The sequence below is a fragment of the Bosea sp. (in: a-proteobacteria) genome (genome assembly GCA_023910605.1).
Lineage (GTDB): Bacteria > Pseudomonadota > Alphaproteobacteria > Rhizobiales > Beijerinckiaceae > Allobosea.
In genome coordinates this window covers 565,981-621,219 of sequence record JAAVVV010000001.1, presented here as the reverse complement: position 1 = coordinate 621,219, position 55,239 = coordinate 565,981, and the positions used below count along the sequence as shown (strand labels likewise).

At 67.1% G+C, this 55,239-nt stretch carries 58 protein-coding genes (2 of these 58 cut by a window edge); 28 read left to right on the top strand and 30 right to left on the bottom strand.

Annotated features, from left to right (window positions below):
• Together HEQ16_03135 and HEQ16_03130 are read left to right on the top strand one after the other, a co-directional pair.
• On the top strand, nt 1–157 hold the end of the coding sequence (locus HEQ16_03135) for an IS5 family transposase (GenBank protein MCO4053051.1). 668 nt of this gene lie to the left of the window's left edge; 157 of the gene's 825 nt are visible here — the last part of the coding sequence; its start codon lies beyond the left edge, outside the window; its stop codon occupies nt 155–157.
• Nucleotides 158–357: 200 nt separating this feature from the next.
• Complete coding sequence (locus tag HEQ16_03130; protein MCO4053050.1) at nt 358–1,086, top strand: hypothetical protein; 729 nt, start codon at nt 358–360, stop codon at nt 1,084–1,086.
• Nucleotides 1,087–1,141: 55 nt separating this feature from the next.
• On the opposite strand, the gene HEQ16_03125 is transcribed toward HEQ16_03130, so the two are convergent.
• On the bottom strand, nt 1,142–1,609 hold the full coding sequence (locus HEQ16_03125; protein MCO4053049.1) for a hypothetical protein: 468 nt from the start codon (nt 1,607–1,609) through the stop codon (nt 1,142–1,144).
• Between the two features lie 72 nt (nt 1,610–1,681).
• Nucleotides 1,682–2,617, bottom strand: coding sequence for a LysR family transcriptional regulator (locus HEQ16_03120; GenBank protein MCO4053048.1), 936 nt, complete (start codon nt 2,615–2,617; stop codon nt 1,682–1,684).
• Nucleotides 2,618–2,710: 93 nt separating this feature from the next.
• Here HEQ16_03120 and HEQ16_03115 point away from each other — a divergent pair, with 93 nt between their 5' ends.
• Complete coding sequence (locus tag HEQ16_03115; GenBank protein MCO4053047.1) at nt 2,711–3,859, top strand: DSD1 family PLP-dependent enzyme; 1,149 nt, start codon at nt 2,711–2,713, stop codon at nt 3,857–3,859.
• The gene (locus tag HEQ16_03110) at nt 3,853–4,257 is read left to right on the top strand and encodes a RidA family protein (GenBank protein MCO4053046.1); all 405 of its coding nucleotides are present in this window, start codon (nt 3,853–3,855) and stop codon (nt 4,255–4,257) included. The genes HEQ16_03115 and HEQ16_03110 overlap by 7 nt, the downstream gene beginning before the upstream one ends.
• A gap of 243 nt (nt 4,258–4,500) precedes the next feature.
• Here the strand turns inward: HEQ16_03110 and gshB are convergent, their stop codons facing one another.
• The 3 genes from gshB to rsmI all read right to left on the bottom strand — a co-directional run bounded on the left by gshB (nt 4,501) and on the right by rsmI (nt 6,815).
• Nucleotides 4,501–5,445, bottom strand: a complete 945-nt coding sequence (gene gshB / locus HEQ16_03105; GenBank protein MCO4053045.1) for a glutathione synthase — start codon at nt 5,443–5,445, stop codon at nt 4,501–4,503.
• An 80-nt stretch (nt 5,446–5,525) separates the two neighbouring features.
• Nucleotides 5,526–5,906 (bottom strand): hypothetical protein, encoded by a 381-nt coding sequence (locus HEQ16_03100; protein ID MCO4053044.1) that lies wholly within the window; start codon nt 5,904–5,906, stop codon nt 5,526–5,528.
• 6 nt (nt 5,907–5,912) lie between these two features.
• Nucleotides 5,913–6,815 carry a 16S rRNA (cytidine(1402)-2'-O)-methyltransferase gene (rsmI, locus tag HEQ16_03095; GenBank protein MCO4053043.1) on the bottom strand — a complete coding sequence of 301 codons (903 nt, stop codon included), beginning with the start codon at nt 6,813–6,815 and terminating at the stop codon, nt 5,913–5,915.
• Between the two features lie 195 nt (nt 6,816–7,010).
• Between rsmI and HEQ16_03090 the strand changes: the two genes are divergently transcribed.
• Complete coding sequence (locus HEQ16_03090) at nt 7,011–8,225, top strand: penicillin-binding protein activator (GenBank protein MCO4053042.1); 1,215 nt, start codon at nt 7,011–7,013, stop codon at nt 8,223–8,225.
• Between the two features lie 48 nt (nt 8,226–8,273).
• Here HEQ16_03090 and HEQ16_03085 read toward each other — a convergent pair whose 3' ends face one another.
• The 4 genes from HEQ16_03085 to HEQ16_03070 form a co-directional block, all read right to left on the bottom strand.
• A complete protein-coding gene (locus tag HEQ16_03085; protein MCO4053041.1) occupies nt 8,274–9,485 on the bottom strand; it encodes a coproporphyrinogen III oxidase in 1,212 nt (403 codons plus the stop codon).
• A 114-nt stretch (nt 9,486–9,599) separates the two neighbouring features.
• A complete protein-coding gene (locus HEQ16_03080; GenBank protein ID MCO4053040.1) occupies nt 9,600–10,214 on the bottom strand; it encodes a pilus assembly protein in 615 nt (204 codons plus the stop codon).
• Nucleotides 10,215–10,233: 19 nt separating this feature from the next.
• Nucleotides 10,234–10,791 carry a pilus assembly protein gene (locus HEQ16_03075; protein MCO4053039.1) on the bottom strand — a complete coding sequence of 186 codons (558 nt, stop codon included), beginning with the start codon at nt 10,789–10,791 and terminating at the stop codon, nt 10,234–10,236.
• 145 nt (nt 10,792–10,936) lie between these two features.
• The gene (locus tag HEQ16_03070) at nt 10,937–11,491 is read right to left on the bottom strand and encodes a pilus assembly protein (protein ID MCO4053038.1); all 555 of its coding nucleotides are present in this window, start codon (nt 11,489–11,491) and stop codon (nt 10,937–10,939) included.
• Nucleotides 11,492–12,014: 523 nt separating this feature from the next.
• Between HEQ16_03070 and HEQ16_03065 the strand changes: the two genes are divergently transcribed.
• The 11 genes from HEQ16_03065 to HEQ16_03015 all read left to right on the top strand — a co-directional run bounded on the left by HEQ16_03065 (nt 12,015) and on the right by HEQ16_03015 (nt 21,944).
• Complete coding sequence (locus HEQ16_03065) at nt 12,015–12,182, top strand: Flp family type IVb pilin (protein MCO4053037.1); 168 nt, start codon at nt 12,015–12,017, stop codon at nt 12,180–12,182.
• Nucleotides 12,183–12,281: 99 nt separating this feature from the next.
• Nucleotides 12,282–12,449 carry a Flp family type IVb pilin gene (locus HEQ16_03060; protein ID MCO4053036.1) on the top strand — a complete coding sequence of 56 codons (168 nt, stop codon included), beginning with the start codon at nt 12,282–12,284 and terminating at the stop codon, nt 12,447–12,449.
• A 217-nt stretch (nt 12,450–12,666) separates the two neighbouring features.
• Nucleotides 12,667–13,173 carry a peptidase gene (locus HEQ16_03055; GenBank protein MCO4053035.1) on the top strand — a complete coding sequence of 169 codons (507 nt, stop codon included), beginning with the start codon at nt 12,667–12,669 and terminating at the stop codon, nt 13,171–13,173.
• A 120-nt stretch (nt 13,174–13,293) separates the two neighbouring features.
• Entirely contained in the window at nt 13,294–14,076 is a 783-nt protein-coding gene (gene cpaB, locus HEQ16_03050) for a Flp pilus assembly protein CpaB (GenBank protein MCO4053034.1), read from the top strand.
• A 41-nt stretch (nt 14,077–14,117) separates the two neighbouring features.
• Nucleotides 14,118–15,578 (top strand): type II and III secretion system protein family protein, encoded by a 1,461-nt coding sequence (locus HEQ16_03045; protein ID MCO4053033.1) that lies wholly within the window; start codon nt 14,118–14,120, stop codon nt 15,576–15,578.
• A gap of 16 nt (nt 15,579–15,594) precedes the next feature.
• Nucleotides 15,595–16,323: a CpaD family pilus assembly lipoprotein gene (gene cpaD / locus HEQ16_03040; GenBank protein MCO4053032.1), complete on the top strand. Its 729-nt coding sequence runs from the start codon at nt 15,595–15,597 to the stop codon at nt 16,321–16,323.
• An 8-nt stretch (nt 16,324–16,331) separates the two neighbouring features.
• Complete coding sequence (locus HEQ16_03035; protein MCO4053031.1) at nt 16,332–17,582, top strand: AAA family ATPase; 1,251 nt, start codon at nt 16,332–16,334, stop codon at nt 17,580–17,582.
• Between the two features lie 26 nt (nt 17,583–17,608).
• Nucleotides 17,609–19,063 carry a CpaF family protein gene (locus HEQ16_03030; protein ID MCO4053030.1) on the top strand — a complete coding sequence of 485 codons (1,455 nt, stop codon included), beginning with the start codon at nt 17,609–17,611 and terminating at the stop codon, nt 19,061–19,063.
• 109 nt (nt 19,064–19,172) lie between these two features.
• Entirely contained in the window at nt 19,173–20,150 is a 978-nt protein-coding gene (locus HEQ16_03025) for a type II secretion system F family protein (GenBank protein MCO4053029.1), read from the top strand.
• 12 nt (nt 20,151–20,162) lie between these two features.
• Nucleotides 20,163–21,131, top strand: coding sequence for a type II secretion system F family protein (locus tag HEQ16_03020; GenBank protein ID MCO4053028.1), 969 nt, complete (start codon nt 20,163–20,165; stop codon nt 21,129–21,131).
• Between the two features lie 72 nt (nt 21,132–21,203).
• A complete protein-coding gene (locus HEQ16_03015; protein MCO4053027.1) occupies nt 21,204–21,944 on the top strand; it encodes a M48 family metallopeptidase in 741 nt (246 codons plus the stop codon).
• A 17-nt stretch (nt 21,945–21,961) separates the two neighbouring features.
• Here HEQ16_03015 and HEQ16_03010 read toward each other — a convergent pair whose 3' ends face one another.
• The 3 genes from HEQ16_03010 to HEQ16_03000 form a co-directional block, all read right to left on the bottom strand.
• Nucleotides 21,962–22,843, bottom strand: a complete 882-nt coding sequence (locus HEQ16_03010) for a C40 family peptidase (protein MCO4053026.1) — start codon at nt 22,841–22,843, stop codon at nt 21,962–21,964.
• Nucleotides 22,840–23,190 (bottom strand): MarR family transcriptional regulator, encoded by a 351-nt coding sequence (locus tag HEQ16_03005; protein MCO4053025.1) that lies wholly within the window; start codon nt 23,188–23,190, stop codon nt 22,840–22,842. Before HEQ16_03005 ends, HEQ16_03010 begins: the two co-directional genes overlap by 4 nt.
• An 80-nt stretch (nt 23,191–23,270) precedes the next feature.
• Entirely contained in the window at nt 23,271–24,695 is a 1,425-nt protein-coding gene (locus tag HEQ16_03000; GenBank protein MCO4053024.1) for a leucyl aminopeptidase family protein, read from the bottom strand.
• A 109-nt stretch (nt 24,696–24,804) separates the two neighbouring features.
• On the opposite strand from HEQ16_03000, the gene HEQ16_02995 reads away from it, so the two are divergent.
• Nucleotides 24,805–25,635: a hypothetical protein gene (locus tag HEQ16_02995; protein ID MCO4053023.1), complete on the top strand. Its 831-nt coding sequence runs from the start codon at nt 24,805–24,807 to the stop codon at nt 25,633–25,635.
• 50 nt (nt 25,636–25,685) lie between these two features.
• On the opposite strand, the gene HEQ16_02990 is transcribed toward HEQ16_02995, so the two are convergent.
• Nucleotides 25,686–26,993, bottom strand: a complete 1,308-nt coding sequence (locus tag HEQ16_02990; GenBank protein ID MCO4053022.1) for a polyhydroxyalkanoate depolymerase — start codon at nt 26,991–26,993, stop codon at nt 25,686–25,688.
• Nucleotides 26,994–27,290: 297 nt separating this feature from the next.
• Here HEQ16_02990 and HEQ16_02985 point away from each other — a divergent pair, with 297 nt between their 5' ends.
• Nucleotides 27,291–28,682: an ActS/PrrB/RegB family redox-sensitive histidine kinase gene (locus HEQ16_02985; GenBank protein MCO4053021.1), complete on the top strand. Its 1,392-nt coding sequence runs from the start codon at nt 27,291–27,293 to the stop codon at nt 28,680–28,682.
• Between the two features lie 93 nt (nt 28,683–28,775).
• Nucleotides 28,776–29,315 carry an ActR/PrrA/RegA family redox response regulator transcription factor gene (locus HEQ16_02980; protein MCO4053020.1) on the top strand — a complete coding sequence of 180 codons (540 nt, stop codon included), beginning with the start codon at nt 28,776–28,778 and terminating at the stop codon, nt 29,313–29,315.
• 7 nt (nt 29,316–29,322) lie between these two features.
• On the opposite strand, the gene mmcB is transcribed toward HEQ16_02980, so the two are convergent.
• The 10 genes from mmcB to HEQ16_02930 form a co-directional block, all read right to left on the bottom strand.
• Nucleotides 29,323–29,790, bottom strand: a complete 468-nt coding sequence (mmcB, locus tag HEQ16_02975) for a DNA repair putative endonuclease MmcB (GenBank protein MCO4053019.1) — start codon at nt 29,788–29,790, stop codon at nt 29,323–29,325.
• Nucleotides 29,787–31,406 (bottom strand): choline dehydrogenase, encoded by a 1,620-nt coding sequence (locus HEQ16_02970; protein MCO4053018.1) that lies wholly within the window; start codon nt 31,404–31,406, stop codon nt 29,787–29,789. Before HEQ16_02970 ends, mmcB begins: the two co-directional genes overlap by 4 nt.
• Nucleotides 31,407–31,511: 105 nt before the next feature.
• Nucleotides 31,512–32,096, bottom strand: coding sequence for a hypothetical protein (locus HEQ16_02965; GenBank protein MCO4053017.1), 585 nt, complete (start codon nt 32,094–32,096; stop codon nt 31,512–31,514).
• Between the two features lie 184 nt (nt 32,097–32,280).
• Complete coding sequence (locus HEQ16_02960; protein MCO4053016.1) at nt 32,281–33,243, bottom strand: ornithine cyclodeaminase family protein; 963 nt, start codon at nt 33,241–33,243, stop codon at nt 32,281–32,283.
• Entirely contained in the window at nt 33,240–33,575 is a 336-nt protein-coding gene (locus HEQ16_02955; GenBank protein MCO4053015.1) for a LapA family protein, read from the bottom strand. Before HEQ16_02955 ends, HEQ16_02960 begins: the two co-directional genes overlap by 4 nt.
• Nucleotides 33,576–33,613: 38 nt before the next feature.
• Nucleotides 33,614–33,898, bottom strand: coding sequence for an integration host factor subunit beta (gene ihfB, locus HEQ16_02950; protein ID MCO4053014.1), 285 nt, complete (start codon nt 33,896–33,898; stop codon nt 33,614–33,616).
• 27 nt (nt 33,899–33,925) lie between these two features.
• Entirely contained in the window at nt 33,926–34,897 is a 972-nt protein-coding gene (gene sppA, locus HEQ16_02945) for a signal peptide peptidase SppA (GenBank protein ID MCO4053013.1), read from the bottom strand.
• A gap of 158 nt (nt 34,898–35,055) precedes the next feature.
• On the bottom strand, nt 35,056–36,756 hold the full coding sequence (gene rpsA / locus HEQ16_02940; GenBank protein ID MCO4053012.1) for a 30S ribosomal protein S1: 1,701 nt from the start codon (nt 36,754–36,756) through the stop codon (nt 35,056–35,058).
• Between the two features lie 367 nt (nt 36,757–37,123).
• Complete coding sequence (locus tag HEQ16_02935) at nt 37,124–37,279, bottom strand: hypothetical protein (protein MCO4053011.1); 156 nt, start codon at nt 37,277–37,279, stop codon at nt 37,124–37,126.
• Nucleotides 37,280–37,435: 156 nt separating this feature from the next.
• The gene (locus HEQ16_02930) at nt 37,436–38,767 is read right to left on the bottom strand and encodes a TAXI family TRAP transporter solute-binding subunit (protein ID MCO4053010.1); all 1,332 of its coding nucleotides are present in this window, start codon (nt 38,765–38,767) and stop codon (nt 37,436–37,438) included.
• A 100-nt stretch (nt 38,768–38,867) separates the two neighbouring features.
• On the opposite strand from HEQ16_02930, the gene HEQ16_02925 reads away from it, so the two are divergent.
• The 8 genes from HEQ16_02925 (at nt 38,868) to HEQ16_02890 (ending at nt 46,220) form a co-directional block, all read left to right on the top strand.
• Entirely contained in the window at nt 38,868–39,542 is a 675-nt protein-coding gene (locus HEQ16_02925) for a phosphoribosylanthranilate isomerase (protein MCO4053009.1), read from the top strand.
• A gap of 10 nt (nt 39,543–39,552) precedes the next feature.
• Nucleotides 39,553–40,791 carry a tryptophan synthase subunit beta gene (trpB, locus tag HEQ16_02920; protein ID MCO4053008.1) on the top strand — a complete coding sequence of 413 codons (1,239 nt, stop codon included), beginning with the start codon at nt 39,553–39,555 and terminating at the stop codon, nt 40,789–40,791.
• Nucleotides 40,792–40,814: 23 nt separating this feature from the next.
• Nucleotides 40,815–41,648, top strand: a complete 834-nt coding sequence (locus tag HEQ16_02915) for a tryptophan synthase subunit alpha (GenBank protein MCO4053007.1) — start codon at nt 40,815–40,817, stop codon at nt 41,646–41,648.
• Nucleotides 41,649–41,719: 71 nt separating this feature from the next.
• Complete coding sequence (locus HEQ16_02910; GenBank protein ID MCO4053006.1) at nt 41,720–42,586, top strand: acetyl-CoA carboxylase carboxyltransferase subunit beta; 867 nt, start codon at nt 41,720–41,722, stop codon at nt 42,584–42,586.
• An 18-nt stretch (nt 42,587–42,604) separates the two neighbouring features.
• The gene (locus tag HEQ16_02905; GenBank protein ID MCO4053005.1) at nt 42,605–43,927 is read left to right on the top strand and encodes a bifunctional folylpolyglutamate synthase/dihydrofolate synthase; all 1,323 of its coding nucleotides are present in this window, start codon (nt 42,605–42,607) and stop codon (nt 43,925–43,927) included.
• A gap of 179 nt (nt 43,928–44,106) precedes the next feature.
• The gene (locus HEQ16_02900; protein MCO4053004.1) at nt 44,107–44,715 is read left to right on the top strand and encodes a L,D-transpeptidase; all 609 of its coding nucleotides are present in this window, start codon (nt 44,107–44,109) and stop codon (nt 44,713–44,715) included.
• 100 nt (nt 44,716–44,815) lie between these two features.
• Complete coding sequence (locus HEQ16_02895) at nt 44,816–45,043, top strand: sulfurtransferase TusA family protein (protein MCO4053003.1); 228 nt, start codon at nt 44,816–44,818, stop codon at nt 45,041–45,043.
• A gap of 58 nt (nt 45,044–45,101) precedes the next feature.
• A complete protein-coding gene (locus tag HEQ16_02890) occupies nt 45,102–46,220 on the top strand; it encodes an Mrp/NBP35 family ATP-binding protein (GenBank protein ID MCO4053002.1) in 1,119 nt (372 codons plus the stop codon).
• Between the two features lie 329 nt (nt 46,221–46,549).
• Here the strand turns inward: HEQ16_02890 and mobA are convergent, their stop codons facing one another.
• Nucleotides 46,550–47,176 carry a molybdenum cofactor guanylyltransferase MobA gene (gene mobA / locus HEQ16_02885; protein ID MCO4053001.1) on the bottom strand — a complete coding sequence of 209 codons (627 nt, stop codon included), beginning with the start codon at nt 47,174–47,176 and terminating at the stop codon, nt 46,550–46,552.
• Nucleotides 47,169–48,074, bottom strand: a complete 906-nt coding sequence (fdhD, locus tag HEQ16_02880; protein ID MCO4053000.1) for a formate dehydrogenase accessory sulfurtransferase FdhD — start codon at nt 48,072–48,074, stop codon at nt 47,169–47,171. The genes mobA and fdhD overlap by 8 nt, the downstream gene beginning before the upstream one ends.
• Before the next feature lie 226 nt (nt 48,075–48,300).
• Between fdhD and HEQ16_02875 the strand changes: the two genes are divergently transcribed.
• Entirely contained in the window at nt 48,301–49,560 is a 1,260-nt protein-coding gene (locus HEQ16_02875; GenBank protein ID MCO4052999.1) for a peptide ABC transporter permease, read from the top strand.
• Between the two features lie 21 nt (nt 49,561–49,581).
• Here the strand turns inward: HEQ16_02875 and HEQ16_02870 are convergent, their stop codons facing one another.
• The 5 genes from HEQ16_02870 to HEQ16_02850 form a co-directional block, all read right to left on the bottom strand.
• Nucleotides 49,582–50,589 carry an ATP-binding cassette domain-containing protein gene (locus HEQ16_02870; protein ID MCO4052998.1) on the bottom strand — a complete coding sequence of 336 codons (1,008 nt, stop codon included), beginning with the start codon at nt 50,587–50,589 and terminating at the stop codon, nt 49,582–49,584.
• Nucleotides 50,586–51,572, bottom strand: a complete 987-nt coding sequence (locus HEQ16_02865) for an ABC transporter ATP-binding protein (protein ID MCO4052997.1) — start codon at nt 51,570–51,572, stop codon at nt 50,586–50,588. The genes HEQ16_02870 and HEQ16_02865 overlap by 4 nt, the downstream gene beginning before the upstream one ends.
• 72 nt (nt 51,573–51,644) lie before the next feature.
• On the bottom strand, nt 51,645–52,562 hold the full coding sequence (locus HEQ16_02860) for an ABC transporter permease (protein MCO4052996.1): 918 nt from the start codon (nt 52,560–52,562) through the stop codon (nt 51,645–51,647).
• Between the two features lie 97 nt (nt 52,563–52,659).
• Nucleotides 52,660–53,643 carry an ABC transporter permease gene (locus HEQ16_02855; protein ID MCO4052995.1) on the bottom strand — a complete coding sequence of 328 codons (984 nt, stop codon included), beginning with the start codon at nt 53,641–53,643 and terminating at the stop codon, nt 52,660–52,662.
• Nucleotides 53,644–53,738: 95 nt separating this feature from the next.
• A protein-coding gene (locus tag HEQ16_02850) for an ABC transporter substrate-binding protein (GenBank protein MCO4052994.1) crosses the window boundary here: on the bottom strand, nt 53,739–55,239 show its 3' portion. The gene runs 98 nt beyond the window's last position; 1,501 of the gene's 1,599 nt are visible here — the last part of the coding sequence; its start codon lies beyond the right edge, outside the window — the gene reads right to left on this strand; it ends in the stop codon at nt 53,739–53,741.

Genomic DNA, 55,239 nt, shown 5'->3' with positions numbered 1-55,239 from the left:
TGTTCTGCCCCGGCGCTGGGTCGTCGAGCGGACCTTCGGATGGATGATGCGCTGGCGCCGCCTCGTCCGCGACTATGAAAAACGCATCGACGTCTCAACCGCCATGATCCACGTCGCCATGGGCGGCCTTCTTATCCGAAGAAACGCTCATCCCTGACTTTCCAAACGGACTCTGAGATGGAGGACTAACCAGTGAGCACTGAGCAAATCACGCTCAGGTTGTCCCCACAAGGCGTTAGGTCACTTCAAATCCACAGGAAAAAGCTACCAGAGGCGCATAAGCGCAGTGCTGGCGAGCTATGTGGATGCTAAGGAAAATACACGGGCGAGCTAATGCTCGCTTTACGGCCTCAGCAAATGCCCAGTAAAACATCAAAGTCGATAAATCGCTATGTAGCCTTCAAGCTTGACGGAGGCGGCATAGACCGTATTGTTAGTATTTTTAGCCAGTACGAGCGCGGTTACAATATCAAATTTAAATTGAGCGATAAATCTGTTGTAAGTACAGATGATGTAAATGTTCTAAAAAAATTCCCAAATATCAACGAAAGACGAATACAAGAGGTTAGCTTCAAGGCAGATTTTGCTCTAAATAAACCCTCAATTGAAATCACATTTTCATACGCAGAAGGCGCAGGGGCTCGCATTAATTACGATTTATCGGGAGATGATAAAGACGTTTTACACATTTCAAGCGAATTCGAGACATTAATATCTAGTTTAAAACTTATATATTCACCTCTCGTTGTTCGAAATAATTATGCTATAGGAGCAGAGTTTGTTTTAAAGGGTTTACTGTTCACTTTAATGGTATCTCTATCTTTAATTATAATATTTTATAAAGACAATATACCGCCGAGCGCACCGATACATAAGGCGTTAAATTTGATTTGGTATATTTTTGTATCTAGCCTATTTTATATGCCTATATTACGCTTCTTATTTCCTCCTACTTGCTTTGCTATTGGCCAGGGCGTTAATAGATATGAGGCGAAAACGTTTTGGCGCATTACCGTACTTCTTGCTTTGGTAATTGGCGTAGTTGGCTCGTTAGTCGCCGTCAAACTAGAGTGGCTCGTAAAGTGAGGGATTGCTCGTGTTTGCATAATTCAAGAATTATGCAACGCGGCTATAGGGGCTTTTAGCCCGATGCGGAGCTTTCCTCGCGATCGACGATGACACCAGAGCGGCAGTCCGCCGTGATGGTGATCGGACCGCGCCTGTCGATCAAGGTCCACGCCGGATCACCTTCGGCTGTCATGAACGAAGAAACGTGCAGTCCGCCGGAGAGTGAGAGCATGAGTTCAGGTAGCCGCCCGAACGTCGCTATATTCTCGACTTGCCGGCCCAGAAGACGAGCAAAACTCGGCTCCCAAAGCTCTTCGTCGCTCCAGCTGCCGCACAGAATGGAGCGCTGCTCCTCTATCCGCCAACTCCACTGAATCATGAGTTCGATCTCGCCCTGCGGCTGGCCGGGGCCGCCGTCACGACGCGCTCGTGGGGTCAAAATGCCAAACTGGATGAAAAGGGCTGAACCGTGTCCACGCCAAACATGGGAGACGGGCATGCCGCGAGTGGCAGCGGCAAAACGGGCGATCGTATCCTTCATGCGGCAATCGTAGCCAAAGTCGAAAGGCCTGCAAACCACCCGCTGTGGCCATCTGGTTCCGGCATGAACATCTCAAGAATCATGCAACAGCTTGGAGCGCCAAGGTGCGGGGTCCAAGGTGGCCCGAAGCGCATCCAGAAAACGTCCGGTCCGTGCAGCGCGAGCCTGCCGTCGCGATCCCATAAGGGCCACGACGGGCGCCGCTGGCAGGTCGTAGCTGTTCAGGACACGGATCAAGCGGCCTTCCCTCAGATCATCGGCCACATCCCATTCCGATCGTACGATCACCCCTCGAGCGGCTAACGCCCATCCGCGCACGACCCCGCCATCGTTGCTCGACAAGTGCGGCTCGATCCGTACCCGCTCCTCGCCTCCCCCCTTACGGGACCGGAACCGCCAGAGCGCCACATCCTCATCATTCTCACGTAGGGTGATGCACGTATGCTGGCGCAGATCGCGCGGCTCTGTGGGCGCACCATGCCTGGCGAGGTAGACGGGCGAGGCGCAGGCTATTCTTTCATTCGGAGCGAGAGTGCTGACGATCAAGTGGGGGGTCGCGTCTCCGGTTTCTCCGACATGAATGGCAAGGTCCCATGTGTTGTCCGGGGCCCGCCCGATTCGATCCGACAGCAGCACGTCGATTTTGACCTTTGGATGTTCGGCTTGAAAAGCGGCCGCGACCGGGGCCACGTAACGGCGGCCAAATCCCAAGGGCGCGATCACCCGCAGATGCCCAACCACTTGGCCCCGCCGGTCAGCGAGGGCGTCGCCGAGCTCATTAATGGAGGCAAGCACCTCCCGCCCTCGTTCCGCCAGCAGTTCACCCTCATCCGTCAGGGTGAGTTGGCGACCCGCGCGATTCACCAGATGGACGCCGAGGCGCTCTTCCAGCCCCCGCAACCTCTGCGTTACTGCGGGTGGCGAAACACTAAGGTCCCGCGCCGCTCCCGCAAGGGATTGGGCGGCCGCTATGGCAATGAAAAAACGGAGGTCATCGGTCCCGATCATTAAGTCGGATGTTAATACGAAATACGAAGATTGTTAATAGCTACTGGCGTTAGTTCGGTGATTAGTCAGGAGGTGAGAGCCGGGAGACACATCATGCTGCAAGAGCCCAAGCCCCTTGAAACCCTCGACACACCCTCACTGATTCTCGATGAGGCGAAGTTGCAGGCTAACGTCAAGCGGATGCGAACTCACATTGAAGGCCTCGGGGCTAAGTTCCGCCCACACCTGAAGAGCGCAAAATCCCGGGAGATCGCCCGCATCGCCATGAACGGCCCCGCAGGGCCTGCCATGGTATCGACGCTCCACGAAGCTGAATATTTCGCCGAGAGCGGCGTGCGGGACCTCATCTATGGCGTTGGGATCGCGCCCGCAAAACTTCCTCGCGTTTCGGCCATCCGGGCAGGCGGCGTCGATCTTGCGATCATTCTGGACAGCATAGAACAGGCCGAGGCGGTCGCGTCGCATGTCGGGCAAACCGGGGAAGCCATTCCCGTGCTGATCGAGGTTGATGCAGATGGCCACCGCTCCGGCGTCCAACCGGACGACGCGGCGACCCTCGTGGCGATCGGCGAAAACCTGACCCGAGGCGGGGCCACCCTTCGCGGCGTATTGCTCCATGCCGGCGACAGCTACGCACTAACCAATCCGGCAGCGATTGCCCACGTAGCCGAGGCCGAGCGCGCCGCTGCGGTGACGGCTGCCGAAGTACTCCGGGCTGCCGGTCTTCCCTGCCCCATAGTCAGCGTGGGCTCTACGCCGACCGCCCGCTACACCCGCGACCTGACTGGCGTGACCGAAGTGCGGGCTGGGGTGTTTATGCTCGGCGATCTCTATCAGGCAGGCGTCAGTTCGGTTGACGTCGGGGATATCGCGGTTTCGGTCCTTGCCACCATCATCGGGCACCAGCGCGCCAAGGGCTGGATCATGACGGATGCCGGGTGGATGGCGATGTCGCATGATCGGGGGACCGCCAAACAGGCAGTGGATCAGGGCTATGGCGTCGTGTGCGACCTTTCCGGCACTCCTTATCCCGGCTTGATCGTGGCTGGCGTAAATCAGGAGCATGGCATCCTCGCAATACGGAAGGGGGAGGTCGGAAGCCTGCCATATCTGCCGATCGGAGCGCGGGTGCGCATCCTTCCCAATCACGCTTGCGCGACCAGCGCCCACTATGACCGTTACCACGTCCTGAACGCCGCCGGTCAGGTAGGGGCGGTTTGGTCGCGCACCAACGGATGGTGAGACGCGTCATGGCCACGATCGAATACGTCACAACGAACGCCGCGCCGGTCCCGGCTGGCCACTACTCGCAGGCTACCAAATGGGCAGGGCTGATCTTCGTATCGGGCCAGCTCCCTATCCGGAGCGACGGCACTCACACCGTCGATCAGCCCTTTGAGGCCCAAGCCCGGCAGGCGCTGGTCAACGTGCTCGGCCCCTTGTCGGAGGCGGGGTGCGGCCCTGAGCACGTCCTGCGGATGACGGTCTACATAGTGGGTATCGAGAACTGGCCCGCTTTCGACAGCCTTTATGCCGAAGCTCTTGGGAGCGCAAAACCTGCCCGAAGCGTCGTTCCCGTGCCCGAGCTTCACCATGGCTACCTAATCGAGATCGAAGCCATCGCCGCTCGTGGCGGGTGATTCAAAAATCATGCAACAGACCCAAACGCCTCTGCAAACACCCCTGCAAATCAGGATTTTCTGCTGCGTAAGTCTGGTGCGTGTTTCGCTGATGGAGTGCGTTTGCCATGGGCGACCACAGAGGGTGCGAAACCGACCCGTCATCTGGGCGTGAACATCTCCGCTCTCGGAGACCGGGCATTGACGTATGGGCGGCGAAAACGGGGCGCAGTTCTTCCTTCAGCCCACCTTTCAGCCCTCCCTTCACCCAATCTTCCCCTCGATCGCGTTCCACACATCCACGGCGAGGTCCGGGCCGCCCAGGCGCTTGATCGCCCTCAGCCCTGTGGGGGAGGTGACGTTGATTTCGGTGAGGTTGCCGTCGATCACGTCGATGCCGACGAAGATCAGGCCGCGGGCCTTCAGCGCCGGGCCGATGCGCTCGCAGATCTCGCGCTCGCGGGCCGAAAGGTCAGTGGGCCGGGCGGCCCCGCCACGCACCATGTTGGAGCGGATGTCGTTCTCGGCCGGCACGCGGTTGATCGCGCCAGCCGCCACGCCATCGATCAGGATGATGCGCTTGTCCCCTTCCGTGACCTTGGGCAGGAAGCGCTGCACCACCCAGGGCTCGCGGAACATCTGGGCGAAAAGATCGTAGAGCGAGCCGAAATTCGGGTCGATCGCACCCACCTTGAACACGGCCGCGCCGCCATTGCCATAAAGCGGCTTCATCACGATGTCGCCGAACTCGGCCCGGAAGGCCTCGATCTCGGCCTTGTCGCGGGTGATGAGCGTGGGCGGCATGAGATCGGGGAACTCGGTGACGAAGATCTTCTCCGGCGCGTTGCGCACATGGGCGGGATCGTTGACCACAAGCGTCTTCGGATGGATGCGTTCGAGCAGATGCGTGGTGGTGACATAGCCCATGTCGAAGGGCGGGTCCTGCCTGAGCAGCACCACATCGGCGTCGGCGCCCAGATCAAGCCGCTCCTCGGGGCCGAGCGTGACATGATCGCCCTCGACATCGCGCACCGTTGAGGGCCGGCCGACCGCCGTCACCGTGGCGCCGCGCATCGAGAGCCGGTCAGGCGTGTAGGTGAAAAGGCGGTGTCCGCGCGCCTGCGCCTCCAGCATCAGGGCGAAGGTCGAGTCGCCCGCGATGCGGATGCGCTCGATCGGGTCCATCTGCACGGCGACGGTGAGGCTCATGGGCGTGTTCCTGAAGCTAGGGAGGCAGGCGGGGCTCGGCCGCCCTTATCGGCGCGCCGGGGCCTCCAGCGCAAGCCCGGTCAAAGCAGGTCCAGCGGCGCGACGGCGGCGACGTGGCGGGGCCAGCTGCCTTTGCCGACGAACACCGCGTCGATGCGCAGCACGCAGCCGGCGGCCCAGGGATTGCGCGCGCGCCAATCGCCAATGCGGCGATGCATCAGCGCAAGCTTGGCCGGGGTGATGGCGGTCACGGCATCATCAATCTGTATCCGGGCCTTGACCTCGACGAAGGCGATGGTGCGGCCGCGCTTGACGATGAGGTCGATCTCCCCGCCCTTGCCGCCGAAGCGCCGTGCCAGCGGCCTGTAGCCCTTGAGCGCGAGCGCGCACAGCGCCATCCGCTCGGCGCTGAGGCCGCTGGCGACCGAACCTTTTGCGCGGGCGCTGCGATCGGGCGGCATGGCGGCTCAGGGCCGGCGCGTCAGCTCGAGGGCGCGGGCATAGACCTTGCGCCGCGGCTGGCCGCTGGAGGCCGTGACCTGGGCCACCGCCTCCTTGAGCGAGAGCGTGGCCAGCGCCGCCTTCAGGGCGGCGTCCACCGCGTCCTCCGCTTGCGCCGACCCAGCCGGCTCGCCCGCGCCGATCAGCAGCACGATCTCGCCGCGCGCGGTCTCGCCCGCCTCATACAAAGCCGCCAGCTCAACGAGCGTGCCGCGCCGCACCGTCTCGTGCAGTTTGGTCAACTCGCGCGCCACCGCCGCAGGGCGCGGCCCCAGCATGGCGGCGGCGTCCTGAAGGGTCTCGGCAAGGCGGCGGGGCGATTCGAACAGCACGATGGTGGCCGCGATCGCGCCAAGCTCGGTCAGCCGCGCCCGCCTTGCCGCCCCGCGCGGGGGCAGGAAGCCCTCGAAGAAGAAGCGATCCGTGGGCAGGCCCGCCACCACCAGCGCAGCCAGCACCGCCGAGGGACCGGGCGCGCCGGTGACCGGATAGCCCGCCTTCACCGCATCCTCGACGAGCCGATAGCCAGGGTCCGACACCAGCGGCGTGCCGGCGTCCGAGACCAAGGCGAGGCGGGCCCCGCTCGCCAGGCGCGCCAGCACTTTGGGGCGCATCTCCTCGGCATTGTGCTCGTGATAGGCCATCAGCGGCGCGGTGATGCCGTAATGCGCGAGCAGCACCTTGGTCACGCGCGTATCCTCCGCGAGGATCATGTCGGCGGCCGCGAGCGTGGCCAGCGCGCGCAGGGTGATGTCCCTGAGGTTGCCGATCGGCGTGGCGACGACATGCAGGCCGGGGCCAAGCGGCTCCGCCTCGGCCTTGATGCCGAAAGCGGTGAAGCTGCGCAGGGCGTGATCGTCGCGGCTCATTGGGGGCGTCTGTCCATGCGCCAGAGGTGCCATGTTCCGCCGCGCAAGGCCAGCCCGGCGGCGCGCAGCAGCGGCCATGGATCGACCCCGCCGCGCAACAATCATTAACAGGTTGTTAGGGAAGGGTTTTTGTCGAGAAGGCGCTGTCAACTGAAGCCAAAGCTTGGTATGATTCACCAAACCTTGTGCATGAGGATGCGCGTCTTGTCCGATTTCCATCCCACCCGCCGCGCCGGCCTGAAGCTTCTCGGCGTCACGGCGCTCTCCACCGGGCTCGGCGCCTGCATGGGCGGAATGCCCGGGTTCGGCACCGACGAGGCGCGCGGCCCCGGCGGGGCGCGAGGTCCCGGGCCTGCCCCGGCCCAGCCCGGCGCGGCTGGCGGCGTGCCCGTGGCGCTCATCGTGCCGCTGACGGCAGGCGGCCAGGGCGGGGTCGCAGGCAACGCGCTGCGCAAGGCCGCCGAGATGGCGCTGGCCGAATTCCAGAACCCCAACATCCGGCTCATCGTCAAGGACGACAAGGGCTCGGCCGATGATGCGCGCACCGCCGCGCAGGAGGCGCTGGCCGAAGGGGCGGAAATCATCATCGGGCCGCTCTTCGCGCCCGCGGTGCAGGCCGTGGCCTCGGTGGCGCGGCCGGCGGGGAGGCCGGTCATCGCGTTTTCGACCGACGCCTCCGTGGCGGCGCCCGGCGTCTACCTGATGTCGTTCGTCGCCGAACTCGAGGTGCAGCGCGTGATGGGCTATGCCGCGCAGCAGCGGCGACGCTCCTTTGCCGCACTGATCCCCGATACCGCCTATGGCCGGGTGGTCGAGGCCGCCTTCCAGCAGACCGCCGCCCAGCGCGGGCTCAGGGTCGTGGCCATCGAACGCTTCGCGCTCGATCAGGGCCGGATGCAGGAGGCCGTGACGCGTCTGACCCCGGCGCTGGCGCAGATTGACAGCCTGTTCTTGCCCGAAACCGCCGACACGCTGCCGGCGATCGGCGCGGCGCTTGAAGCGGCCGGGCTCAACACGCAGCGCGTGCGGCTGCTCGGCACCGGCATCTGGAACGATGCGCGTGCCTTCCGCGTGGCGCAGTTGCAGGGCGGCTGGTTCGCCGCGCCCGATGCAGGGGGCTTCAATGCCTTCGCCCAGCGCTACCTCGCCCGCTTCGGCGCCGCGCCCACGCGCATCGCCTCGCTCGCCTACACGGCCGTGACGCTGGTGGCGGCGCTGGCGCGCCAGCAGGGCGCGCAGCGCTTCTCGGAGCAGGTGCTCACCAATGCTGCGGGCTTCGAGGGTGTGGACGGGCTGTTCCGCTTCCGGCCGGACGGGATGATCGAGCGCGGCCTCGCGGTGCAGGAGGTGCGCAACGGCACCGCCGTGACGGTGAACGCGGCCCCGCGCGAGTTCGGCCGCAGCGCCTGAGCCCCCTCGCCCCTCGCCCCTCGCCCCTCGCCCCTCGCCCCTCGCCCCTCAGGCGGCGAGGTCGGCGACCACTGCGTCAAGCACGAGCGCGCCATCGGGGGTGGCGGCGATGCGGCCGCCGGGGCGCAGCGACACCAGCCCATCCTCGATCAGCGACGCGAGCCGCGCCTCGGACAAATCGCGGCGGGACAGCGCCCGGTACATCGCCGGATCGATGCCTTCGGCGAGGCGTAGCCCCATGAGCAGGAACTCGTCTCCGGCAGCCTCGGCATCCAGCGCCTCGTCCTCGACCAGGGCCGAGCCCTCGCTCAGCACACGCGCCAGCCAGTTCTCCGGGTGCTTTTCGGTGGACTGCGCGCGGCGCACGCCATCGATCACCAGACGGCCATGCGCGCCAGGGCCGATGCCCGCATATTCGCCATAGCGCCAGTAGACGAGGTTGTGGCGGCACTCGGCGCCGGGCCTTGCATGGTTCGAGATCTCGTAGGCCGGGAAGCCGCGGGCCTCGCACAGCGCCTGCGTCGCCTCGAACAGGGCGCGGGCGTGGTCCTCGTCCGGAACCGCGAGCTTGCCGGCGGCGCGCAGGGCGTGGAAGGCCGTGCCCGGCTCGATGGTGAGCTGATAGAGCGACAGGTGCTCGACGGCCCGCTCAAGGGCGCCGCCAAGCTCGGCGCGCCATTCGGCGACGCTCTGCTCGGGCGAGCGGGCATAGATCAGGTCAAAGGACATGCGCGCAAAATGCCGGGCCGCGACATCGACCGCGGCCAGAGCCTCCTCGGCGCTGTGAAGCCGGCCCAGCGCCTTGAGGTCGCGGTCGTTGAGGGCCTGCACGCCAAGCGAGACGCGGTTGACGCCAGCGGCGCGATAGCCGGCGAAGCGGCCGGCATCGACGCTGGTCGGGTTCGCCTCGAGCGTGACCTCGACATCGGAGGCGGTGGGCCAGGCTCCGGCCACGGCATCGAGCAGCGCCGCCACGGTGGCAGGCTGCATCAGCGACGGCGTGCCCCCGCCGATGAAGATGGACGAAACCGTGCGCCCGGGCGTCAGTGCGGCGCGATGGGCGATCTCGCGCCGGAAGGCGGCGACATAGGCCGCTTCATCCGGCTGGTGATGGCGGACATGGCTGTTGAAGTCGCAATAGGGGCATTTGGCGGCGCAGAAGGGCCAGTGCAGGTACACGCCGAACCCTGCCTCGGCAGTGGCGTGGGGCAAGGGGAGGCGCGGCGCGGCGGCGAGGCTGGCGGGGATTTGATCGTTCATCGACGATCCCTTGCGCGCTCCGGCGCGCGCGCGCAAGCCACATCATGGCTTCTGCGCTGCCTGGAGCTGCGCCGCCGCACTGTCATGCCTGCGGGAAAGAGGCCTGTCGCAGCCTCAGGTCGCGGCGCATACCGGCTGGCCGCTGCGCTCGACCTGTTGGGAATTGGTGGTGGTATTGCCGGCTCGCGGCCGGAAAAACATCGGCTTGGAGCTTATCTGGAAACTGGGCGTGAGGTTGCCGCCAAAGTCCAGCTTCGTCGTGGCGACGATGTAGGAATAGGTCGGCACCGCCATGTCGTTATTGGGCAGCGGCACGATCGTGCCCTTGGTGAGCCCGGCCACGGTCTTGAGCAGCGTTCCCGGCTTGCCGTCCTCACGGGCCTCGCTCCAGCAGACGCGGGCCTTGCGGTCCGTGCCCACCACAACGCTGGAAATCTCCATGCGCGGCAGCTTGCCGTTGTAGGGCGACAGCACAACGGCGCTGGCGGTGAAGATGTTGTCGATCTGGGCGGTGGTCAGCGAGTTGCTCTGCGAGGTCAGGTCAGCGAGCGTCCTGTTGAGCTGAACCACGCGCCATTTCATCGAGAGCGCGCTGCTGATATCGACGAGACCGACCAGCAGGGCGAGCATGATGGGGGCGACGAAAGCGAATTCCACTGCCGCCACGCCGCGCTCATCCTTGCGCAGGCTCGGCACGCGGCGGCGGGCAGGCAAATCGGGGGCACTCATGGGGCGCGCTCTCACATTCTCATGACGAGTAAGGTTCGGCCTTGAACGCCACCACGGCCTGGACCACGTTCTCGCCCGTGTTCAGCCGCGCGAGTTGGCCGAAAAAGCCCGGCGAAAACACCGGCATCGTGTAGGCCACGCGGACGACCGCAACTTCCTTCTCAGCCACCGGGCGCATCATGAAGGAGGCGGCGTTGATGGTGCGGGCCGAGATCATGCTGGCGGCCTGGGCGGCGGGAAAACCGGCGCCTACCGGCTGCACGTCGATGAACAGCCTGCTCTCGCAGGTCGACGACGTGGTCATGCGCGCGCAGATGGCTTTACGGAAGGCGGCGGTCTGCACGGCGACGGTGCCGGTGTAGAGACTGCGGCTCTGGCCGGTGAGGATGGTGCGGGCCGCCTGCGAGACAGACTCCTGCAGGATCTGCCGGGTCCAGAAGACCATCGCCATCTCCACGATCAGGAAGAGCATGAAGAAGAACGGCATGGCGAGCAAGCCGAACTCGACGGCCGTGGCGCCTTTGCGATCGCGGCGGAAGCGCCGCAGCATGCCCCTGGCGACCGGAACCCTGTTCACGCTGGACGTCATGCCCGAGCCCCTCCAAAACCTGGTGGAAGAACTAGCAAGCATTGTTTGCAGAAGTGTTAGTCCGTTGCGCGGCCATGCCGAACCCGGCGTCAAGATGCGATTAGGCTTAACCGCGCCGGGCGCAATGGCGGCCTCAGCGCGACGGGGCGGCCATCTTGCTGCGGTTCGTCGCCTGCCCGCCGACCTCGTCGAAGAACTTGATGGAATCGCCAAGCTGGATCGCGGGCTGGCACCTTGGGGCGCATGAATAGGATTCGCGTTCCATGCCGCGCTGGACGACCACGACGGAGTCGGACGCGGCGCTGACCGTGACGCGCGATTCAGCCAGCATCCGGCCGCCGCCATCGAGAGCGATGAAGTTGGTCACGCCAAAGCTCTTCCCGGTGACGACGAGGATGCCGTTCTTCTGAACTGCAATGTCGGCGATCATGGGATTGCCGACGATGACTGTCTGGGTCTTTTCGGGAAGGCGGATGACCTTGGCCTGGTCGACGACGACCTGCACGGCGGCGGCGGTCCCGGCGGCGGTGGTCCCGGCGGCGGCGGTCCCGGCGGCGGTGGTCTCGGTGGCGGTCGCCTGGGCGCCCGGCAACCCGAGCGCGAGCGACGCCAGCACAAGCAGCCTGACGCAGGCCAGAGCTGCGGCGCGCTTCCTGGTGTGATCCGCGTGATGATACCTGACCGGCATGGCGTCGTTGTCCCGAATGCGTTGCTGTCCGGCTGCATCTGAACCGATCATGGTGAAGAATTTGATAACGCCAGCGCCGTGAAAGCAGGCCCGGCCAGGGAAACGCCGGGGAAACGCCGGGGAATGGCGGCAACATGGTCCCGCTTGCAGCGTCGGGCAAGCCGGACGGGCGTGCAATACGGCGCCGGGCGCGATGCCAGCCATGGTTCAAGCACGGATTTTCATCAAGCTCACCTTGATAGATATTTGGATGGCGCCGTATTTATTGAGATTAGATTTGATAAAAACGTAATTATCTTTTGTATATGTGTCATATTAGGATTTCATAAACGAGCTTTTGCTTGAAATCATTAAAGTTAAAGTGTCAATTAACTATAATCTATACGTTGCACTGATACAGTCAAGTCTGTTTTTGATTTAACGAAACTGCAAGATATCATCGGTATGGTCCGGTCAGTCGACGATTTCTGGACAGGAAGCCAGCGACGATCGACACAACCGTGGTGTTTAAGGAGTGCTCCCAATGTCCAATCTCATGAATCGCTTCGCCAAGGACGAGTCCGGCGCGACCGCAATCGAATACGGCCTGATCGCCGCCCTCATCGCCGTGGCCTGCATCGCGTCATGGCGCGCGCTGGGCGGACGGTTGGTGGTTTATTTCAATTGGATCGCCGCAAACATGAATACCTGATCCACCAAAGCCAGGCGCTTCGTGGCCGGGTGCCCCGTGGTCCCGGCCCGGGCGCCTGGCTCCTGGCTCCTCCAGCCCAATCCAACCCAGAGGACCACAATGACCAATCTCATGAATCGCTTCGCCAGGGACGAGTCCGGCGCGACCGCAATCGAATACGGCCTGATCGCCGCCCTCATCGCCGTGGCCTGCATCGCGTCATGGCGCGCGCTCGGCGCACGGTTGGTGGATTATTTCAGTTCGATCGCCGCAAACATGAATACCTGATCCACCAAAGCCAGGCGCTTCGTGGCCGGGCGCCCCGTGGTCCCGGCCCGGGCGCCTGGCTCCTCCGCTCGCGGCAGGCTGCGCCCATGGCGCGGCCGGGTCCGCCAAAGCGCGGCGATCGCGTCGCTGTCCCTGTTGCCGCCAAACGCGATGTTCATGCTCCCCGGCTGATGCCGGAGGGCTTCACCGGTCCGGAACGGAGGCTTCCATGTCCGCCATGACTCTCGCCACCTTGCTGGTTTTTCCGGCCTTCATGGCATTTGCCGCCGCGAGCGACCTGTTCTCGATGCGCATCTCCAACCGCATCACGCTCGGCCTCGTCGCCGCCTTCTGCGTCTTCGCCACCGCAGTGCAGATGCCGCTCGAGACGCTGGCGTGGCATCTGGGCTCAGGCGTTCTGGTGCTGGTGGTCTGCTTCGGCATGTTCGCCAGGGGCTGGATCGGCGGGGGTGACGCCAAGCTCGCCGCCGCGACCGCGCTGTGGATCGGGCCGGAGCTTCTGCCCCATTACGTGGTGATCTCCAGCTTCCTGGGCGGTCTGGTCACCTTGTCGATCCTGCACATGCGCACCCAGCCGCTGCCGCGCTTCGCATGGGGGTGGGGCTGGCTGGAGCGACTTCACGCGCCGCGCAACGGCGTGCCCTATGGCATTGCGCTGGCGCTGGCCGGGCTGTGCATCTTCCCTGAGTCCGCGATCTGGAAATCGGTCGTCCTGTTCGGCTGAGACAAGTCCGATCCTGACTTACGCAACGGCACAGCAAAATCATCAACGCGCAATTAACCATAAGTTGACGATTCGGCCCGCATGGTGACGTCGAGAAACGTCTCCATCGGGTGGGTCACCATGTTGGGTTTAACGCGCGCCAGAGCTGCTGTCCTTGGAATCTCGCTGCTGACCATGTTCGCGGCGTACATGATGATTTCGCCGGCGCCCGCCCCCGATCCGGCCAAGGCCGCGAAGGAAGGCTCGTCCGCGCGCACCGTCGAGGTGCTGGTTGCGGCCACCGACCTGCCGCTGGGCAACACACTCAGCCAGAACGACGTGCGCTGGGTTGCCTGGCCGATGGACAGCGTGCCGCAGCTCGTCTTCCGCAAGGAGGAGGCCGCCGCGGTCGACAAGGAGGTGATCGGCTCGCTCGTCCGCTCCTCCTTCATCGCCAATGAACCCATCCGCCGCGAGAAGCTCATCCGCGCCGAAGGCTCGGGCTTCCTCGCCGCCGTGCTGCCGTCCGGCAAGCGCGCCATCGCCATCTCCATCGACCGCTCCGGCAACAGCACGGCGGGCGGCTTCGTTCTGCCCAATGACCGCGTCGACATCGTCAAGACCGCCAAGGAGGATTCCGGCGACAGCTTCAACAGCGAAACCATCCTGACCAACATCCGCGTGCTCGCCATCGGCCCCAACACGCAGGACCGCAACGGCGAGAAGGTGATCGTGGGCGAGACGGCCACGCTCGAGCTTGATCCCCGGCAGGTGGAGACCGTGACCCTCGCGCAGAAGTCCGGAACGCTCTCGCTCGCGCTGCGCTCCCTCGCCGACGCCAAAGAACCCATGCCCGAGAACGGCGACCGCCAGGGGCTGACCCTGGTCCGGTTCGGCGTCACTTCCCAGTCCGCGAAGCAGTGAGATCGAACATGACCCGAAGCAGCCTGCTTCCCAGCTCCCGCATGATCCGGCTGGCCGCCATGGCCGCAGCCGTGGCCATCCCGGCCCAGTTCGCCATCAGCGCCGCCGAGGCGCAGAACGCCTCCTCCAGCCACCGCATCAGCACGCGGGGCGCCGCCGGCACCGGCCAGCGGATCGACCTGTCCATCGGCAAATCGATCATCATCGAGCTGCCGCGCGACGCCAGGGAGGTCTTCGTCGCCAACCCGAAGGTGGCCAATGCCGTGGTGCGCTCCGCCCGCAAGCTGTTCATCATCGGGGTCGCCGACGGCGCGACCTCCATCTTCGCGATGGATGCCGACGGCCAGCAGATCGCCACGCTCGACATCGCGGTCGGCAGGGACCTCAACGTGCTGCGCCAGACGCTGCGCACCGCGCTGCCGCGCGCCGAGATCGAGGTGAAGCCCGCGGGCGACTCGATCCTGCTCATCGGCAACGTGGCGAACGCCTCCGACGCCACGCAGGCCATGGACATCGCGCGCGCCTTCGTCGGCGTCTCGGGTGGCGGGGGCGGCGGGGGCGGCGGGGGCGGCGGGGGCGGCGCAACCACCGGCGCGGTCATCAACTCGCTCACCATCCGGGGCCGCGACCAGGTCCTGCTCAAGGTCACCATCGCGGAAGTCTCGCGCCAGACCATGAAGCAGCTCGGGGTCGATGCGGCAGGGAGCTGGATCACGCGCGGCTTCGACGTGGCCGGCAAGCTCAGCAACCCGTTCACGGTCAACCTCTCGCAGCCCGATTCCAGCGTGAACCTTGGCGCAAGCTCCAACGGCGCCGTCCTGCGCGCCATGGAGCGCGCGGGCGTCTCGCGCATCCTCGCCGAGCCCACGCTCACGGCGGTGTCGGGCGAGTCGGCGAAGTTCACGGCCGGCGGGGAAATCCCGGTGCCGGCCAGCCAGAGTTGCCAGGCCTCCGCCATCCCGGGCGTGGCGCCGACCTGCCAGACCAGCGTCGAATTCAAGCCCTTCGGCGTGTCGCTCAACTTCACCCCGGTCGTGCTGTCGGAGGGGCGCATCAGCATGCGCGTCGCCACCGAAGTCACCGAGATCGATGTCGAGAACGCCCGCTCGATCGGCAACATCCAGGTGCCGGGCTTCCGGGTGCGCAAGGCAGACACCACCATCGAAGTGCCGTCGGGCGGCTCGATGATGACGGCAGGCCTGATCCAGCAAGCCTCGCGGCAGGCGATCAACGGCTTTCCCGGCCTGCTCAACCTGCCAATCCTCGGCGCACTCTTCCGCTCGCGCGACTACCAGCGCAGCGAGACGGAACTGCTGATCATGGTGACGCCCTATCTGGCGCGGCCCGCTGACCCTGGCCAGATCGCAAGGCCCGATGACGGCTTCGTCGACGCCCATGACGCGCAGGGCGTGCTCCTGGGCCGCCTCAACAAGATCTACGGCGCGGGCAAGCCTGCCGCCGCCCATGGCTACCGCGGCCGTGTCGGCTTCATCGCAGATTGAACGGAACGAGGAACCCATGCCGCTCCACCCTCAGCATCGTCCGTCGCGCCTGTCCGCTCTGGCCGGCATCGCGCTCCTTGGCCTCACCCTCGGCGCCTGCAACCAGCGCAGCGTCGATGTCACCGCATCGATCCCGTCCGATTATCGCGAACGGCACCCGATCGTGCTGTCGGAAGCCCCGCGCACCATCGAGATCTTCGCAGGCTCGGGCTATCTCGACGCGCGCGAACGTGACGATCTCGCAGCCTTCGCAGCGGAATACCGCCAGCATGGGCGCAGCCACATCGTCGCCGAGGTGCCAAGCCATGAAGGGCGCGGCGGCAATGGCCATAGCGGCCTGCACGCCATCCGCAAGGTGCTGGCCGGCGAGGGCGTGGCGCCCTCGCTGATCTCGGTGCGCGGCTATCCGGCCGGCGACCACACCGCCGCCCGGCCGATCCGGCTCTCCTATGCCAGGCTGCAGGCCGGCGTGCCCGGCCCCTGCGGGCTGTGGCCGGAGGATCTCGGCTCTTCGGGCTACCGGTTCTCGGCCTCGAACCGCAGCTACCACAATTTCGGCTGCGCCACGCAGAACAACCTCGCCGCCTTCGTGGCAGATCCGCTCGACCTGCAGCGCGCCAGGCCCGAGACCCGCATCGACACCGCGCGCCGCATGACCGCCATCGGCAAGCTGCGCCAGGGTCAGGACCCGTCCACGAACTATCGCGACAGCGCGACCCGCATCAACCAGACCGTCGGAAACTGAGCATGAGCATGCACAGCGCAGTTTTATCTGAAGCCAGCATCGATGTCATCGCGCCGGTTCCGCGCATCACCGTGCAGGCCTTCTGCGACACGCATGACGTGGCGGCCGCAATCCAGGCGGCCGTCACCGACCGGCGCATGCAGAAGGCGCTGTCCAAGGTGCAGATGGGCGGGCCCGCTGCGGCGTTGGAGGCCTTCCAGGATTCGCCAACGCCCAACGCGCTCATCCTTGAGAACACGCTGGACCGTGCGCAGCTCTTCGCCCATCTCGAACGGCTGTCGGAGGTGTGCGACCCGGGAACCCGCGTCATCGTCGTGGGCCATGTCAACGACGTGCAACTGTATCGCGAACTCACCGCCAAGGGCGTCAGCGACTACCTGATCGCGCCGGTCGGCGTGCTCGATGTGGTGCGCTCGGTCTCGCATCTCTTCGCCACGCCCGGCGTCTCCAGTCTTGGCCGCACCGTCGCGGTGGTCGGGGCCAAGGGCGGCGTCGGCTCCTCGACCGTGGCGCACAATGTGGCCTGGGCAAGCGCGCAGAGCCTCAACGCCTCGACCGTGCTGGTCGATCTCGACCTCGCCTTCGGCACCGCAGGGCTGGACTTCAACCAGGACCCGCCCCAGGGCGTGACCGACGCGATCTTCGCACCGGACCGGCTGGACCAGGCGATGGTCGATCGGCTGCTGTCGCGCTGCACCGACAATCTGAGCCTGCTCGCCGCGCCGGCCATCCTCGACAAGACCTATGACCTGTCCGAGGAAGCGCTCGATCACCTCACCGACATCCTGCGCGGGCTGGTGCCGACGATCGTCTTCGACGTGCCCCATGTCTGGAACGCCTGGACGCGGCGCGTCATCACGAACTCGGACGACATCCTGATCGTCGCGACGCCGGACCTGGCCTCGCTGCGCAACGCCAAGAACCTGATCGATCTGTGCAAGCAGACTCGCACCCATGACCGTCAGCCGCAGCTCATGCTCAACCAGGTCGGGATGCCGAAGCGGCCCGAGATCGCGGAAGCCGAGTTCGCCAAGACGTTAGGGATGGAGCTGGCGGCGGCGCTGCCTTTCGACCCACATCTCTTCGGCACAGCCGCCAACAACGGCCAGATGATCGCGGAAGTGCAGCCCAACGGGCCCGTGGCCCAGCTTTTCGTGAAGCTGGCGGCGGGTCTGATGGGCCGCCCTGAGGTCAGGAAACCCAAGCGCAGCCTGATCGAGCCCCTGATGGCGAAGCTCATGCGGCGCAAGGCTTCCTGAGGCTCGGCACAGGCAAGGACTGATCCATGTTCGGCAAGCGTTCCACCACAGCTCCCGCAGGCACCCCGGCGCCCATGCAGCCCGCGCCGGCGGCGACACGCGGCCTGTCGCCGACCCCGGCGCGCGCCCCCGACCCCGTGCGGCAGCCCGAACCGGCCCGCGCCACCCATGTCATGCAGGAGATGGTGCGGTCGGAGGCGTACTATCAGACCAAGAGCATGATCTTCGGCGCGCTGATCGAGGCGATCGACCTCGCCCAGCTCGCCAAGCTCGATGCCGAGTCCGCTCGCGAGGAAATCCGCGACATCATCAACGAGATCATCTCGCTGAAGAATGTCGTGCTCTCCATCGCCGAGCAGGAGGATCTGCTCGCCGACATCTGCAACGACATTCTCGGCTATGGCCCGCTCGAGCCGCTGCTGGCCCGCGACGACATCGCCGACATCATGGTCAACGGCCCGAACAGGACCTACATCGAAGTCAGCGGCAAGATCCAGCAGACCGCCATCCGGTTCCGCGATGCCCAGCAGCTGATGAACATCTGCCAGCGCATCGTCAGCCAGGTCGGCCGCCGCGTCGACGAATCCTCGCCGATCTGCGACGCGCGCCTGCCCGACGGCTCCCGCGTCAACGTCATCGCCCCGCCGCTGGCCATCGACGGCGCCGCGCTCACCATCCGCAAGTTCAAGAAGGACAAGCTGACGCTCGACCAGCTGGTCCGCTTCGGCGCGATGACGCCGGAAGGCGCGGCGATCCTCAAGATCATCGGCCGGGTGCGCTGCAACATCGTCATCTCGGGCGGCACGGGCTCGGGCAAGACCACCTTGCTCAACTGCCTGACCAACTACATCGACGCGGACGAGCGGGTGATCACCTGCGAGGACACGGCGGAACTGCAGCTGCAGCAGCCGCATGTGGTGCGGCTCGAAACCCGCCCGCCCAACCTCGAGGGCCAGGGCGCGATCACCATGCGCGACCTCGTCAAGAACTGCCTGCGCATGCGGCCCGAACGCATCATCATCGGCGAAATCCGCGGTCCCGAGGCTTTCGACCTGCTGCAGGCGATGAACACGGGCCATGACGGCTCCATGGGCACGCTGCACGCAAACTCCCCGCGCGAGGCGCTGTCGCGCATCGAATCCATGATCACCATGGGCGGCTTCTCGCTGCCCACGCGCACCATCCGCGAGATGATCGTCTCCTCGGTGGATGTGATCGTGCAGGCCACCCGCCTGCGCGACGGCTCGCGCCGCATCACCCACATCACCGAGGTGCTGGGCATGGAAGGCGATGTGATCATCACGCAGGACGTGGTCGTCTATGACATCAGCGGCGAGGACGCGAACGGCAAGATAATCGGCGCCCACCGCTCCACCGGGATCGCGCGGCCCAAGTTCTGGGAGCGCGCACGCTACTACAACGAAGAGAAGAACCTCGCCGCCGCGCTGGACGCGATGGAGGTGAGGCCCGAGAACCTCTAGGGCGCGGCTGGCTCGCCATGAGCCGGACGCGGCCTAGCCGCCTGTCACAAAACAGCCTGGCTCCGTCCGCATCCGCGGACAGGAGCAGACCTCCGGGCCGGAGCGCCGCATGCTTGCCACCTATGCCCCCTTCCTGCTGATCGCGGCCGCAGCCGCAGGCATCGCCTATGCGCTGATTTACCCTATCCTCTCCGGCCAGGCCCGCAGCGAGAGCCGGCGCAAGGCGCTGAACCTCACCGCGCAGGCCCGGCGGCCAGCGCGCGGCGAAAGCCCGCAGCGCAACAAGCGCGATCAGGTGGCGCAAAGCCTCAAGGAGGTGGAGCAGCGCGAGAAGGCGAAGGGCAAGCGGACGCTCGAGGAGAAATTCCTGCAGGCCGGGCTCAAGATCGACCGCAAGACGTTCTTCCTGTTCAGCGCCATCAGCGCGGCCGGCTTCGCGGCCCTGGCGTTCATGATGGTGGGCCATGCCTGGAGCATGATCCCGGGCGCCGTCGTCGGCGGCCTCGGCTTTCCCAACTGGTTTATCAGCTACCGCATGAAAAAACGCACCAAGGCCTTCCTGCGCGAATTTCCCAACGCGCTGGACGTCATCACGCGCGGCCTCAAATCGGGCCTTCCGCTGAACGACTGCGTGCGCATGATCGCTTCCGAGGCGGCCGAGCCGGTGCGCTCCGAGTTCCGCACCATGATCGACGCGCAGGGGGTGGGCCTGTCGCTGGGAGAGGCGATCGAGGACCTCTACAAGCGCATCCCCGTGCCCGAGACGAACTATTTCGGCATCATCATCTCCATCCAGCAGAAGAGCGGCGGCAACCTGGCCGAGTCGCTCAGCAACATGGCCAAGGTCGTGCGCGAGCGGCGCAAGCTGCAAGGCAAGGTCCAGGCGCTGAGCGCTGAAGCCAAGGCGTCGGCCGGCATCATCGCAGCCTTGCCGGTATCGGTGGGGGTGATGGTCGCCGTCACCTCGCCCGGATACATGGACTTGCTCTGGACCACGCAGGCCGGGAAGTTCACCCTCGTCGGCTGCGCCACCTGGATGCTGATGGGCGTGCTCATCATTCGCAAGATGATCAACTTCGAGGTCTGACGCGAGCGTGCCATGATTGAACTTGTCATCCAGAAATTCATCGACCCGCGCTTCATCGCCGCGATCATGTTCTCGATTGCAGCGGCTGTGACGGTTCTGACCATCTCGCTGCCCTATCTGAGCGAGGACGGCCTCAAGCGGCGCATGAAGTCCGCCGCCACCGAGCGCGAGGCGATCCGCCAGCGCGAGCGCTCGCGCCTCAATCAGAGCTCGAGCCGGCGTTCCGCGCCGAAGGCTTACATGGCTCAAGTGGTGGAGCGCTTCCAGCTCGCCAAGCACCTGGGCGTCGAAGGCGCCCGCGCCAAGCTGGAGCAGGCGGGCTATCGCGGCAAGGGCGCGGAAGTGGCGCTGCTGTTCTACCGCCTTGCCGGGCCCGTGCTCGGCGTGCTCATGGGGCTGATCTACTTCGTCTACCTCGACGTGCTGGGCCAGAGCCTGATGGCCAACCTCATCGCGACGGGGATCTGCGGCTTTCTGGGCCTCAAGCTGCCCGAGTTGCTGCTGAATAACCAGATCAAGAAGCGCCAGCTCTTGATCAAGCGCTCCTTCCCCGATGCGCTCGACCTGCTTCTGATCTGCGTGGAATCGGGCATGTCGATCGAACACGCCTTCCGCCGCGTGGGCGCGGAGATCGGCACACAGTCCATCGCGCTCGCCGAGGAACTGGTGTTGACCACGGCGGAGCTCTCCTACCTCCAGGAGCGGCGCTTGGCCTTCGAGAACCTTGCGGCCCGCACAGGGCTGGAGTCGGTTAAGTCCGTCACCACGGCGCTGGTGCAGGCAGAGCGCTACGGCACGCCGGTGGGCACGGCGCTGCGGGTTCTGGCACAGGAAAGCCGCGACATGCGCATGGCGGACGCCGAGAAGAAGGCCATGTCGCTGCCGCCCAAGCTGACCGTCCCGATGATCATTTTCTTCCTGCCCGTGCTGATGGTGATCATCATGATGCCGGCCGCGATCGGCGCCATGGGCTGGAAGTGACCGCCTGGCGGGCGCGCGCCACTCGCGCCGCCCTTCCAAAGCGCCGGCGAATCCGCCAGTTTCCGGCCCATCATGCGTCTGTCCCTGTTCGCCCCACCGCCTGACCCGGCGCACATCGAGATCGCCCACGGCGAGCGCCGCTTCACCGTCGCGGTCCGGCGCCGCACAAGCGCGCGCCGCTTCACGCTCAGGGTGTCCAACGCCAGCGGCGAGGTGGTGCTGACGCTGCCCGAGCGCGCCGACCTCAAGGCCGCGCGGGTTTTCGCGGAAGCCCATGGCGGCTGGATCGCAACGCGGCTGGCGAAGCGGCCCGAGGTGGTGCCGCTGATCGCGGGGGCGAGCGTGCCCTTTCGCGGCGTCTCCCACCGCATCGTGCACTGGTCCACCATCCGGAGCGTGACGCGCGCCGCCGCCGACCGCGACGGGGCGCCGATCATCGCCGTGTCAGGCGAGGCCGCGCATGTCGCGCGGCGTGTGACGGACTTCTTCAAGCGCGAGGCTCTGAAGGATCTCGGCGCCGCCGTGGACCGGCACACTGCGACGCTTGGCATCCCCGCGCGCAAGATCGCGGTGCGGGACACGGCCAGCCGCTGGGGCTCATGCTCGTCCAGGGGCCATCTGAGCTTCTCTTGGCGGCTGGTGATGGCGCCGCCCATGGTGCTCGATTATCTCGCCGCCCATGAGGTGGCGCATCTGAAGGAAATGAACCACTCGCACCGGTTCTGGGCGCTGACCCACAGGCTTTGCCCCCGCACCGAGGAGGCCGAGGCCTGGCTGAAGAAGAATGGGGCGAGCCTGCATCGCTATGGCTGAGCATCAGCCGGCGCGGATCAACCGATGCGGCGCAGGCTGGTGATCGGCCCGCCGCCCCTGGCGAGAATGCGCTCCACCGCAACGGCCAGGGGCTCGCTCGCCACCAGCATGTGGTGGCCATTGGCGTGCAGCAGGCGCGTCTCATCCTGCATGAGGCCGACATGGCCCTTCCAGAACACCAGATCACCGCGCCTGAGCGGCGGCAGGGCGCCGTCCTGCACGGCATCCGGCCCGATGCGCAGGCCCGCTGACCTTTCCTGAAGATCGCTGTCGCGCGGAACGGATATCCCGGCTGCGTCGAGGCTGAGCTGCACGAGGCCCGAGCAATCGAGGCCCATGCTGGATTTGCCGCCCCACAGATAGGGCGCGTGCAGCAACTGCTCGGCCACCGCCATGGGATCATGCGCGTGGGCGTCGAGCGCACTCAGATGCTGCGCCCAGATGAAGGAGCGCGCCAGCCCTGCTACGCCGGCCACAACCGCGAAATCGCCCTGACGGTCGAGCACATGCACCCGCGAGCCGAGGGAGAGCGTCATGGCGCGGGGCAGCTTCATGGAAGGGCCGGGATAGGCGAAGGTGCGCACCGCGCTGACCCGGTGCGTCGCCGGCGGCGACACGGCTCCAAGCCGCTCCGCCGGCAGGTAGCCGACATAGCCATCCGAGGCGAGCTGCCCCCAGGCCCAGCCCTCCTCGACCTCGAAGACGGTGACGATCTCGCCGCACAGGGCCTCGGTGTCGAGGCCGGCATCCTTGCGCGGCTCCCGGCGCAGCGGCGCGGCATGGGTGATGACCTGCATGGGCTCGCCCGCCACGAAGCGCGCGGCCTCGACGCGGCCCAGCAGGGAGGCATCGGCGAGATCGGGACGCCAGGCATGGAGGCGTCGGTCGAGCGCTGTCATGCGCGCAGTTCCTTGAGGTGGAGCACGATGCGCTCGGCCAGGTCGTCCACCGCCTGGGCCCCGGCGACGGTGCGCTTGATGATGACGTTTCGGCGGTCGAGCGGATCGCGCTCGCGGGTCACGAGGCCGAGCTTGCCCATGGTGTCGAGCGCGCGGGTGATGACCGGCTTGGTGACCTTGAGACGCTCGGCGAGGCCGCGCACCGTGTGGGGCGGCAGGTCGAGATAGATCACCATCAGAATCGCATACTGTCGCGAGGACAGGTCCGGCGCGCCGGCCCTGACCAGGTCGAGATTGACATCCCGCCACATGTAGAGGGCCTGACCGGGCCTGATCTCCTGAGCCATCGCGCCGCCTTCCGCATCCTTGCGCCCCCCGATGCGTTGGTGCCACGAACAGGGTGAATGAACCGTCAAGGCGGGGCGCCTCAGGTGGGCGGGGCGTGGCGCTCGCGCAGCAGCGCATAGACCGCGCGCGCCGCCTGCACCTCGCCGCCATCGGGGCGCCCGGGCCTGGCGGCGGGATTCCAGGCATAGATGTCGAAATGCACATGGGCACGGGCCCGCGACACGAAGCGCGCGAGGAACAGCGCGGCCGTGACCGAGCCGGCGAAGGGACCGCTCGAAATGTGGTTGAGGCTGGCGATCCGCGAATCCAGCATGGATTCGTAAGGTGTCCAGAGCGGCATCCGCCAGAGCGGATCATGAACCCTGGCCGACAGGCGCGCGAGATCGGCGGCCAGCCGGTCGTCATGGGTGTAGAAGGGCGGCAGGTCCGGCCCGAGCGCGACCCGGGCGGCGCCGGTGAGCGTGGCGAAATCGGCGATCAGGACAGGCTCCTCCTCATCGGCGAGGGCGAGCGCATCGGCAAGGATCAGCCGGCCCTCCGCATCGGTGTTGCCGATCTCGACGCTCAGCCCCTTGCGGCTTTGCAGCACGTCGCCCGGGCGGAATGCGCTGCCGTCGATGGCGTTTTCGACCGCCGCGACGAGCAGGCGCAGCCGCACGGGCAGGCCCGCCGCCATGACCAGGCGCGCGGCCGCGATGGCGGCGGCCGCGCCGCCCATGTCCTTCTTCATCAGCAGCATGGCGCTTTCGGGCTTGATGTTGAGCCCGCCCGTGTCGAAGGCGACGCCCTTGCCGACCAGCGTAACGCGCGGCGCGCCCTCCGCGCCCCAGCGCAGGTCGATGAGCCGCGGCGCGCGCGGCGAGGCGCGGCCCACCGCATGGATCATCGGCAGGTTGGCCTGCAGAAGAGCCTCGCCGACCGTGACCTCGACCGCAGCACCGAACTCCGCCGCCAGCGCGCGCACCGCCGCTTCGATCTCGTCGGGGCCCATGTCGTTGGCAGGCGTGTTGATGAGGTCCCGCGAGGCGCAGACGGCCTGCGCGACGCGCCGGGCCTCGCCGATATCCGCCCCGCGCGGGGCCACCAGCCGCGCCTTCGGCAAGCTGGCATTCTTGTAGCGCTCGAAGCGATAGGCCGACAAAAGCCACGAGAGCGCCGCCCCTTGCGGATCCGGCAACGGGCCCTTGAGCACGTAGTCTCCGGCCGGAAGCACGCCGGAGAGACGCCCCGGCCCGAACGGATCGCGATGGCGCGCCTGCGTGGGCTCGATCCCCAAGAGGACGCCCGCAACCCGGCCGCGCGAATCGGGCAGCACCAGATGGCGCCCTGCCTGGCCCGAGAAGCCCGTCGCCTCGGCATAGGCCTGCATCGCGCGCGGCAGGCGCTGCTTGCGGCTGTCCCAATCCTGCGTGGAGACCATATGGATCGGGGCAGGCGCTGGCGCCTCGGCGATGAGAAGATCAAGCACGGCGGGGCTTCCTGGACATGACGCGAAGCGAGTCATTAACGCTCGGTTAAGGTTAACCCTTTATCACCGGACAGGCCACAGGGTTCGGCGACTGCCCGTCAGAGGCGACGACTGTTCCCATGGCGGGACAAGGTGGGGCAGGACCATGCCGTTCAGGCTTCGGACACTCGGAATCGCGGTGGCGCTGGCTGTCGCATGCAGCGGATGCATGGGGCGCGGCGCCGCCAACATCACGGGCTCGCTCGGCGGGGGCGCAAGCCAGCCCGTGACGGAGGCCCAGTGGCGCGCCGAACTTGCCGCATGGCAGCCGCGCTATGACGCGAACCCCACGGACCGGACGGCGGCGCTGGGCTATTCGCGAGCCTTGCGCGCGCTGGGCCAGCAGGCACAATCGGCGGCGATCCTCCAGAACGCCGTGATCAAGCACCCCAAGGACATGGAACTGCTCGGCGCCTATGGCCGGGCTCTGATGGACATCGGCCAGCTCAAGCAGGCGGAGGATGTGCTGGCGCGGGCGCATCTGCCCGAACGGCCGGACTGGCGCATCCTTTCGGCGCAAGGCGCCGTGGCCGACCAGCTCGGCGATCATGCCCGGGCGCAGGGCTTCTACGAGGCGGCGCTGAGGATCAATCCGGGCGAGCCGACGGTGATGTCGAACCTTGGCCTGTCCTACGCCCTGTCCAGGCGCCTTCCCGAAGCCGAGCGCGCCTTGTCGGAAGCCGCGCAGCATCCGTCCGCCGACAAGCGGGTGCGCCAGAACCTCGTGCTCGTGCTGGGCCTTCAGGGCCGCTTCGCCGAGGCCGAGCGGCTTGCCGCCCGCGACCTGCCGCCCGCCGAGGTGACGCGGACGATGGCCCAGCTCAGGCAAATGGTGAACCAGCCGAACAGCTGGGACATGCTGCGGCAGGGCGCAGGCACCCGGCCCAGGACCGCCCCAGCGCGAACGGCGCAGGCTGCCACGCCGCCGGCTCAATGAGCCGGGGCGATTGATCGGGAACGGGGCCGCGAAGCCTCCACTCCAACCCTTCAGGAGCTGCGCACGGCCTTGATCGCCATGCGGGCTGCCTGGGCGTTGGTCTCGCTGCGCGCCTTGGCGGCGTCCATGTCCAGCGACAGCATGAAGTCGGCGATGCGCGGGGCGATCTCCGACCGGAAGCGCGAGCCGTTGAACACGCCGTAATGGCCGACGCCGAGCTGAAGGTGATGGGCGCGGCGTGACTGCGGGATGTTCACGCACAGGTCCTGAGCGGCCTCGGTCTGGCCGACGCCGGAGATGTCGTCATTCTCGCCTTCGACAGTCATCAGCGCCACCCGGCGAATGGCCTTGAGGTCGACGGGCTTGTCGCGGTGCATCATCTCGCCCTTGGGCAGCTGATGCTTGCAGAACACCTTGTCGACTGTCTGCAGATAGAACTCAGCCGTCAGGTCCATGACGGCCATGTACTCGTCATAGAACTCGCGATGCTTCTCGGCGCTGTCGCCATCGCCCTTGACGAGATGCTGGTACATCTCCTGATGGGCGGAGATGTGCCGGTCGAGGTTCATGGCCATGAAGCCCGAAAGCTGCATGAAGCCAGGATAGACCTCGCGCAGCGCGCCGGGATAGACTAGCGGCACGCGCACCACGCAGTTGCGGCGGAACCAGTCGATCCCGCGCTCCTGGGCGACGTTGTTCACCGCGGTCGGCGCGCGGCGCGTGTCGATCGGCCCGCCCATCAACGTCATTGAACGCGGCGCGGAAGGGTCGTTCTCGGCTTCCATGCGGGCCACGGCGGCGATCACCGGCACGGCTGGCTGGCACACGGCCATCACATGTGTGTCCGGCCCCAGCATCTGGAACATGGCGATCAGGTAGTCGATGTAATCGTCGAGGTCGAAGCCGGCCGTCGTCAGCGGCACCATGCGCGCGTCGATCCAGTCGGTGATGTAGACCTCGTGGCCCGGCAGGAAGGCCTCGACCGTGCCGCGCAGCAGCGTGGCGTAGTGGCCTGACATCGGCGCCACGATCAGCACCTTGGGCCCCGTGATCTGGCCTGGGCTGAGCGCGCGCTCGAAGTGCAGCAGCCGGCAGAAGGGCCGTTCCCACACCACCCGCTCCATCACCGCGACGCGCTGGCCGCCGACGAGCGTGGTCGGAAGGTCGAAGGCCGGCTTGCCATAGCGGCGCGTGGTGCGCTCGAACAGCTCGGCCGATGCCGCCATGGCGCGGCCGAAGGGCGTATAGGTCAGCGGATTAGCCGGATTCTTGAACAGCAGCCGCGTCGCATCCGACACGGCCCTGGCGGGGCCCATCATCATGTGCGCCGCCTCATACATGTTATAGGACGCTGTCATCGAAGCTGCATTCCTCTCGCGTCCGGTGTCACCGACACTGGAAATGGTGCATCGCACAAGCGCATAAAATAACTGTTCCCATTCGGGATTCAATCACGCATTAGGCTAATGTCCGGTTTGTACGTGTTCTTACACTTAACGCCGAGCCTGTGTGGTTCTTGGCTGCCATGCGCAGGACGCAGAGCCAATCGCCGCAGGGCTGCGCCCGCGCTGTCGCGGCGAGCCGCTCTGCCCTAGGTACGCATGACGTGCCCTGAAGCGGGGTGCGGCGCAGCCACGGCCGGGCAAGGGACATCAATGGCGGACCAGATCCAGATCGCCCTGGCGCGCGCCTCGCGGCGCCTGAGGCTCGATACGCTCGTCAAGCTGCGCTGGTTCGCGGTGGCCGGGCAGGGCCTCGCCATCGCCTTCGTGCATCTGGGCCTCGGCTTCCCCGTGCCGGTGGCGGCCTGCGTGGCGCTCATCGCGGTCTCGATCTGGCTCAACATCCTGCTCAGGCTGCGCTATCCCATGAGCCACCGGCTCGGCGACGGGGCAGCGCTGGCTCTGCTCGCCTATGACGTGCTCCAGCTCGGCGCGCTGCTCTACCTCACCGGGGGGCTGGAGAACCCCTTCTCCCTGCTCTTCCTGGCGCCGGTGCTGATCTCGGCCACCGCGCAGCCGCCCAGGCACACGCTGGCGCTGGGCGCGCTGGTGGTGGCTTGCGCCAGCGTGCTGGCTTTCGTGCATCTGCCGCTGCCCTGGGACAAGAACCGGCCGCTGGCGCTGCCCTCGCTCTATATCGGCGGCATCTGGGTGGCCATCCTGCTCGGCGTCGGCTTCACGGCGGTCTATGCCTGGCGCGTCTCGGCGGAGGCAGATGATCTTGCCGAGGCTCTCGCGGCAGCCGAGATGGTGATGGCGCGCGAGCAGCACCTGTCCCAGCTCGACGGACTGGCCGCCGCGGCCGCGCATGAGCTGGGGACGCCGCTGGCCACCATCACGCTCGTGGCCAAGGAGATAGCCAATGCCGCGCCGCCAGACTCGGCGCTGGCCGAGGACATCGCCCTGCTGCGCCAGGAGGTGGACCGCTGCCGCACCATCCTGTCGACGCTGACCTCGCTGGACGAGGATAGCGGGCCGCTTTCGACCTTCGTGCTCAGCCAGTTGCTCGAGGAGATCGCCGGGCCGCAGCGGCCCTTCGGCGTGCCGATCATCGTCAGGGTCGAGGGAGAGGGCGAGGAGCCGGTGATGCGGCGCAACCCCTCGGTGCTCTACGGCGTGGGCAACCTCGTGGACAATGCTGTCGACTTCGCATCCAGCGGCGTGACCCTGTCGGGCAGGTGGAGCGCAAGCCGCGTCGAGATCGAGGTCAGCGATGACGGTCCAGGCTTTGCGCCCGAGATCCTGCTGCGGGCCGGCGAACCCTACATCACCTCGCGCGGGCGCAGCCGCGGCCGTGGCGCCAGCATGGGCGACGACCGCACGGCGCGGCAGGGCCTCGGGCTTGGCCTGTTCATCGCCAAGACGCTGCTGGAGCGCGCAGGCGCGCAGGTCGCCTTCGCCAACCATCCGCGCGAGCGGGGGGGTGCGCGCATCACGGTCACGTGGCCACGCAAGGCTTTCGAGGTCCGCACCGGCCTAGTCGGTGACGCAGGCCTTGAACATTGGAACCCGATGCCCAAACTCTTCAAAAGAGAGCCGATCTGATCCAGCACGCCCTCTGGGCGTATGCTGTTCCAGGGGCAGCGGATCATCCGGAAGGGATTTGACGTCGTGACCAGCGCAGCGGCCGAGATCAGCATGACCACGACCACACCCGAAATGAGCCTGCTGCTCGTCGATGACGACAGGCCCTTCGTGACGCGACTGGCGCGCGCCATGGAAGCGCGCGGCTACTCGGTCCGCACGGCGGAAAGCGTGGCCGACGGGCTGGCGCAGGTCGAGGCGAGCCCGCCAGCCTTCGCCGTGATCGACATGCGCCTGCGCGACGGCAACGGCCTTGACGTCATAGCCCGGCTGAAGGAGCGCAGGCCCGAGGCGCGCGGCGTCATCCTGACCGGGTATGGCAACATCGCCTCGGCGGTGAGCGCGGTGAAGATGGGCGCGGTCGACTATCTCGCCAAGCCCGCCGACGCCGACGAGATTCATGCCGCACTCGGCGCCGCGCCCGACGCCAAGCCGGACCTGCCGGAAAACCCGATGTCGGCCGACCGCGTGCGCTGGGAGCATATCCAGCGCGTCTACGAGCTGTGCGACCGCAACGTCTCCGAGACCGCGCGGCGGCTGCAGATGCACCGGCGCACCCTGCAGCGCATCCTCGCCAAGCGCGCGCCGCGCTGAACGCGCGCTAGAAGCAGCGACCGGGATCGAAGCCAGGATCGTCCAGAGTCATCAGCCGCCCGGCGACGAGCTGCGCAAAGGCGAGCGTCACCGCTTTGCGCCGCGCCGGGGCCAGAGGTTGGCGCTCCGGGGCGCGGATGAGGGCCCCGCCGAAGCCATCGGCCACGATCAGGCCGATCGAGGCCGGGATCATCTCATGGGGGAAATCCGCCGCCACCGCGAAGGCCAGCGCATCGCAATAATCGGCATAGCCGGTCCATTTCGCGTCCGCCCGGAAGTCGGCGAGGCAGGATTTGACCTCGACGATCCAGATCTCATGATTGGGGCGCAAGGCGACCAGATCGGCGCGCCGGCCGCCGGGAAACGTCACCTCGGCGGCGACGACGAAGCCTGCCTGCCGAAGGTGCCGCGTCGCGCCCCGGCGGACGGCCAGAGTGGTTTCAGGGCGCGACAGGGCGGCGGCCGGCGTCATCATCGGCGCGCATCCTCCGCGATCATCGCCGCGCCCTTCTCGGCGATCATCATGGTGGGCGCGGCGGTGTTGCCCGAGGTGATGGCCGGCATGACCGACGCGTCGACCACGCGCAGGCCCCCGACGCCGTGCAGGCGCAGCCTCTCGTCGACCACAGCCAGCGCATCGCCGGCCATCCCCATGCGCGCCGTCCCCACAGGATGGAAGATGGTCGTGCCCAGATCCCCCGCCGCCTTGCGCAGGTCCGCTTCCGAGGTGATGTCCGGCCCGGGGCGATATTCCTCGGGGCGGTAACGCTGCAATGGCGGCTGGCTCACCACGCGCCGCACGAAGCGGATGGCGTCGGCTGCCACCGCGAGATCGTCCTCGGTGCTGAGGTAGTTCGGCCGGATGGCCGGCGCTTCGCGTGGATCGGCGGAGCGCAAGGTGATCTGTCCGCGGCTGGTGGGACGCAGGTTGCAGACGCTGGCGGTGATGGCCGGAAAATCATGCAGACCCTCGCCGAAGCGGTCGAGCGAGAGCGGCTGCACATGGCATTGCAGGTTGGCCGTGGCGTAGCTGGCCGAGGACCGCGCAAAGATGCCGAGCTGCGAGGGCGCCATGGTCAGCGGCCCGGTGCGGGCCAGGGCATATTCGAGCGCCATGCCGGCCTTCCTCAGCAGAGAACGGCTGTCGCCGTTGAGGGTGCGGACACCGCTGACACGATAGACCGGCCTCAGTTGCAGATGGTCCTGCAGGTTGGCGCCGACGCCGGGCAGATCGCGCAATACGGGCACGCCATGGCGCGCCAGCTCCTCGCCGGGCCCGATGCCAGAGCGCATCAGCAGAGCGGGCGTGGCCACGGCGCCGGCGCTCAGCACAACCTCCCGCCGCGCCATCGCCGTCTCGACCCGGCCGTCGATCTCGTACTCCACGCCGCAGGCGCGGCCTTCGGAGAACAGGATGCGGCGAACGAGCGCGCCGGTGCGCAGGGCGAGGTTTGGCCGGCCAAGGATCGGCTTGAGGAAGGCCGTGGCGGCGCTCCAGCGACGGCCGCGGCGCTGGTTGACGTGGAAATAGGCCGCGCCCTCATTGTCGCCGCGGTTGAAATCATCGAGGCGAGGACTGCCGACGGCGATTGCGGCCTCCAGGAAGGCATCGAGCACCTCCCAGCGCACGCGGGGCGTCTCCACGCGCCACTCGCCGCCGCGCGCGTGGAGCGGGCCCTCGAGCAGCGCATGGTCCTCGTGCCTGAGGAAATAGGGCAGCACATCGTCCCAGCCCCAGCCGGCGAGGCCGCGCTGGCGCCAGCCATCATAATCAGCGGCCTGGCCGCGCATGTAGATCATGGCATTGATGGCGGAGCAGCCGCCGATGACCTTGCCGCGCGGATAGTTGAGAACGCGCCCGTTCAGCCCGGCCTCAGCCTCGGTGCGGAAGAGCCAGTCGGCGCGCGGATTGCCGATGGCGTAGAGATAGCCCACTGGAACATGGAACCAGATCCAGTCATCCTTGCCGCCAGCCTCAAGCACGAGGACGTTGTTCGCCGGCTCAGCCGACAGCCGGTTCGCGAGCACGCAGCCGGCGGAGCCGGCGCCGATGATGATGTAGTCGGCGGAGCGGGCAATCGAATCGGGCATGGGCGCAGGCCTGGCGACTGAGGACACAGGCATGTGCCGCCGAACCGGCGCATCCGACAAGCCCAAACCATGCAAGGCGGAATGGGCAGGCCCGCGACGCCAGCGTCAGTGCATCGCGGCGCGCGGCGAATCGAGGCGGTCGATGATCTCGCGCAGGCCGCGCAGATGCGGGTCGATCTCGAGCGCGATGGTGAGCGCCGCCTTGGCCTCGACCGGACGGCGCTGGCGCACGCAGACCTGCGCGAAGCCCGAGATGGCGCCAAAATGGCGGGGCTCGAGCCTCAACGTGCGCTCGATGTCGTCGAGGCAGGCCTCGTCCTGCCTGGCGATGAAGGCGAGGATGGCGCGCTTGTTCCAGGCCTCCGGCCAATCAGGATAGCGCGCGACGAGTTCGTCGAGAATCGGCTTCGCCAGATCGAAGGCGCCCATGGCCATCGCCTCGCAGGCATTGGCCATGGCTGTCGCGGCGCGGCCTTCGGGATGGCTGATCCAGAGCGCCCAGATCAGGTCCTCGATGTCGTCGGGATCATTGGCCGGTTCGGCCTTGCCCAGTTCCCGGAACAGGCCATTGAGCCGTTTTGGCAGATGGTTTGCGGGAGGCCGCGTCTTCGCGCCGAGCACCAGCCCGAGAACGCGGTCGAGACGGGACTGCCTGTCGGGTTCGGGTGCGTGGGGGGACGCAGCCAGCATGTCAAGTCTCCGGACGCCCGGCCAGGTTTGAGCGGCGCGGGCCACATCAGGCTGGACCGAATGACCCAACCGTCTCTACGTATTTTTCTGTATATCAGAGCTTACGTTGATTGCACACGCCAAGATCACATGACCCCAGCCGATTTCTGCTTCGGCAGTGATGTTCCGGGCGAAGAAAAGGCGGTCACGCCGGGCGCGGAAGGCCTTGATGCACGAGCACGGCCGCCGCCAGATCCTCGAGCGAAGCGCCGACCGACTTGAACAGCGTGATGTCGGCGTCCGAGCGTCGCGGCGTGACCCTGCCCGCGACAAGATCGGTGAGCGTCCCGATCGGGCTCACGGCATCATAGGCGCCGGACCTGATGGCGACCGCCACGTCGCCGCCCTCGATCAGCGCCGCTTCGGTGTCCACCAGCACGCGCGCCCGGTGCAGCGCTTCGTCATCGGCCTCGCGCATGGCCATGTTGAAGGCTCCGACCAGATCGAGATGCGCGCCCGGCTTGAGCCAGGCGCCCTTGACCAGCGGCGCCGTCGAAAGCGTGGCGCAGGAGATGAGGTCAGCCTGCCGGGCCGCACCTTCAAGGTCAGTCACGGCGCTGGCCGCGAAGCCCTCGGCCCGCAACGCGCTCGCAACGCGCTCGGCGGCGCCCGCGCTGCGGTTCCAGATCGACACGCGCGACAGCTGGCGGATGCTGGCATGGGCCTTGACGAGGAAAGGCGCCAGCGCGCCGGCCCCCACCATCAGCATGTGGCGGGCATCGGCCCGCGCCATGGCCGCTGCCGCCAGAGCGGACGCTGCCGCCGTGCGCCAGAGCGTGAGACGGGCCCCGTCCATGACGCAGAGCGGAGCGCCTGTCTCGCCGTCCATCAGCACATAAAGCCCGGCGATGCTGGGGAGCGATCGCGCGGCGTTGCCAGGATAGACGGTGACGATCTTGGTGCCGACATAGGCAGGCAGCCGCGCCGGCTCGGACCAGGCCGGCATCAGCAGCAGCGTCGCATCGGCATCGGGCCGCTCGATATGGTGATGATGGCGAACGGGGGCCACGACGCCGCCCTTGAAGGCCTCGGCCAGCGCGGGGATCAGCTGCGGGAAGCTCAGGAGCCGGTCGAGCCCGGCGGCATCGATGAGGCGCATCGCCGTCAACGCATCGTCGGCAGGGAGGCGAGGCTTGCCTCTGGCGCGACGGCCCGCAGCGCAGCGGCTTCATCTGACAGGCGCGAGACCTCGCGCTTGAGCTGGCGCTCGGCCTTGCGGCGCCGCCCCTGCTTCAGCCAGGACGCGACCCCGCCGATCAGCACGCCCAGCACCAGCGCCGCCAGCGCGACCGCGAAGAGCGGCGTGTCGATGAAAACGGACGGCGCTTCCCGCGAGAGCGGATCGAAGGAGATGCGCACGGTCTGGCGATTCGCCACCGCGAACAGCACCAGCGCCAGGGCTGCCGGAATCGCGACCAGCCATTTCAGGAAACGCAGCATGCCATCCTCCGCTCAGCGCGCCAGCAGGCAGGCCCGGCTCAGGCCCGGCCGTTGAGCTTCAGCCGGAGCTCCTTGCCCGTCTTGAAGGCAGGAACGGACTTCTCCTCGACCGTAACCGCCTCGCCCGTCCGCGGATTGCGGCCGACGCGGCCATCGCGCTTCTTGGTGGCGAAAGCCCCGAAGCCGCGCAGCTCGACGCGGTTTCCATTGGCCAGGGCCTGCACGATCTCGTCGAGGATGGCGTTGACGATTTTCTCCACATCCCGCTGATAAAGATGCGGATTGCGGTCAGCGATGCGCTGCACCAATTCGGACTTGATCATGCTCGACTCATAACCAATTGAGATATTTCAATTTTCAAGGGCAGGCTGCCAGAGCGCCAGCGCCCCGTCAAGCCGTGTTCCGGGTTCGAGCGCGCCAGCGCGCGCCAGCAGGGCTGCAAATGCGTCCAGACCTGCCGCCTGGGCCAGCCGGCTCGCGGCAGTCCACAGGCCCAGCGCGCTGGAATCGCTGCGGCGCTTCCACTCGCGAATGGGCAGCGAACGGGCGACTTTACGCTCGGTTTCGAGCCATTCCACGGCCTGGGTCTCGCCGCCGAGCGTGTCGACCAGCTTGCGTTCGAGCCCCTGCCGCCCTGTGTGGACGCGGCCATCGGACACGGCCGTCACCTCGGCGTCGTTCAGGCGGCGGCGATCGCGCACCAGATCGCGGAACCAGTCATAATGATCGCGCACCACGACCTCGAGCGCGGCCCGCGCCTCGGGCGAGGTGGGCTCGTAGCCGCTCGGCGCAGCCTTGAGCGGGCTCGACTTGATGGATTCGATCCTGACCCCGACATTGTCGAGCAGACGGGTCACATTGGGAAGCTGGAACAGCACGCCAATCGAGCCGACCAGCGAGGTCTGCTGGGCGATGATGCGGTCGGCGGCGGCGGCGGCTATGTAGCCGCCCGAGGCGGCGAGGCCGGTGACGACGGCGGCCGTCGGCTTTTCGACGGCGAGCTGGCGCAGGGCGAGGAAGACCGCTTCCGAGCCCGAGACGGTGCCGCCGGGCGAATCGACCTCCACGATCACGGCCTTGACCGAGTGGGCCTCGCGCACCTCCTTGATGAGCCGCAAGGTGCGGTCATCTCCCGTGATGACACCCTCGATCCTGATCTTCGCCACATGGTCCGAGCTGATGGGCAGCGCCTGGCGTCCGCCAAAGGCATAGCCCAGCCCGACGACGCCGACGATCGCGCCGAGGACGCCGAGAACGCGCCAGAGGGAAAGCCGGCGGCGCATCTTGCGCCGGTCAGCGATCAGATCAGCCTGGAGCGTCATGGTTCATCCGCCTGATTTATGCCTGAGGCGCCCTTCTTACCAGCACAGGGCACAGGACCCAACGAAAACCCGCGCGGCAGAGCCGCGCGGGTCAAAAACGTGATGAAGGATTGGCGACCGGCCGCCCGGTACGGCGCGAACCGCCCGGGGCCGTCTCGTCACTTCTTCTCGCCGGCCTTCTTGAGGGCGGCCCCGAGGATGTCGCCAAGCGAGGCGCCCGAATCGGACGAACCGAACTGGGCGATCGCTTCCTTCTCCTCGGCCATCTCCAGCGCCTTGATCGACACCTGGACCTTGCGGGCCTTCTTGTCGAACATCAGCACGCGGGCATCGACCTTCTCGCCGACGGCGAAGCGCTCGGGGCGCTGGTCGGCGCGGTCGCGGGCCAGTTCGGCGCGCTTGATGAAGGTCATGAAATCGGCGCCGACGATCTTCACGTCGAGACCGGCTTCCTTCACCTCGATGACCTCGCAGGTGACGACCTGGTTCTTCTTCAGCTCGCCCGCTTCGGCGAAGGGATCGCCGCCGAGCTGCTTGAGGCCGAGGCTGATGCGCTCCTTCTCGACGTCCACATCAAGAACGACAGCCTTGAGCATGTCGCCCTTCTTGTATTCCTCGATGACCTGCTCGCCCGGACGGTTCCAGTCGAGGTCGGACAGGTGGATCATGCCGTCGATGTCGTTGTCGAGGCCCAGGAACAGGCCGAACTCGGTCTTGTTCTTGACCTCGCCCTCGACCACCGTGCCGGACGGATGACGCTCGGCGAACAGCTCCCACGGATTGCGCAGGGTCTGCTTGAGGCCCAGGCTGATGCGGCGCTTGACCTGATCGACCTCGAGCACGGACACCTCGACCTCCTGGGAGGTGGAGACGATCTTGCCGGGATGGACGTTCTTCTTCGTCCAGCTCATTTCCGAGACGTGGATCAGGCCCTCGATCCCCGGCTCCAGCTCCACGAAGGCGCCATAATCGGTGATGTTGGTGATCCGGCCGGTGAGCTTCGCCTGCACGGGGTAGCGTGCCGCGATGCCGTCCCACGGATCGGCCTGCAACTGCTTGATGCCCAGCGAGATGCGGTGCGTGTCCTGGTTGATCTTGATGATCTTGACCTTGACCTGCTGGCCGATGGTGACGACCTCGGAGGGGTGGTTGACACGGCGCCAGGCCATGTCGGTGACATGGAGCAGGCCATCGATGCCGCCCAGATCCACGAAGGCGCCGTATTCGGTGATGTTCTTGACGACGCCATCCACGGCCTGGCCTTCCTCGAGGCTGGCGACCAGCTCGGAGCGGGCTTCGGCGCGGGTTTCCTCGAGCACGGTGCGGCGCGAGACGACGATGTTGCCGCGGCGGCGATCCATCTTGAGGATCTGGAAGGGCTGCACCTGGTTCATCAGCGGGCCGACGTCGCGGATCGGGCGGATGTCCACCTGGGAGCGCGGCAGGAAGGCCGTGGCGCCGTCGAGATCGACCGTATAGCCGCCCTTGACCGCGTTGAAGATGGAGCCGTTGACCTTCTCGTTCGCCTCGAAGGCGCGCTCGAGCTTGACCCAGCTTTCCTCGCGGCGGGCCTTGTCGCGGCTGATGACAGCCTCGCCCATCGCGTTCTCGACGCGATCGAGATAGACCTCGACCTCATCGCCGACGGCAAGCGGCGTCTCGCGCCCATGGCCCATGAATTCCTTGAGGGCCACGCGGCCTTCGGTCTTGAGGCCGACGTCGATGACGGCCATGTCCTTCTCGATGGCGACAACGCGGCCCTTGATGACCGCACCTTCCTGCACATCGACCTTGGTGAAGGATTCCTGCAGCATAGCCGCAAAATCGTCCCGCGAGGGGGCGTAGTTCAAACCAGACATATGATCTCCTGAAGCCAGGGCACCGTGGGCAAGCGTTGATCGGCCATTCACGTGCTGCGGGCGGCCCACATCCAGCCCTGGCAGGCTGTCAATCGGGGCGCTTTGAAATCGCGTGCCGCCCTGAAGCGGCGCGCCGGTGCGTTCGACCGGCAAAACGTGCATGCATCCGCCCGGCCTTCCGGCTGGGGCGTGACGGGGGCGCTATATCTGATCGGCCGCATCACGGCAAGCGACGTGGTGGCGCCGTCTCGCCAGAGGCGCGCCCCGAGACGCCAAATCTGACGGGAGCCTGGCGGCCCCCGTTGCCGGGCGTGTCGGCTGCCGGCCAAGGGCCGGCGCGTGGTCAATGTCGAAAGAGGGGCGACGATCAGGAGGTGGCGGCGCTCTTGGACTTCCAGCCGCAGCCGCCTGCGGTTTCCTCGATCTGCGGGCTGTCCTGCGGGGCCGGGGTCTGGGCGGTTGCGACCGCCGTGAGGGTGAAGGCCGCCGCAGCGGCGAGCAAGGCAAGGCGAAGTGTCTTCATGGGGGACTTTCTCCGTCTGGTCAGGGTCCGAAGCACGAACCGGCATGACTATGCGGCAGCCCTGGCCTGCTGCAAAGATGCATCACCATCATGTCATCCCTGCTGGCATGCGGCCCTGCGACGCAGCCAGGACCGGACCGCAGCGGCGCGCGGCCTTCACGATGCCCGATCGGCGCCGGGAGGCAGGGAGCGCAGCCCGTCCGTCTCGCCGGCGAGGTAGCGACGCCGCTCGCTGACGGCGCGAGAGAGCTGGTCCATGGCGAGGCGATAGGCCGAGAGCCCGCTATCGTCGATCTGCTGGCTGGCCATGGCGTCCAGCGTCGCAGCGAGGATGGCGTCGGCCTCGCGTTCCAGCACGGCCAGGGCGCCGGGGTCCTCCGTCTCGCGGGCAAGGGCGATCATGGCGACGATGCGCGTCAGCCCCTGCATCGCATAGCGGCGACGGGCGCTCGAGGCCTGGCTGAGCAGCGCCGCCGCCCCCGAGCCAAGCAGGGACATCGCCATGACGCAAAGATAGAACCAGTCGCCGTAGCGGTCGAAGAAGCTTTCCTCGTTGCCGTCCAGATAGGCGATGGCGCCGCCATGGACCGGCAGCGCCGCATCGCGCGCGGTGGGCGGGGCCTCGATGCCCTGCATGGCGGGCACCTCAGCCGCCAGGGTGGCGCGCTGGCTCAGAATCAGTCGGGTCAATTCGCTCACCAAGCTGTCGGCCAACTCCGACCGGGCGACCAGCCGGTGCGTGACAGAGATGGTCGCCAGGGGCTCGGCAGGCTTGGGCGGATCGCCGCCGAAGGCTCCGCGCACGATCTCTCCGGCCTCGATGGCGCGGTTGCGGGCGGCGAGCGCATCGGCCTCGCGGATGGGAATGAAGACCGGATCGCTGCCGAATGCCTGCCGTAGCGTGCCCACCCCTTGCGACTGGGTGCGCGCGCTCAGCGCGCCGACCGAGAACAGGGCGTCGATCCGGCCCGCATTCACGGCGGCGCCGATCTCCGCCACGGCCAGACCCACGAGGGCGACCTCGTCGAGCGGCACCTCATAGAAGGCGAGGACCGTGCGGAACAGATCGAGATTCTCGGACGGCGTGGTCACGACGCCGATGCGGCGGCCGCGCAGATCGGCGATGCGCTCGATCTGGCCCTCGCGCCGCGCGATCACGAAGGGAAAGAAGCGGCGGGTGATCAGCACCGTTTCGCCTGCGGCCGGCAGCTTCACATCGGGCCGGATGATGGCGAGTTCGGCCTTGCGCTCATCCAGCTTGGCGGCGCTGTCGGCAAGGTTGTCGGTCAGCACGAGGCGGATGCGGATCGAGCCCTTCTCGCGGCTCATGCTCTGGACGAGCGCGGCGGCCATGCGCACATCCTCCGAGCCGATCGGGCCGACAGCCAGCCTGAGGATCGTCGGGGCGGTCGCAAGATGGAAGGCGAGCGCGACCATGGCGGAGAGGGCGAACAGCCCCGCCAGCGTCATGAAGCCGCGTCGTCCCATTCGCCCCGGACCCCTCGTCTTGGAAGTGCATTTCGATTATGCAGGCGATCATGCCACACAAGACGCGCCACTTGCGAGCCGCCCTGCCAACCAGATCATCATGACGCCCTTCACAATCAAGGTATGCGGGTTCTCGACGCCCGAAACAGTTGCGGCCGCAGTCGAGGCCGGCGCGGACATGATCGGCCTGGTCTTCCACCCGAAGAGCCCGCGCTTCGTGACGACGGAGCAGGCCGCGGCGCTGGCTGAGGGCGCGCGCGGCCGCGTGGCCATCGTGGCGCTGGTCGTGGACCATGACGACGCGGCGCTGGCGGACATTGCGGCAAGCGTGCGGCCCGACCTCTTCCAGGCCCATGGCAAGGAGGACGGCCCGCGCATCGCCGCCATCCGTGCGGCCTTCGCGCGGCCCGTGATGAAGGCGTTTGGCGTGGCCGAAGCCGCTGACCTCAGCGCAGCGGCCGCAATCGCGCCCTTCGCCGACCGCATCGTGCTCGACGCCAGGCCGCCGAAAGACGCCGCTTATCCCGGAGGGCATGGACGCCCCTTCGACTGGTCGGTTCTGGCCGGGCTTGGGCCCGACCAGCCCTTCATGCTCTCGGGCGGGCTCCACCCGGGCAATGTGGCCGCCGCCATCGGGCGCATCAGGGGCATGGGGCTGGCGCTGGCCGGCGTCGATGTATCCACTGGCGTCGAGAGCGCGCCCGGCCTAAAGGACATCGCCAAGATCAGGGATTTCATCGCCGCCGCCCGCGAGGCCGCCGGCGGTCCAGCTTGAAAAGCGCGCCATGACCGTGAACCCGGCCCCCAATTCCTTTCGCAACGGCCCCGACGAGAATGGCCGCTTCGGCATCTTCGGCGGCCGCTTCGTCGCCGAGACGCTGATGCCGCTGATCCTCGACCTCGAGAAGGCCTATGCCGACGCCAAGGCAGACCCGGCCTTCCGGACCGAGCTGGACGGCTATCTCAAGCATTATGTCGGCCGGCCCTCGCCGCTCTATTACGCCGAGCGCATGACCGGGCACCTGCGCGCCGCCTCGACCACGGGCGGGGGCGCCAAGATCTATTTCAAGCGCGACGAGCTCAACCATACCGGCGCGCACAAGGTGAACAACGTCACCGGGCAGATCCTGCTCGCCATGCGCATGGGCAAGAAGCGCATCATCGCCGAAACCGGGGCCGGCCAGCACGGCGTCGCCACCGCCACGCTGTGCGCGCGCTTCGGCCTCAAATGCATCGTCTACATGGGCGCTGTCGATGTCGAGCGGCAGAAGCCGAACGTGTTCCGCATGAAGATGCTGGGCGCGGAGGTCATCCCCGTCCATTCCGGCACATCGACGCTCAAGGACGCGATGAACGAGGCGCTGCGCGACTGGGTGACCAATGTCGCCGACACCTTCTATTGCATCGGCACGGCGGCAGGCCCCCACCCCTATCCGATGATGGTGCGTGACTTCCAGTCGGTGATCGGCGTTGAGACCAGGGCGCAGATGATGGAGGCCGAGGGCCGCCTGCCCGACAGCCTCATCGCCTCGATCGGCGGCGGCTCCAACGCCATCGGCCTGTTCCACCCCTTCCTCGATGATGCCTCGGTGAGGATGTGGGGCGTCGAGGCGGCGGGCCACGGCGTCGATTCCGGCCAGCATGCGGCCTCGCTCACGGGCGGCAAGCCGGGCGTGCTGCATGGCAACCGCACCTACCTCCTGATGGACGATGACGGCCAGATCACCGACGCCCACTCGATCTCGGCCGGGCTCGACTATCCGGGCATCGGCCCCGAACATGCCTGGCTGCACCAGATGGGCCGCATCGAATACATCTCGGCCACCGACTCAGAGGCGCTGGAAGCCTTCCAGCTGTGCTCGAAGCTCGAGGGGATCATTCCCGCGCTCGAGCCCTCGCACGCCATCGCCAAGGTGATGCAGCTGGCGCCCACCCTGCCGCGCGACCATCTGATGGTCGTCAACCTCTGCGGCCGGGGCGACAAGGACATCTTCACCGTCGCCGGGCATCTGGGCGGCATGTGAGAGACTTCAGGCAGGACTGATCGATGACCGCACGCCTCACCGCCCGTTTCGCCGCCTGCGCCGCGCAAGGCCGCGCCGCCCTCGTCACCTTCGTGACGGCAGGCGACCCCGACCATGCCACCGCGAGCGCGATCCTTCACGCGCTGCCGGGCGCGGGCGCCGACATCATCGAGCTGGGCGTGCCCTTCACCGATCCGATGGCGGACGGCATCCCGATCCAGCTCGCCGGCCAGCGCGCGCTGAAGGGGGGCCAGACGCTGCGCAAGACCCTCGCCATGGTGAAGGCCTTCCGCGCAGAGGACGCCGCGACGCCGATCGTGCTGATGGGCTACTACAACCCGATCTACGTCTATGGCGTCGACGCCTTCCTGCGCGATGCGCTGGAGGCAGGCGTTGACGGGCTCATCATGGTCGACCTGCCGCCCGAGGAGGATAACGAGCTATGCCTGCCGGCGCTGGCGGCAGGGCTGAGCTTCATCCGTCTGGCCACGCCCACGACCGACGACAAGCGCCTGCCCAAGGTGCTGCGGAACACCTCCGGCTTTGTCTATTACGTGTCGATGACCGGGATCACCGGCGGCGTGATCGCCTCCTATGACGCGGTCGATGACGCGGTGGCGCGGATCAAGGCGCACACCACGCTCCCCGTCGCCGTCGGCTTCGGGGTCAAGACGGCGGCGGACGCGGCCGCCATCGCGCGCGGTGCCGATGGCGTCGTCGTCGGCTCGGCGCTGGTCGAGCGGGTGCGCCTGTCGCTCGACGCTGACGGCAAGGCCACGCCCGCCACCGTGAAGGCCGTGACCGATCTCGTCTCCGAGCTGGCGCAAGGCGTCCGCACCGTCAACAAGGCCGCTTGAACCCCGGCCTCCGCTCCCCACCTTGATGCGAGGGCCCCGGCTGCGACCGCGCCCTCTGGAAGGATGCCGCCATGAACTGGATCTCCGACGGGGTTCTGCCCAAGATCAAGACGCTGTTCAAGCGTGAGGCCCCGGACAATCTCTGGATCAAGTGCCCCGATTCCGGGCAGCTGGTCTTCCAGAAGGATGTCGAGACTAATCAATGGGTGATTCCGGGCTCGAATCATCATCTGCGCGTCAAGTCCGCAGACCGGCTCAAGATGATGTTCGACGAGGGCAAGTGGCTCGACGTGGCCTTGCCGGAGGCGCCGCTCGATCCGCTGCGCTTCCGTGACGAAAAGCGCTATGTCGACCGGCTGCGCGACGCCAGGGCCAAGACCGGGATGCAGGACGCGTTCCGCATCGGCTTCGGCCGCATCGAGGCCCAGCCCATGACCATCGCCGTGCAGGATTTCGATTTCATGGGCGGGTCGCTCGGCATGGCTGCGGGCGAGGCCTTCATCAAGGGCGCCGAAACCGCGCTGGAAAAGGGAACGCCCTACGTCGTCTTCGCGGCCTCGGGCGGCGCGCGCATGCAGGAGGGGATTTTTTCCCTGATGCAACTGCCGCGAACTACCGTGGCCACGCGCCGGCTGCGCCAGGCGGGGCTGCCCTACATCGTCGTGCTGACCAACCCGACCACGGGCGGGGTCACGGCCTCCTACGCCATGCTGGGCGACATCCACATCGCCGAGCCGGGCGCGCTGATCGGCTTTGCCGGGCCGCGCGTGATCGAGCAGACCATACGGGAGAAGCTGCCAGACGGCTTCCAGCGTGCTGAATACCTCAAGGATCATGGCATGGTGGACATGGTGGTGCATCGCCATGCGCTCAGGCCCACCATCGCGCGCCTGGCGCGGCTTCTGATGAAGCAGCCAGCGCTGCCCGACGCCGCCTGATCGAGCGGCCCGGCGCCGATGGCGATTTCATCCGATGCGCTGATCGCACGCTTCCTCGCGCTGCACCCGAAGTCGATCGACCTCTCGCTCGGGCGCGTGGAGCGCCTGCTCGGCGCGATGGGCTCGCCCCATATGGCGCTGCCGCCGGTGATCCATGTCGCCGGCACCAATGGCAAGGGATCGACCGTCGCCTTCATGCGCGCCATTCTCGAGAGCGCGGGGCTGACGGCGCATGTCTACACATCGCCCCATCTCGTGCGCTTCCATGAGCGGATCAGGCTTGGACAGAAAGGCGGCGGGCGCTTCGTGGACGAAGCGCGCCTCGTCGACGCGCTGGCGCGCTGCGAAGCGGCCAATCAGGGCGCGCCGATCACGGTGTTCGAGATCACCATGGCGGCCGCCTTCCTGTTGTTTCACGAGAATCTGGCCGATGTTCTCCTTCTGGAGGTGGGACTGGGCGGCCGCTTCGACGCCACCAACGTGATCGCCCATCCCGCCGCCGCCGTCGTCACGCCCGTCTCGATGGATCATGCCGAGTATCTGGGCGACACTGTCACCAAGATCGCCGGCGAGAAGGCCGGCATCTTCAAGCGCGGCGCGCCAGCGGTGATCGCGCCGCAGGAGCCGGAGCCTGCCGCCGTGCTCGAGGCCCAGGCCGAGCGCGTGGGCGCCAGCCGCATCTGGATCGGCCAGCAGGATTTTCACATCCACGAGGAAGCCGGCCGGCTGGTGTATCAGGATGAGGACCGGCTGATGGACCTGCCCCTGCCGCGCCTTGCAGGCCGGCACCAGCACATCAATGCGGCAACCGCCATCGCGGGGCTGCGGGCCGCTGGCTATGACTTCAGCAACGGCGTGTTCGAGGCGGGGCTCTCCAGCGCCGAATGGCCCGCCCGCATGCAACGGCTCGCGCGCGGGCGTCTGGCGGAGCTGTGCCCGCCCGGCGCGGAGCTCTGGCTCGATGGCGGGCACAATGCCGATGGCGGCCGCGTGCTGGCCGAGGCCATGGCGGATCTGCACGACCGCAACCCTGCCCCGCTGGTGATGATCGTGGGCATGCTCGGCACCAAGGACACGGCCGCCGTGCTCAAGCCCTTCTCAGGGCTGGCGCGAGACGTCTTCGCCGTCCCGATCCCCGGCCAGCAGGCGGCGCGTCAGCCCGAGGATGTGGCGGCGCAGGCGCAGAGCGTCGGCCTCAGCGCCCAGCCCTGCTCGTCGGTTCCGGCCGCGCTGGAAGCCATCGCGCAGCGGCCGTGGCCCAGCCCGCCGCGTATCCTGATCTGCGGCTCGCTCTACCTTGCGGGCGAGGTGCTCGGCCTCAACGGCACGCCCCCGGTCTGAGTCCCAGCCAGGCGCAAAGACGTCGCGGAAACCACGATCTTGCTTGCCGCTTTACCTCAAGGCCAAAAGACCTTTCACTAGCCCGTCAGTGGAGTGCGGCTTTCCGGGCAAGTCCCGCAAGCATGAGGTGGAGCATGTCGCGTCGTTTCCTTGCCATGGTCCTGGTGGCCTTCGCATGGCTGGGCCTGTCAGGACCCGTGTCGGCCGGCGTCGACATCAAGGTCGATCTCACGAGCCAGCGCATGACGGTGCGGACGGCTTCGGGAGAGAGCCATGACTGGGCGATCTCGTCCGGCCGTCAGGGCTACCGCACGCCCAATGGGGTTTATCGTCCGCAGCGCCTCGAGAAGCGCTGGTACTCGCGCAAGTATGGCGGGGCCATGCCCAATGCGGTGTTCTTCCGTGGCGGCTACGCAATCCACGGCACCACCGAACTCGGCCGGCTCGGGCGGCCCGCCTCGCATGGCTGCGTGCGCCTGCACCCGGCCAATGCGGCCAAGCTCTTCGCGCTGGTGCAACGCCATGGCAAGGGCGCGACGCGCATCGCCATCAACGGCGTGGCGCCGGATTCGCTCTCCCGGTTCGCCAAGGCGCGGGGCGAGCGCGCCAAGGTGGCGACCAAGGCCGAGCGGTCGAGCAAGCTCGCCGCGGCCAAGCGGCAGAAGACGGACTGGACCACGGCGCGGGGCCGGTTGCTGGAGCGCGCGGACGGCTTCTTCGAGCCGGGCGCTGCGCTCGGCTTCCGGCCGGTGGGCCACCCGCCCGGCAACTGGCGCCCAAGGCGCTGACAGGCCGCGCCGCGCCCTGACGAGGATGGTTGCGGGCGCCTGAGCCCCATGGCACATGCTGCAACGTCGGCAGCCCTGCCGTCGCAGGATTGCAACGCCCATGCCTGATGCGATCGAGCTCGACCTCAGCGGCCTCAAATGCCCGCTTCCCGCACTGCGCACGCGCAAGGCGCTGAAAGGGCTCGAGACTGGCGTCCTGCTGCGCGTGACCTGCACCGATCCGATGGCGGTGATCGACATTCCCAATCTGGTGCGGGAGACGGGCGACGCCATGGAAGCCAGCCGGGAGCGCGACGGCCGCGCCATTTTCGAGATCCGCAAGCGCTGAGCGGCCGGCGCCGCCATCGCCCATTTGCTGTATCCCCGCTTCGCACGAGGTTGAAGCCATGACGACGCAAGCCGAGATCCTGCGAGCCCTCGAACTCGTGAAGCTGCCCGCCAGCGGCCAGCCGCTCGGCGGCTCGGGCCGCATCAGCGACATCGTGATCGATGGCGGCAAGGTGATGTTCGCCATCGCGATCGATCCGACCGAGGCCTCAGCCATGGAGCCGGTGCGCCAGGCTGCAGAGAGCGCGGTCAAGGGCCTGCCCGGCGTGCAGCAGGCCTTCGTCACGCTGACGGCGGACCGCGCGCCCGCCAAACCCAGCCCGGCCCAGGCGGCGCGCGCCCAGGCCGCGGGCGGCGGCCCCACGCCCAAGGCGGCAGGGGTGCCAGGCATCAGGCACATCGTGGCGGTGGCCAGCGGCAAGGGCGGCGTCGGAAAGTCCACGACGGCCGCCAACCTCGCCGTGGCGCTCTCGGTGCTCGGCATGAAGGTCGGCATCATGGATGCCGACATCTACGGGCCGTCGGTGCCCAAGATCTTCGGCGTGACCGGTCGTCCGCGGCTGGTCGAGGGGCGCACGCTTGCGCCGATGGAGGCGTTCGGGCTGAAGCTCATGTCGATCGGCTTCCTGATCGACGAGGAGACGCCGATGATCTGGCGCGGGCCGATGGTCATCTCGGCGATCACGCAGATGCTGCGCGAGGTGGCCTGGGGCGAGCTTGACGTGCTGGTGGTGGACATGCCGCCGGGCACGGGCGACGCCCAGCTCACCATGGCGCAGCAGACCCCGCTCGCCGGCGCGGTGATCGTCTCGACGCCACAGGATCTGGCCCTTCTCGATGCACGGCGCGGCGTCGCGATGTTCCAGCGCGTGCAGGTGCCGATCCTCGGCGTCATCGAGAACATGAGCTATTTCATCGCGCCCGATACGGGCAACCGCTACGACATATTCGGCCATGGCGGCGCAAGACGCGAGGCGGAGAAGCTGGGGGTGCCGTTCCTCGGCGAAATCCCGCTCGCCATGCCGATCCGCGAGCTTTCGGACAGTGGCCGGCCGATCGTGGCCTCTGACCCCGACAGCCCTCACGCGAAAGCCTATCTCGCCATCGCGCGGCAGGTGAAGGACGGGCTCGACAGCGGCGGGGCCGTGCGCAAGGCGCCGCGCATCGTGATCGAATGAAGCGGAGCGCGCGAGGCGGGGCTCCGGCTGCCGATCCGCTCACGCAAAAGGGCCAGTCAACCGGCCCTTTTCTTCAGCTTCGCGGCCGGAAAGGCGGCCATTCCTCCCGAGCGGGCGCAGCTCAGAGGCGCACGGATGACGGCGCGGCGAAGGCTTCGGTCGCCTGCTTCTGCTGCATGTCGAGCACGCCATACCAGACACAGGCGGCAACGACGCTGAAGGCGACGGCGGCGAGAAAGGCTTTCATGGGGACCTCCTTCATTCTTGGGCAGGCCTCATGGGCGCGGACCAGCCATTACAATCGGTTTTATCCGTGCGTTCGCCGCATTTCAAGGGTCAAGCCCGCGCTCCAGCAGCGCCTCGGCCTCGGCCAGGTCCTCAGGCGCATTGGCGTTGAAGAAGGGGTCGATCGGCTCCACCGGCCAGGCCACGGTGGCAAGGCCGTAGCGCGCCGTGAAGCGGTCGATCTTGCGCTCATTCTCGGCCACGAGCGCGTGTCGCAGCTCCTCGCGCAGGGCCACGGGCCAGAGCCCGATGACGGGATGGCTCCAGCCGCCCGAGGCCGCGCAGGCCAGCGCGGCGCCCTCGCGCGCAGCCGCCGCGCGCAGCCGCGACACCAGATCGCGCGGGATGAAGGGCGTGTCCGCCGCCACCGAGACGGCATGGGCCAGATCCGGCCGATGCTCCGCCGCCCAGTCGAGCCCCGCCAGAATGCCGGCGAGAGGCCCGGCGAAGCCCTCTACGCTGTCGGCGACCACGGGCAGCCCCCAGGGCGCGAAGCGGGCAGGATCGCCATTGGCGTTGATCGCCAGGGCCGCGCATTGCGGCCCCAGGCGGTCGATCACGCGATCGAGGATGGAGCGGCCAGCGATGCTGCGCAGCGGCTTGTCGCCGCCGCCCATGCGGCGGGCGAGGCCGCCGGCGAGCAGCAGGCCCAGGACAGGGGATTCAGTCATCGCGGTCGGCCCCCTTGCGCCTGTGGCGGGCGCTTTCCTCGGCCGTGTAGCCCGGATCGGAATCGAAGACGATGCGCTCAGCGCCGGCCAGCGCAAGGAACCGGCGGCCGCGGGCCCGCCCGATCAGGGTCAGCCCGGCCTTGCGCGCAAGTTCGACGCCCCAGGCCGTGAAGCCCGAACGCGAGACCAGAACCGGAATGCCCATGCGCACGGTCTTGATGACCATCTCCGAGGTCAGCCGGCCCGTGGTGTAGAAGATCTTGTCCGAGGGGCCGATCCCGTTGCGGAACATGAATCCGGCGATCTTGTCGATGGCGTTGTGGCGGCCGACATCCTCCATGTAGATCAAGGGCCTGTCCTCGGCGCAGAGCACGCAGCCATGGATGGCGCCCGCCTCGAGATAGAGAGACGGCGTGGTGTTGATCTTGTGGGTGAGCGCATAGAGCCATGAGGTGCGGATCGTGGCGGGCGGCAGAGCAATGCCCTCGATCACCTCCATCAGGTCGCCGAAGGCTGTGCCCTGCGCGCATCCCGAGGTCTGCGTCCGTTTCCTGAGCTTGGCCTCGAAATTGGTCTGCGCATCGGTACGCACCACCACGACGCCCAACTCTTCGTCCACGTCCACGCCGGAGACGGCGTCGGTGGCCTTGAGCATGCCCTGATTGAGCAGGTAGCCGATGGCCAGTTCCTCGGGGTGATCGCCGATCGTCATCATGGTGACGATCTCCTGGGCGTTCAGGTAAAGGGTCAGCGGCTTTTCGTGGATGACTCGCGTCTCCACCGGCTGGCCTGCCTGGTCGATGCCCGTCACCGCGCTCGACAGGCGCGGATCGAGCGGATCGGGGCGCACGAGATAATCGGGCCAGGCCTCGGCGGCCTGCGCAGCCGCATCCGGCATCAGGGGTGAGGTGTCGCCCATGGCGGCGGCTCTCCAAAACTTTGGCGCGCCACTCCTAGCGCCTCGCGAGGCTCGCGTCATGTCCCGCGCGGGCCGCGCCGTGCGCATTCAGGCGGCTTCTGTTGCGCGAAGCCCACAGACGGGGCCGGGCTTTTCAGGTTATCGTCACGTCAGGGGGTGGATCTGCGGCGTCACCGCCCGCCCCTGACCAGCCCGGATGCTAGACATGCCCGATTTCAGAAGCCGTGACGGGCTCGACCCGGCAAAGGACTCGGCGCTGTTGCTGCAGCGCATGGGCTTCTTCACGCTTGGCGTGGCGCTGCCCGTGGCGGCCATGATATCGCGCCGCGCCGCCGTGGTGCTGGTGCCCATCGCGGTCGCGCTGCTTGTGATCGCCGCGCTGCTGGCGGAGCCGGAACGTCTGGCGAGGGCGTTGCGCCGCCGCAGCGTCAAGGCGACGGCGCTGGCCCTGGGCATCATGACGATGTGGATACTGCTCTCGACCAGCTGGGCGCCGCGCGGCGTTGGCAGCCTCGAACGCGCCAGCAACATCCTGTTCGCTCTGGTGCTCGGCCTGCTCGCGGTCGCATCCCTGCCCGAGCGAGCGCGCGCCGCCAATCTCAACGCGCTGGCGGTGGGGACCGGCACGGCGACGCTTGTCGCCGCCCTGACCCAGGCCACCGGCTACGGGCTGGGCGACGCGGAGGAGGATGTGACAGTGCTGGTGCGCGGCATGGTGCTGATCATCACCCTCACCGGCCCGCTCGTGGCGTGGCTGCTCTGGCGGGGCCGCACGCGCGGAGCGCTCGCCCTGTTCACGGCAGTGTCTATCTGCACCATCCTGACCGCCGACACCGTGCTCGTCGCCAGCCTGCTGGCCGGGGCGGCGGCCTTCGCCTTTGTTGTGACGTTGCGAGGCCAGATCGCGGCCATGGTGGCGGGCGCCTGCGCACTCATCACGCTGCTGGCGCCGGCCTTCGCCTGGCTGGGCCAGCTTGCGCTCGGGCCGGCGCTCGGCGCCGATCACCCGGTGGTGACGGGGCTGCGCATCTGGGCCGAGATCATCGCGCGCGCGCCCGTGAAGCTGATCACCGGCCATGGCTTCGAGGCCGTCCGCGCCCATGCGGCGAGCGGGGCGATGCCGCTGCCCCCGTCCATCCTCGTGGTGGTCTGGCATGAGCTTGGGGTCGTCGGCGCGCTGTCCTTCGCCGCTGCGCTATGGTTCGCGATCCGGGCCGTGATGGTGCTGGCGCCCGTCATGCAGGCCGGGGCCATCGCCGCCTATGTGGCGGCCTTCACCTGCGGCATCCTCGGCCTCGCGAGCTTCCGCGCCTGGTGGCTGATGACGCTCGTCGCCGTGGTCATCATCACCTCGGCGGTGGCACGCGGACAGGCCCGCACCGACCGGCCAGCGGCGCGCTTCGTGCGCCCGGCCGAGGCCGAGCAGCCGGCCGCCGCGCGACCCGTCCTTCCCGGCCCCGACTGAGGCAGGGGGAGCGAGCCGGCCTCAGGCCGCGACGGGCTGGGCGGCGATGCGCCCTTCGGCGACGGCATGGCAGGCCACGCCCGCGATCGGCACCGGCGCCTCAGCCCTGCAGCGCTCATTGGCGAGCGGGCAGCGGGGGTGGAAGGTGCAGCCTGTCGGCGGATTGATCGGGTTGGGGATTTCCCCGGCCACGGGAATGCGCTGGCGCCCGCTCATGGCCAGATCCGGCACGGCATCGAGCAGCATGCGCGTATAGGGATGGCGCGGCCGGGCGAACATCTCGCGCGAATCCGAGACCTCGACGAGGCGGCCCAGATACATCACGCCGATCCGGTTGGCCATGTGCCGCACCACCGCGAGATTGTGCGAGATGAACAGGTAGGTCAAACCGAACTGCTGCTGGAGATCGCGCATCAGGTTGAGGATCTGCGCCTGCACCGAGACATCGAGCGCCGAGGTCGGCTCGTCACAGACGATGAAATCGGCATTGGAGGCCAGCGCACGGGCGATGGCGACGCGCTGGCGCTGGCCGCCCGAGAACTCATGCGGAAACTTGCGCCCGTCATCGGGATGAAGGCCCACAAGGGTGAGCAGCTCGCCGACACGGGCGACGATGTTGCTCTCGCCATCAATGACGTTGAAGGCGCGGATGGGCTCGGCGATGATGCGGTCCACGCGCCAGCGCGGGTTGAGCGAGGCGTAAGGGTCCTGGAAGATCATCTGCATGCGCCGGCGCAGCTGCGCGCGCCGGGCCCGCTGGTTCGGGTCTGTCATCGACACGCCGTCGATGGTGACCTCGCCGCCACTGGGGCCCAGCAGGCCGACCACCATGCGCGCCACAGTGGACTTGCCGGAGCCCGACTCGCCCACGAGCGCGAAGGTCTCGCCCTTGCGGATCGAGAAATCAACGCCGTCGACCGCCTTCAGGAACTGCCTGGGTGAGCGCTCGATAACCCGGTTGAGCCAGGGCTTCGACACGTCGAAGGTTTTGCGCAGGTCACGGACCTCGACATAGGACGGCTCGCTCATCGGATCGCCTCGGCGGATTCGGTCTCGTACAGGTGGCAGGCCACGCCACGGCCATCGACCGGAAGCACGACGGGTTGGTCGACGAAGCAACGGGCGAAGGCGTGGCCGCAGCGCGGGTTGAAGGCGCAGCCGCGCGGGATGGAGGAGAGCCGCGGCATGGAGCCGGGTATCTGCACCAGCCGCTCGGCCGAGGCATCCAGCGTCGGGATCGCGCCCATCAGCCCCTTCGCATAGGGGTGAAGCGGGCGCTGCACGACATCACGCACGGGGCCGATCTCGGCCACGCGGCCGGCATACATCACCGCGACGCGATCGGCCGTTTCGGCGATGACGCCCATGTCGTGGGTGACAAGCATGACCGCCATGCCGCGCTCGCGGCCCAGCTTCTTGATGAGCGAGATGATCTGCGCCTGCACGGAGACGTCGAGCGCCGTGGTGGGCTCGTCCGCCACGATGAAGTCCGGCTCGGCGCAGAGCGCGAGCGCGATCACGACGCGCTGGCGCATGCCGCCGGAAAACTCGTGCGGGTAGCCATCAATCCGCTTCTCGGGCGCCGGGATGCCGACTTCCGTGAGCAGTTCGATGGCCCGGTCGCGCGCCTGGCGCTCGTTCATCGGCAGGTGGGTGCGGATGGTTTCGACCAGCTGCTCGCCCACGCGGAACAGCGGGTTGAGCGAGGTCAGCGGATCCTGGAAGATCATCGCCACCTTGCGGCCGCGCACCTTGCGCATCTCGTCGGGCGGCAGATTGTCGATGCGCCGACCGTTGAGCAGGATCTCCCCGCCAGAGATCCGGCCCGGCGGCTCGATCAGCCCGATGATGGCCGCGCCCGTGACGGACTTGCCGGCCCCCGACTCGCCGACGACGCCCAGAACCTCGCCCCTGGCGATGTCGAAGGAGACGCCGTCGATGGCGCGCAAGGTGGCTCGCCGCGTGGCGAACTCCACCTGCAGGTTGCGGACGGAAATGACAGGCTCGCTCATGGTCTCACCTGAGGCTGGAGCCTGCGTCCGTGGGATAGTCTGCACCCAAGCATGTCATGTCCCGGTTGTGGCTTAACGGAGTTTCGGATTGAGGGCGTCGCGCAGCCAGTCGCCCAGCAGGTTGATCGCGAGCGCCAGGATGACCAGCATCATGGCGGGGAAGAACAGGATCCACCATTCGCCGGACAGAAGGTATTTCTGGCCCGACCGAATGAGGGTGCCCAGCGAAGGCTGGGTGATGGGCAGGCCGACGCCGAGGAAGGACAAGGTCGCCTCCTCGATGATGGCGAGCGCAAGGTTGATCGTGGCGATGACGAGCACAGGGCCCATGACGTTGGGCAGCACATGTCGCGCCATGATGCCGAAGCCCGAGATCCCCATCAGCCGGGCGGCCTGCACATATTCCTTGTTGCGCTCGACGAGCGTCGAGGCGCGCACGGTGCGGGCATATTGCGCCCAGTTCGACAGGCCGATGGCGACGATGATGACCAGAACGGCGGTGGTTTCATATTGCTGCGGCGGAATGAGGCCGCGCGCCACGCCGAAAATGAGAAGCGCTATCAAGATCGCGGGAAAGGAGAGCTGGATGTCGGCCACGCGCATGATCAGCATCTCGATGCGCCCGCCGAGATAGCCCGCCATCAGCCCAAGGCCGATGCCCACCACCATCGAGAACACCACCGAGGCGAGGCCAACGATCAGCGACAGGCGCGTGCCGTAGAACAGCGCCGAGAAGATGTCGCGGCCCTGCTCGTCCGAGCCCATGATGAACAGCATGCCCGAGCCCGCGCCCCGCTCCATCGGATGGGCAAAGCCGTCGAGCAGGTTGAGCGCCACGGGATCGAAGGCATCCTGCGGGGCCAGCACATCGGCGAACAGCGCCATCAGGATGATGATGAGCGTCAAGGCGGCGGACACAACCGCGACCGGGGAGGACTTGAACGAGAGCCACAGATCGCTGTCGCGCCACAGCGCGATGCGCTCGCGCATGGTCAGCTTCAGGCGCCGTGCCGGCGGCGCGGCGGGGCTGTGCTCGGTTGGCTTCTTGTCGGCGGCGAGATCGGTCATGACGCGTGTGATCCTGTCTTCATCGGGCCGGCACGATGGAGCCGCCCCGCAGGCGCGGATCGACCAGGAAATACAGCACGTCCACGATGAGGTTGACGACCACGAAGACGAGGCCGACGAACATCAGGTAGGCCGCCATCACGGGGATGTCGACCACCTCGACCGACTTGACGAAGAGCGCGCCGAGCCCCGGCCAGTTGAACACGGTTTCGGTGACGATGGCGAAGGCGATGACCGAGCCGAGCTGCAGGCCCGTGATGGTCACGACCGGCACCATGGTGTTGCGCAGCGCATGGCGGAAGTTGATGGCGCTGTCGGAGAGGCCGCGGGCGCGGGCGAACTTGATGTATTCGGTGCGCATCACCTCGAGCATCTCGGCCCGCACGAGCCGCATGATGAGGGTGAGCTGGTAAAAGCCCAGCGTGAGCACGGGCATGATCAGCGACTTGCGGCCCGATTCGGTCAGCAGGCCCGTGGTCCACCAGCCGAAAGCCACAACATCGCCCCGCCCGAAGGAGGGCAGCCAACGCAGCGTGACGGCGAACAGGAAGATCAAGCCCACGCCGATGAGGAAGGTCGGCAGGCTCACCCCGATGAGCGACAGGCTCATGACGAGATTGGCGATGACGCCGCGCCGGTTGAGGGCGGCATAGATGCCAAGCGCAAGCCCGACGATCAGCGCGAAGATGGCGGAGAGCATGGCCAGCTCGATCGTGGCGGGAAGCCGCTCGACGAGCAGATCCACGACGGGACGGCCCTGACGATAGGAAATGCCGAAATCGCCCTGAAGGGCATTGCCGAGGAAGCGCGCAAACTGGAGCGGGAAGGGATCGTTGAGGCCGAGCGACTCGCTGAGTTCCTGACGATCCTTCAAGGTCGCGTCCTGGCCGACGATCGAGGCCACCGGATCGCCGACATAGCGGAACATGGAGAAGGAAATGAAGGCGACGGCCAACATGACGAGCGTCGCCTGCGTCAGGCTTCTCAGGATATAGGCCAGCATGGAGGGCTCGCGTTCATCGGTTGGCCCTGGGGCCGGAAAGACCAGGGCCGGGATGTGCTGCAAGCGCCCACCCCGGCCCCGGAGGTTGCCTCAGCTCACGAACCGCGGGCGTTGAGGAACCGCATCTTCGGCGTGTTCTCGACGTCGGTCGGGATGTTCCACTCCGAGCGCATGGCGCCGGCGATGAACTGCATGTGGATCGGGGCGTAGACGTCGTTCTCCTTGATCCACTTCCAGATCGCCGCGATCGTGGCGTTGCGCTTGGCCGGATCGATCTCGGAGTTCAGGCTGTCGATCTGGGCGTCGAGCGTGGCGTTGGACAGGCCCGTGCCGTTCCAGGTGCCGGCTGTCGGCGTCTTGGTGCGGTACAGGTCGTTGAAGACATAGTGGCTGTCGAAGGTGGGGATGCCCCAGCCCAGCAGGTAGAAATCATACTCGCCGCGCTGGATGGCGGGGAAGTGCACCCGCAGCGACTGCGCGACCAGTGTGGTGCGGATGCCGATCTGGCCCAGCATCGAGACGACGGACTGGCAGATGCCCTCGTCGTTCACGTAGCGGTCATTGGTGCAGTGGAGCGTGATGGTGAAGCCGTTGGGATAGCCGGCATCGGCGAGCAGCTTGCGCGCGGCCGCGACGTCATATTTCGGCCAGGTGTCCAGCTCCTTGGTGTAGCCGTTGATGAACGGCGTCGCGATGACGCCGAGCGGCGTCGACTGCCCGCGCATGGTGACGCGCTGGATGGCTTCGCGGTTGACGGCCGTGTTGATGGCCTGGCGCACGCGCACGTCGGCCAGCGGATTCTTGCCCTTGACGTCGGAGGAGCGCAACTCGGGCAGGCCGATATTCATGCCGAGGAAGATCGGACGGTTCTCGGGGCCGGGGTTGACGCGAATGCCGGGCGAGGTCTGGAGCCGGGCGATGTCCTGCACGGGAACGTCCTGCAGATAGTCGATCTCGCCGGAGAGAAGGGCTGCGACGCGGGTCGCCGCTTCCGGGATCGGACGATAGACGATCTCGGTGATGCCGTGATTGGCCTCCGCCGCGCCCCAGTAGCCGGGGAAGGCGCGCATCACGGTGCGCACGTCAGGCTCGCGCGTGACGAGCTGGAAGGGGCCGGTGCCGACAGCCTGGCGGGTCGCGCCGTTCTCGACCTTCTCGCGCAGGTTCTGCGGATCGGCGGCGTTGTTCGCCTCGGACCACTCCTTGTCCATGATGAACAGGTTGGTGAGGTTGTTCACGAGCAGCGGGTTCGGGCCGCCTGTCTTGAAATGCACGGTCAGGTCGTCGACCTTGACGATGTCCGTGACCGAGACGAGCAGCGACTTCATGTCCGCAGAAGGCTTGAGCGCGCGCTTCATCGAGAACACGACGTCATCGGCGGTGAAGGCGTTGCCGTTGTGGAACTTGACGTTGGGGCGGAGCTTGAACTCCCAGGTGTTGGGATCATTCGGCAGCACCGCCCACGACACGGCGAGGGCGCCGGTCAGCTTGCCGTCGAAGGAGCGAATGACCAGCGGCTCGTAGATGTTGTGGGCGAGCACGTGGTTGGGGCCGGTGTTGCCCGAATGCGGATCGAGCGTGGTCGCATCCTGCGAG

Coding starts and splice junctions, on each gene's coding strand:
- HEQ16_03130 (MCO4053050.1), top strand. CDS start 358: ATGCCCAGTAAAACATCAAAGTCGATAAATCGCTATGTAGCCTTCAAG.
- HEQ16_03125 (MCO4053049.1), bottom strand. CDS start 1,609: ATGAAGGATACGATCGCCCGTTTTGCCGCTGCCACTCGCGGCATGCCC.
- HEQ16_03120 (MCO4053048.1), bottom strand. CDS start 2,617: ATGATCGGGACCGATGACCTCCGTTTTTTCATTGCCATAGCGGCCGCC.
- HEQ16_03115 (MCO4053047.1), top strand. CDS start 2,711: ATGCTGCAAGAGCCCAAGCCCCTTGAAACCCTCGACACACCCTCACTG.
- HEQ16_03110 (MCO4053046.1), top strand. CDS start 3,853: ATGGTGAGACGCGTCATGGCCACGATCGAATACGTCACAACGAACGCC.
- gshB (MCO4053045.1), bottom strand. CDS start 5,445: ATGAGCCTCACCGTCGCCGTGCAGATGGACCCGATCGAGCGCATCCGC.
- HEQ16_03100 (MCO4053044.1), bottom strand. CDS start 5,906: ATGCCGCCCGATCGCAGCGCCCGCGCAAAAGGTTCGGTCGCCAGCGGC.
- rsmI (MCO4053043.1), bottom strand. CDS start 6,815: ATGAGCCGCGACGATCACGCCCTGCGCAGCTTCACCGCTTTCGGCATC.
- HEQ16_03090 (MCO4053042.1), top strand. CDS start 7,011: ATGCGCGTCTTGTCCGATTTCCATCCCACCCGCCGCGCCGGCCTGAAG.
- HEQ16_03085 (MCO4053041.1), bottom strand. CDS start 9,485: ATGAACGATCAAATCCCCGCCAGCCTCGCCGCCGCGCCGCGCCTCCCC.
- HEQ16_03080 (MCO4053040.1), bottom strand. CDS start 10,214: ATGAGTGCCCCCGATTTGCCTGCCCGCCGCCGCGTGCCGAGCCTGCGC.
- HEQ16_03070 (MCO4053038.1), bottom strand. CDS start 11,491: ATGCCGGTCAGGTATCATCACGCGGATCACACCAGGAAGCGCGCCGCA.
- HEQ16_03065 (MCO4053037.1), top strand. CDS start 12,015: ATGTCCAATCTCATGAATCGCTTCGCCAAGGACGAGTCCGGCGCGACC.
- HEQ16_03060 (MCO4053036.1), top strand. CDS start 12,282: ATGACCAATCTCATGAATCGCTTCGCCAGGGACGAGTCCGGCGCGACC.
- HEQ16_03055 (MCO4053035.1), top strand. CDS start 12,667: ATGACTCTCGCCACCTTGCTGGTTTTTCCGGCCTTCATGGCATTTGCC.
- cpaB (MCO4053034.1), top strand. CDS start 13,294: ATGTTGGGTTTAACGCGCGCCAGAGCTGCTGTCCTTGGAATCTCGCTG.
- HEQ16_03045 (MCO4053033.1), top strand. CDS start 14,118: ATGATCCGGCTGGCCGCCATGGCCGCAGCCGTGGCCATCCCGGCCCAG.
- cpaD (MCO4053032.1), top strand. CDS start 15,595: ATGCCGCTCCACCCTCAGCATCGTCCGTCGCGCCTGTCCGCTCTGGCC.
- HEQ16_03035 (MCO4053031.1), top strand. CDS start 16,332: ATGCACAGCGCAGTTTTATCTGAAGCCAGCATCGATGTCATCGCGCCG.
- HEQ16_03030 (MCO4053030.1), top strand. CDS start 17,609: ATGTTCGGCAAGCGTTCCACCACAGCTCCCGCAGGCACCCCGGCGCCC.
- HEQ16_03025 (MCO4053029.1), top strand. CDS start 19,173: ATGCTTGCCACCTATGCCCCCTTCCTGCTGATCGCGGCCGCAGCCGCA.
- HEQ16_03020 (MCO4053028.1), top strand. CDS start 20,163: ATGATTGAACTTGTCATCCAGAAATTCATCGACCCGCGCTTCATCGCC.
- HEQ16_03015 (MCO4053027.1), top strand. CDS start 21,204: ATGCGTCTGTCCCTGTTCGCCCCACCGCCTGACCCGGCGCACATCGAG.
- HEQ16_03010 (MCO4053026.1), bottom strand. CDS start 22,843: ATGACAGCGCTCGACCGACGCCTCCATGCCTGGCGTCCCGATCTCGCC.
- HEQ16_03005 (MCO4053025.1), bottom strand. CDS start 23,190: ATGGCTCAGGAGATCAGGCCCGGTCAGGCCCTCTACATGTGGCGGGAT.
- HEQ16_03000 (MCO4053024.1), bottom strand. CDS start 24,695: ATGACTCGCTTCGCGTCATGTCCAGGAAGCCCCGCCGTGCTTGATCTT.
- HEQ16_02995 (MCO4053023.1), top strand. CDS start 24,805: ATGCCGTTCAGGCTTCGGACACTCGGAATCGCGGTGGCGCTGGCTGTC.
- HEQ16_02990 (MCO4053022.1), bottom strand. CDS start 26,993: ATGACAGCGTCCTATAACATGTATGAGGCGGCGCACATGATGATGGGC.
- HEQ16_02985 (MCO4053021.1), top strand. CDS start 27,291: ATGGCGGACCAGATCCAGATCGCCCTGGCGCGCGCCTCGCGGCGCCTG.
- HEQ16_02980 (MCO4053020.1), top strand. CDS start 28,776: ATGACCACGACCACACCCGAAATGAGCCTGCTGCTCGTCGATGACGAC.
- mmcB (MCO4053019.1), bottom strand. CDS start 29,790: ATGATGACGCCGGCCGCCGCCCTGTCGCGCCCTGAAACCACTCTGGCC.
- HEQ16_02970 (MCO4053018.1), bottom strand. CDS start 31,406: ATGCCCGATTCGATTGCCCGCTCCGCCGACTACATCATCATCGGCGCC.
- HEQ16_02965 (MCO4053017.1), bottom strand. CDS start 32,096: ATGCTGGCTGCGTCCCCCCACGCACCCGAACCCGACAGGCAGTCCCGT.
- HEQ16_02955 (MCO4053015.1), bottom strand. CDS start 33,575: ATGCTGCGTTTCCTGAAATGGCTGGTCGCGATTCCGGCAGCCCTGGCG.
- ihfB (MCO4053014.1), bottom strand. CDS start 33,898: ATGATCAAGTCCGAATTGGTGCAGCGCATCGCTGACCGCAATCCGCAT.
- sppA (MCO4053013.1), bottom strand. CDS start 34,897: ATGACGCTCCAGGCTGATCTGATCGCTGACCGGCGCAAGATGCGCCGC.
- rpsA (MCO4053012.1), bottom strand. CDS start 36,756: ATGTCTGGTTTGAACTACGCCCCCTCGCGGGACGATTTTGCGGCTATG.
- HEQ16_02935 (MCO4053011.1), bottom strand. CDS start 37,279: ATGAAGACACTTCGCCTTGCCTTGCTCGCCGCTGCGGCGGCCTTCACC.
- HEQ16_02930 (MCO4053010.1), bottom strand. CDS start 38,767: ATGGGACGACGCGGCTTCATGACGCTGGCGGGGCTGTTCGCCCTCTCC.
- HEQ16_02925 (MCO4053009.1), top strand. CDS start 38,868: ATGACGCCCTTCACAATCAAGGTATGCGGGTTCTCGACGCCCGAAACA.
- trpB (MCO4053008.1), top strand. CDS start 39,553: ATGACCGTGAACCCGGCCCCCAATTCCTTTCGCAACGGCCCCGACGAG.
- HEQ16_02915 (MCO4053007.1), top strand. CDS start 40,815: ATGACCGCACGCCTCACCGCCCGTTTCGCCGCCTGCGCCGCGCAAGGC.
- HEQ16_02910 (MCO4053006.1), top strand. CDS start 41,720: ATGAACTGGATCTCCGACGGGGTTCTGCCCAAGATCAAGACGCTGTTC.
- HEQ16_02905 (MCO4053005.1), top strand. CDS start 42,605: ATGGCGATTTCATCCGATGCGCTGATCGCACGCTTCCTCGCGCTGCAC.
- HEQ16_02895 (MCO4053003.1), top strand. CDS start 44,816: ATGCCTGATGCGATCGAGCTCGACCTCAGCGGCCTCAAATGCCCGCTT.
- HEQ16_02890 (MCO4053002.1), top strand. CDS start 45,102: ATGACGACGCAAGCCGAGATCCTGCGAGCCCTCGAACTCGTGAAGCTG.
- mobA (MCO4053001.1), bottom strand. CDS start 47,176: ATGACTGAATCCCCTGTCCTGGGCCTGCTGCTCGCCGGCGGCCTCGCC.
- fdhD (MCO4053000.1), bottom strand. CDS start 48,074: ATGCCGGATGCGGCTGCGCAGGCCGCCGAGGCCTGGCCCGATTATCTC.
- HEQ16_02875 (MCO4052999.1), top strand. CDS start 48,301: ATGCCCGATTTCAGAAGCCGTGACGGGCTCGACCCGGCAAAGGACTCG.
- HEQ16_02870 (MCO4052998.1), bottom strand. CDS start 50,589: ATGAGCGAGCCGTCCTATGTCGAGGTCCGTGACCTGCGCAAAACCTTC.
- HEQ16_02865 (MCO4052997.1), bottom strand. CDS start 51,572: ATGAGCGAGCCTGTCATTTCCGTCCGCAACCTGCAGGTGGAGTTCGCC.
- HEQ16_02860 (MCO4052996.1), bottom strand. CDS start 52,562: ATGCGCGAGCGCATCGCGCTGTGGCGCGACAGCGATCTGTGGCTCTCG.
- HEQ16_02855 (MCO4052995.1), bottom strand. CDS start 53,643: ATGCTGGCCTATATCCTGAGAAGCCTGACGCAGGCGACGCTCGTCATG.